The organism is Exiguobacterium sp. SH3S1 (assembly GCF_004337105.1).
GTDB classification, from domain to species: domain Bacteria; phylum Bacillota; class Bacilli; order Exiguobacteriales; family Exiguobacteriaceae; genus Exiguobacterium; species Exiguobacterium aurantiacum_A.
The window spans coordinates 113931-169071 of sequence record NZ_SJUW01000006.1 but is presented as its reverse complement, the minus strand read 5'-3'; the positions used below and the strand labels follow the sequence as shown (position 1 = coordinate 169071).

Sequence of the window (55141 nt, the reverse complement as noted above, 5' to 3'; positions counted from 1 at the left end):
TTTTCGACGGCGATGTCTTCACCGATGATTTTCACTTCAGGTTCAAGTTCGATCTCAAACTTCTGTTTGACCGTCGCTTGGACGTGACGAATGAGCGAGATGTATTCAGTCGCTGTCGCCTGATTGATATTGACGATGAAGCCCGCGTGCTTGAGTGATACTTCCGCCCCGCCGATGCGCTTGCCTTGCAGTCCGCAATCTTGAATCAGTTTACCGGCAAAGTAACCGGGCGGGCGCTTGAACACACTGCCGCATGACGGATATTCAAGTGGTTGTTTCGATTCACGCTTATGCGTCAAATCGTCCATTACGTCTTTGATCGCTTCATAACCGAGCGGATCGAGTTCGAACGTCGCCTCTAAGACGATCAAGCCTTCTTTCGAAACTCGGCTCGTTCGATAATCGAGGTCAAGCTCATCTTTCGAGAGCGTGAGCAGTTCGCCGTCTGGCGTCAAAACGACCGCACTCGCGATTACGTCTTTCGTCTCGCCGCCGTAGGCACCCGCGTTCATGTAAACAGCGCCTCCGACCGTTCCCGGAATACCGCATGCGAACTCCAGTCCAGACAGCTCTTCAGTGAGCGCCTGGCGCGACACGTCGATGATGGCCGCTCCTGCTTGGGCGATGATCCGGTTGCCGTCACGGCGAACCGTGTTCAATTCGTTCAAATTCAAGACGATGCCACGCAGGCCGCCGTCTCGAACGATCAAGTTGGACCCGAAACCGAGAATCATGAATGGTACGTTCTCGCGATGGGCGAGCTCGAGGACGGCTTGAACTTCTTCATACGTGTGTGGAGCTACGAAATAATCCGCTTTCCCGCCCAATTTTGTATATGTGTGTGCTGACAGCGGCTCGTCTTGCTTGAAGCGCTCGGCCGGGATGATTGTGAGTAGTTGGTCTAAAAAGCTCATGCGTTGCCTCAATCCTTTACGGTCTATTTTATTAGTGCCGCAAGCGAAAAAGTTCGCCTCGGACACGTTGCTGAATGGTTTCAGTACGAAACACAGTATACAAATGTTTACCGAGAGTGACAAGCAACGTTTTCTTTACAATCTAGCAAATAGTTTACAACAATAATGATGTCGCGACGGCGACGACAATCGGGATTGTGAAATTATCCCAGTCTCGATACGAAATCGCTTCTGTCAGCGTCGCTATGATGGAAATGATAAACCCATAAGTTACCACTTGCCACATCGGAATACCTTTCCACAAAAACAATAAAAAGAGTACCACGTACGAACTTAAGAACATGGCCATGCTGCCTTGGAACGATCGCTTTTGCCCATACAGGTCATAGATCACCGTCCCATATTTTCGTCCAATGAGGGCTGCTAAGCCGTCTCCCCATGCCAATACGAGCGAACCCGCTAAAAAGGCGAGCGGTTCCGTCTCGAAAAAGAAGAACAAGATGACGAGGAGTGCGATCGGATAATAGACGGTCCCGAGCGATTTCCGCTCGGTCTGATGGACCGGAGACGGGCTCTTATATAGAAGCCACGCGTTTGCGAACGTAAAGAACACGAGCGGTATGGCGGCGATGTACCATGTGTCCATCAACCAGACAGCGAGCAATGACCAATGCCCGACTGCAATATGTACACTCTTTCGAATTGTCTCATCCGTCCAGCCGAGGCGCTTGCCAATCTGTTCGAGACCGACAAGAAACACCAGGACAATGACGATGGACAGAATAGAACTGACCCATTCATTCATCGTGGGACCACCTTTATGTGCGATTTTTATACGTACTCATTATACCTTAATCAAGCCAGAACCTAGCTTCCTTTTCAAACATTTGGTAGAATGAGGTCAAATGACTGTATAGCCTGCGAACGAAGTCGGCTATAGAAAGGATGCCTGTATGCGCGACGCAAATTCGATTCAAACGTTGGCTGATTGCCTTCACTATATGCGGGTTGGTGACGTCGATCGGGCCATCTCACTTTTTCCTGAAGAAGTGCGTGAGCATTTCCCGAAAGAGCTTCGTAAAATCCATTTGTTTCATATTGAAAAGAACGGATTGTCGATCAATCAAATCGTAGCTTTGGCCAACACACTGACCGGAGAGCATTTGTCCGCGACGACGATTCAAAACTGGACGAAACGCGAAGTTCGTAAAATCATCGGTGTCCCCCGGGTCGGTAAAAAATATTCGCTACAACAGGCTGCGATCATTTATTTGCTCGACGACTTGAAGCATCTGTTTTCGCTCGAAGAGACGAGCTCGCTGCTCGCACTCATCTTCAACAATCCCGACCGCGACGAGGACGACCTCATCTCCCCGATCGACTTCTACCGCTTGTACGCGGAGTATGCCAAGTCGACGAGCCCGATCGAGATGTTAGACACTCGTGCGAAGCGTTCGATTGAGAAGATGGGACACACCCATCCGAACATCATGCACGTTCTGAAGCTATGCTTGTACGCGCACCGCGTGACGACACTCGAGATCGAGGCCAAACACTATTTAAGCCGCTTCATTTGAGCCAATCAAATGAAGCTTTTTTTGTGGAACGCAAAAAAAAACACCAGTCGCAGTGACTGGTGTTCGTCATATTGGTTAGACTGACATGGCGACCGGCATCCGTGATTTGACCGTCAACGTCTTCAAAACTGACAACAACTCGAACATCGAGAGCTGATCCGCCTCTTTCGTCAAACAGAAAGAATCGTCATCTTGTTTGCGAAGTTCCGCCACAAGTTTCCCAGCTTTATCGCGAACACTGAACTTGTAGCGTTCGACGTCGTATTGAATCGTGTAGAGACCGCGTTCATAGACGTTGTATTCACACTTTTTCCCGAATAACGAGAACTTGTCTTTTAATTGACCAATCGCTTGCCCGTCATGGTTCATGACGACCCACTTTTGACAGTTCGGGATGTACTTCCCGTGAGCGATTTGTCGACCGGACAAGTTGTGCACTTGGACATTGCCCTCCGCGTTGCGGTGAACAGATCCGATTGCATCATTTGTTTCGTCATAAATGGTCGCCTCGCCTTGCGTAAAGACACAACCTTTTACATAAATTAATTTGCGCACCGCTTTTTCCTCCTACTACGTTCCAACCTCGATTTTTGTGTTTGTTCGGTTGGTCATTCTGTGAAACCCCAATTTAGTTTCTAGTAGTCGTGTTTCTCTGTTCAACTACTACATATTTCATATGACGAAGATGATTATTGCACCGTTTGAGGAAAAAGACAACCCCTTTTTCTTCGACACAATCCGCCAGTCTGTCAAAGCTGTGAACAGGCGCCATTTTAGCACTTAAATCCAGCCTGTTTAAGCAGCTGTTCGAGCTCCGTTCTTGCAATCAGACGAACTTGATTTGGTTCGGCGAGTTCGTATGCACTATCCGTATAGGACGAGTTCGTGACGACCCATCCTTCGTTCGCCCCGTAGTATGGAACGGACGCGGCTACTTGCTGGACCGCTTCGAGTCCGACAACTTTTTCATAGCGTTTTGCTTGGACCGCGATCGACCAGCCGTCCGACGTTTCAAGGAGCAAATCCGCCCCGAAATCACGTGACGCTGGCGTGACCGTCACGGTGTACCCGAGCGCTGTGAATACTTCTTCTAAAAACAGCTCAAACTCACGGCCGTCCATTCGATCAATCCGATCAATCGTCGACAGGCGCATCCGCCAGATGAGCCAAGCAATCCCGAGACCGAGCACCGTGACGACGCTCCACATCGGTGCTTCGAACCACCATAATCCGGTGGCAATCAATAGGCTAAGCGCCATTCCTTTCACGTCAATCGTCCTCCCTATCGTTTCTTTTATTTACTTTACCGAATCAATGCAGGAAAACAAAGGGGCATCTGTCGAATGTATTCCAAATGTACCCGTTTGATATAAAGAAGGAGGGATCAAACGTTAATGGAGAAAAGGATGTATCTCCAAAACGAACTGCTGCACGCTTTACCTTACGGCGTCGCGTTGATTACGAAGGACGGTACGATCGTTCAGGCGAATCGTCCGTTCATGGAGCAGTTTCCTGAAGACTTACAGACGAAAACGAATATTTTCCACATGGTCAACCAATCACCCCTCACCATGGAATTGTCGCGTCGGATGGAGCAAGGACTTCCTTGGATATACGAGATGCCGACGATTCGCGTCCATGCGATCCCATATGAACATATATACGTTCTCTCCATCGAGCCGCTCCCGCTCGACACGCGGGTCACGGTCCAACATAACGCCTTTGAGGCGATGATGCATACCGAGCTCGACATGGCGATGATCATGACAGATGCCAATCTGCTCATCAATCGCTTCAATAAAGGAGCGACCGAGCTGTTCGGCTATAAACCTCACGAAGTGCTCTATGAGATGACACCGTTCGCCTTGTTCGAGTCGCGAGAACTGAGTGAGAAGCGGACGCATTATCAAGACGAGACGGAGCGCTTGTTGTCGTTCGAACAGATGCTGCGCGTCGCACTCGATCGTGGAGACCGAGAATGGAAGTTTCAGCGTAAAGACCGCACCCATTTCGTCGGCAAACTGTTCATGCAGCCGGTCTATGAACACAATCAAATCATCGGCTTCTTTTTCTTCGTCTTTGATGTCAGTCCTGAAATCGCGCTCAAAGGTGAACTGCTCCATAAAGAGCAGCGCTACCGCATGTTTGCTGAGTCCGTGATTGAAGCTGTCCTGTTTCACGAAGGGGGAACGATTCTTGACGCGAACAAGGCAGCCGAAACGATTTTCCGTATCCCGGCCGAGGACATGGTCGGACGCCAAACGATTGAATTTATCGCGGAAGGCTACCGGGCCGATGTCCTCAGACGGATCCGTAATCACATTCAAACCCCGTACGAAGTCATCGGACGGCGCGAGGACGGTACCTTTTTAGAGATGGAAGTCTATCCGAAAGAAGTGACGTTCCAAGGCCAGACGCTCCGCGTCGCCGTCATGCGCGATATTAGTGACCGTAAAAAAGTCGAGCGCATGCTTGAACGAGAGAAAAATGCGATTGCTCGTCAGCGCGACATCATCCAATCGATTCTGCAAGCATCGAACGAGGCGTTCGTCTTGACCGAATCGAACGGTAGTGTCCTGTTCATGAACGTACATGCCCGGCGCTTACTCGACCTGCCCGGCATCGCTCCGAACAAGATACAGGAACGCATCCCGCTCCTGACGACATTCCGGGGCCGTGACCGCACTGAAATGTTAAAGAAAATCGACCTCTTGCTCGACGGGTCGGCTCGTGAAGTGTCGCTCCGTTTTTCGATTCCGCAACCGAACGATCGCGACGAACAGTATTATGAGATGTACGGAACGGGAATGGACACAAAACGGCAGATCGGTATGGACAGTGGCTTTTTGTTCGTCTTCCGCAACCGGACCGAAGAAGAGCGGATGGACCAAATCAAAAACGAGTTGGTCAGCACCGTCTCACACGAGTTGAGAACGCCATTATCTTCTTTATCGGGATACATCGAATTGATGCTGACACGCGATTTGTCGAAGGACAAGCGCGAGCGTTATTTAAAGACGATGGCGAAAGAAGCGAAGCGGTTGACGGACTTGTTGAACGACTTCCTCGATATTCAGCGCATGGAAGATGGCAACCAAGAGTATAAACGAGACCGCTTCGTCTTGAACGAGCTCGTCCGCGAAGTCGTCGAACGCTTCCGCGAGACGACTGACCACTCGATTCATTTCGATGATGCCGACGAGTTGCTCGTTCTCATCGCCGATAAGGACCGGATCGAGCAAGTCATCATCAACTTGCTTTCAAACGCCATCAAGTACTCACCTCACAGTCATGAGATTGAAGTTCGCGTCCGGAAAGAACACAAGCAAGCCCACGTGTCTGTCCAAGATTTTGGGATTGGGATTCCCGAGCACGCATTCGAAGAACTGTTCAAAAAATTCTACCGTGTCGACAACTCAGATACACGTCAAATCGGAGGCACCGGCCTCGGGTTGTCCATCTGTAAGGAGATCATCGAGTCGCACGGCGGCAGCATCGAAGTCGAGTCGAGCGTAGGCGTTGGCTCGACGTTCACGTTCACGTTAGATGTAGCGGAGGAGACGCCATGAACCATTATGCCTTTACCGGTTTCCCAGGATTTTTAGCAGGAAAGCTGATTACCCATCTCGCGACATTGCCGGATCAGATCGGCACGATCTATGCGCTCCATTTACCGGCACAACGACCGGAAGCGCTCGCTTTGAAACAAGAACTGTTGGCCACGACTTCGCTTCAAGACGAGCAGTTAGTGCTTGTCGAAGCCGATATCACACTCCCGGAAGTCATTCTCGATCCGATCATGCGGTCGGTCATCGAACGGGAAGTGAATTATATCTTCCACTTAGCGGCCGCTTATGACTTGAGCATCCCGTATGACGTCGGCTACCGAGTCAACTTGCTCGGGACGAAGCATATGACGGCGTTCGCCAAACGGGCAAAACATTTAAAGCGATACGTCTACTTTAGTACCGCCTACGTCTCCGGACGCCGCCAAGGGACCGTCTATGAGAACGAGCTATGGCATCGGGTCCAGTTTAAAAACCATTACGAGGCTACGAAGTATGAAGCGGAAGCCATCGTCTCCCGTGAACTCGGCTCGATACCCGCGACGATCATCCGTCCCGGTATCGTCATCGGCCATAGCAAGACCGGAGAGACGAAAAAATTCGATGGCGTCTACTTCGTGTTGAAGTTGATGGACCAGTTGCGTCAAGCAGCGCCGCTCCCGTATATCGGACGGCAAAACATCGAAGTGAACCTCGTGCCGTATGACTACGTGGTCGAAGCGACTGCTTATCTCGCCCACGCCCCAGTTGGTCTAAAGCGCACGTTCCATTTGACCGACCCGTTCCCGCATGGGGCTCGGGAAGTGTACCGTATGATCCACGAAGCGATGTTTGGTCGCTCGCCTCGCGGAACGATTCCCCATTTCGCCGCAGAAACCGGATTTTCCGCTTTACAGCTATCGGAACGATATGGGGTTCCAAAAGAACTGCTCGCCTATTTTAAGCATCAAGTCCATTTCGACACGACGCAGACGCTCCGGGCGTTAAACGGGACCGGCATCGTTTGCCCGGACTTACAAGACTACTTGCCTGACATCGTCGCTTATTACAACACACACAAAAAGCCCTGACCAGGGCTTTTTGTGTGTCCTCATCCAATTAACAGCTTCTCTTTCGGGTAACGGATCTTCCGGTCCATCTGTCGTGCGACCGTGAACAGAATGGTCAGCGAGCCGACACGGCCGAGGAGCATCATGAACATGATGAACCCTTTCCCGGTGTCATTCAATTCAGCCGTGATGCCGAGCGAGAGACCGACCGTTCCGAAGGCAGACACGGTCTCGAACAAGAGAGCGGTCGCCGGAATATGATCATTCGTCAAAATCGTGAGTGCCGTGATCAACAAAATAAAGAAGAAACTCGAGATGGCGACGACGTATGCTTTCTTGATTTGAAACGCATCAATCGTCCGCTCGAGAATGACCGTTTCTTTTTTACCGGCGATGAACGCCCACATGTCCGCTAAAATGACAGCGACGGTCGTCACTTTGATCCCAGAACCCGTTGATGCCGCCCCGGCCCCGATATACATCAAGATGAGGATTAATCCGATTGATACCGGCGCCATCATCGAGATGTCCACCGTATTGAATCCAGCCGTCCGTGTCGTCACCGCTTGAAAGAATGTGACGTTTAGCGCCTCGCCAATCGGACGGCCGTACAAGCCGCCTTCCACTGATACCCACTCGAACAGCATGAGTCCGAACCAGGCGATCCCGTTGATGACACCAAGCGAAGCAATCATGATTTTCGAATGTAGGGCGAGCCGCTTCCATCGTTTCACCTCGGTCGCGTCGGCAATCGTCGTGAATCCGAGACCACCGATCATCAAGAGCATCGAAATCGTGACGACGATGGCCGTATTTTGCTCGAACTGCATCAAGCTGTCGGGCCATAACGCAAAACCTGCGTTATTAAACGCCGAGACGGCATGGAAAAAGCCATAATACAGTGCTTCGCCGAACCGGTAATCACCCGTGCTGTAAAGTTCGACCGTCAAAAATAACATCCCGATGAATTGGACGATGATGGTCGTGAAGACGATGTTGCGGACGAGGCGGACCGTTCCACCCGGCCCTGACAAGTTGAGCGACTCTTGGAGTAAGATCCGCTGTTTTAAGCCGATTTTTTTACCGAGCACACTGAGCAGCATGAGCGCGACCGTCATGAACCCGAGTCCGCCGATTTGAATCAAGGCGACGATGACGAGCTCGCCGAGCGTATTGAACGATGAGCCGATGTCGATCGTCGACAATCCGGTCACCGTGCCTGCTGACGTCGCGATGAACAGGCAATCGATCCAAGAGACCGGTTCGGTTTGGGCGAACGGCATATACAGCAACGTCGCTCCGATCAAGATGGCGAGTAAAAATCCAGTCGCGATAAATCGGGCCGGCTTTTCAAAGACGAGCCGGTATAACGCCTCAATTCGTTTAAGGCGCAACTCCCGTACTGTCAATCGATGTCGCATCTCGCTATCTCCTTCGAATCAAGTTTTCTAAGCATCATCTTACTCCTCGACGTGTAAATTGCCAACTAGAAAAATGTATCGCTAACCCTTCCTATATTTTTTTGGTAATATGGGAGATAGACTTTATGAATATTGAGGAGGTTGAATGAAACCGTGGACCCTAGTACGGTAGATCATTCGCTAAAGGATGTCTCGCGAAGGTTGGAGCGTCAATCACAATGTATGCCCGCCCATCTCTATTTCCAGCTCGAAGAACTGTTGAATTGGTCACTTGATCAAGAAGTTATGAATCAATTGTACGCATTATTAAAAAAATACGATGTGCTAACCGATATAGAGCGTGAAGAACGAAATATCAGCATCCAACTGCTGATTGACGAAAACGGCGCTTAACCATCGGAACGCATTTGCGGGAGACGAGTTAAGTCTCTCGCTTTTTTTATATCTCTCTTTTTTTAGAAAGGTGGAAAACATAGACATGGATGTCGTCACTTTAGTCGGACTTTTACTCGGTTTCTTTACGTTAATCGGAGGGATGATTTTGAAAGGAGCGGGGGTCGCTCCGCTGATCAACCCTGCGGCGCTCGTCATTATTTTTGTCGGGACGGCGGCCGCGGTCAGTATCGCCGTTTCGAAAGAACAGCTACAGACGGTACCCCAACTATTTAAGATCTTATTCAAAAAACAAGAACTGCCAAGCAAATCTGGTTTGTTGACGCAATTCGTCGACCTGTCGACGCAGGCACGTAAAGAAGGCCTGCTGTCACTCGAGACGGCACTCGAGCAAGTCGAAGAACCGTTTTTGAAACAAGGCATGATGATGGTCATCGACGGTCAACCGTCTGAATATATCGCCGAAGTGATGTCGCGTGATATCGAGAATATGGAAATACGCCATAAAGCGAACGCTGATGTATTCACGCAAGCAGGCACGTACGCTCCGACGCTCGGTGTACTTGGAGCCGTCATCGGGCTCGTCGCCGCACTAAAAGACTTATCCGATATTGATAAACTCGGCTACGCCATCTCCGCCGCCTTTGTCGCGACGCTGTTCGGGATTTTCAGTGGATATGTTCTTTGGTTCCCGTTTGCCAACAAGTTGAAGCAGTATTCGAAAAGTGAGGTCGTCGTCAAGGAAATGATGATCGAAGGAATTTTGTCGATTCAAGGCGGAGAGTCACCAAAGACGTTAGAAGATAAGTTGGCCGTGTATTTGTCTCCAAAGGAGCGAGCGAACTATGAAGCGCAAAAAGAAGCATGATCATGAAGAACACATCCCGGAAGGCTGGCTCATCCCTTACGCCGACCTGCTGACGTTACTTCTCGCTTTGTTTATCGTGTTGTTCGCCTCAAGTAACGTCGACCAGACGAAGCTCAATAAGATGTCTCAATCGTTCAATCAGGTGTTCTCAGGAGGCACGAGTGTTTTCCAAGCCTCAACGGCGTCAAACAGTGACATTAGCCGAACGGACAAGACAGATACGACCGCCAATCCGCGGACGTATGAGCTGGCCAAACTCGACGAGTTAAAAGAAGAAGTGAATCAGTACATTAAGAAAAATGGATTAGAAGACGAAATCGAGGCGACCATCAACTCAAGTGGGCTCGTTCTGACGATCCAAGACCGGGCTTTGTTCAGCATGGGGGAAGCGACACTCGACGCTGACGCCCGCACGGTCGCCCAGTCGATCAGCGGCATTCTCGAACAAGCCGGGAATCGAGAAATCGTTGTGTCCGGTCATACCGATAACGTGCCGATCAATACGGCTCGTTTCCCGTCGAACTGGGAACTCAGTTCAGCCCGAGCGACTGCGTTCATGCGAGGCCTGTTGACGAATGAGTCGCTCAATCCGAATCAGTTCACGCTCGCAAGCTACGGGGAATATAAGCCGATTGCGACGAACGAAACGGACGCCGGCCGTTCCAAAAATCGCCGTGTCGAAGTATTGATCAAGCCGCTCGTCGACTTATCAGAAGGTTCACCAAAAATGATCGAAACGCTTGTCTTACCATGACGAAAAGCCCACTCTGCGACAGAGTGGGCTTTTTGTTAACGTGTCCATTCAAAATATTTTCGGGCGAGCTCGGTGAGCGGGCTCTCGAAGAGCCGCTTCCGCCAGTATAGATCGGCCGCTTTCTTAACGGCCTCACTCCGCGAAGGATACGGATAGATCATACGTGACAACTTGCCGATCTTATCGCCGCGTTGCATCGCATAGACGACGATCTGCATCCAATCGCCAGCCGTCATCCCGACCGCGTGTCCTCCGAGAATCTTGCCGTTCTTCCGGGTGATGATTTTGACGAAGCCTGTCTCTTGGCGATCGGCGACGAACCGATCGACTTCGGACAGCTTCGCCTCAAAGATTTCGATGTCATCCCCGTGACGCTCACGCGCCTCGGCCTCGGTCAATCCGACATGGAACACTTCCGGGTCGGTAAACGTGATCCAAGGCATCTTGCTGTAATCGACCTTGTTCCATAGCCCGAATAAGGCGTTGGCGACGACCGCCTTGCCTTCTTCGCCGGCCGCATGTGTGAACGGTAACGTCTTGATCGTATCTCCGATGGCGAAGATGTGGGACTGTGACGTCCGATACGTCGACGTCACATCGACATAGCCATCTTTCACGTCGACTTTCGCCCGATCAAGGCGAAGTTCTTCGATGCGTGGAACACGTCCTGTCGCCATGAGCAGTTTTTCCGCCTCATACTCGACAGTTTCCCCATCGACTTCGGCTGTGACTTTGATGCGTCCTGCCACTTCAGCAATCTGTTTGACCTTGACACCGATTTCTAGATGCAGCGCCATCTCAAGCTGTGAGCGGAGCAACGCACTGACAGACTCGTCTTCTTTCGGTAAGAACGTGTCTTGTGCCTCGAGCACGGTCACTTGGCTACCGAGCCGTGCGAACGACTGCGCCAGCTCAAGCCCGACCGTACCAGCCCCGATAACGATGATGCTCTCGGGGAGCGTCTCTTCTTCAAACACGTTTTCATTCGTTAAGTAGGAAACGCTGTCCAATCCATCGATTGGCGGGACGGTCGGTTTCGACCCGGTCGCGATGACGAACTTTTTACCGATCAGTAAATCGTCACCGACTTTCAGTTCGTACGGGCTTTGGAACGACGCTTCCCCGATGTACACATCGACCCCGATCTTTTCGAAACGCTCCGTCCCATCGTGTTCTTGAATGATCGCCCGCGCTTTGTCGACTCGTGCCTTCGTCGTCTTATAATGATCGCGCCCGTCAAACTCGGCTCCGAGCACACGTGCGGCCTGCATCATCGAACTCGCATCTTTCGAGGCTGCGATGAGCGCCTTCGACGGGATACAGCCGACGTGGAGACAATCGCCGCCTAGATGTTTTTTCTTCTCAATGAGTGCGACTTTCACACCTAAATTCGCGGCACCGGCTGCTACCGTCATCCCGGCCGCGCCTCCCCCGATTACAATCAACTGATAGTCCTTCATCCCATCAACCTCCGATATCGTTTGCTTACGTCGTCCATCCGTTTCCGGTTCACACCGAAGTCGGAATGACCGAGTCGTGAAGCAGAACGAAATTCTACTTGTCTCGCTTCATCGTCAAATAAAAATTCCACATCATCTTTAAAACGCATCAGTTTCGAAGAGACGACGTAATGGAGCGTGTCCGTCGTCTCTTCGGCAAGTTCAGTCCGAGGCAGCTGCCCCATCACCATTTTGATGGTTTCGACCGTTTGATTGCGGTCTTTTCCATACGGAAGCGGGTCCATGTGCAGCGCTTTGATCGACGTTTGTGTCGATACGGCATTCGGACTTCCTTTCAACGGTTTCAATGTTTTTGCGGCCAAGACAAAAAACCTCCCTCATTCTACATACAATTGTATGTATCCTGAATTCGGAAGGTTTAACCCTTTTATTGCAGTTCGCTCGGGTCGAGCGGTAACAGAACTGTCACAGTCGTCCCTTGTCTGACTTCACTTTCGATGACAAGTTTCCCTTCATGCGCCTCGATCAACTCCTTAGCGATCGCAAGGCCGAGGCCGCTGCTTCCTTTCGTCACTTGCGCTTGATAGAACATTTCCGTGATGCGCTGCAAGTGTTCTTTCGAGATGCCAGGTCCTTGATCGATAATCGAGATGAAGGCGACCCGCTCCGACTGGACGAAGCGAACCGTGAGCGTCCCGCCGACTGGTGAGAACCGGATCGCGTTTTCAAGTAAGTTTAAGAATACTTGCTTGAGCCGGTTCTCATCGAATAGACCGACCGACTTGGCCGGGTAGCGCTCGATCAACGTAATCTGCTTATCTTCAAGCGATTGTTTCAGTTGAATCGTTACTTTACGTAACAGTGAGACGAGATCGAGTTCTTGACGATAGAGCACGAGACGACTCTCCTCGATTTTCGTGTAGTCGAGCAATTGCTCGACGAGACCGATCATGCGCTCGGTCTCCGAATGAATGATACTCAGACCGAGCTCTGTCTCGTCTGACAGTTGTTCGTCCCCGCCTCGGATCGTCTCAGTCCAGCCTTTGATGGAAGTGAGCGGTGTCCTAAGCTCATGGGAGACGTTCGACAAGAATTCGTTGCGCGTCGATTGGTGCTGTTGCACTTTAGCGCCTAAGTAAGTCAGCGTCCGGGCAAGCGCCCCGAGCTCGTGCTTCTCGTTCGAATATACCTCGACGTCGAAATCACCTTGCGCCATCTCGTCAGCCGTCTCAATAATCTCGCGGATCGGACGGACGAATCGGTCCGCGATTCGGATGACCGCGTATAGCGCCACGAGCCAAATCAAGACACCGATCATGAGGACCGCCATCCAAATCTCGCGGATGAGCGTGTCTAAGTCTGCGAGCGGACGCGTGAAACTGATGGCGAACTCGCTCGTCCCCTCGGTCATGATCGGGCTCGTCACCGACAGAAAGTGCTCCTCGCTCACGTCATAGTCTTGGACGACCGACTCGCCTCTAGCGAGACGCTCGAGCTGCTCAGGTGTATACGACGCTTGTTGTGCTCGCTGTCCGGTTGTTTTTATAATCGCGCCAGAGCGGTCGACCATCGTCAAATCGGTACCCGGATACCCGAACGTCCGGACGAGAACCGAGAACGCGCTCGGTGTCTCAAATCCGACTTGTGCCTGTGGATACAAATAAGCGCTTGTCGTCGCATGGCTGACCAACGCATCGGACTCATACTCGTAGTAATAACGGTACGTACCGTACGACAGGACGCTTACGAGCAGTAAGAGCACGAGTGTCACGACAATCATCATGCGGATGACGAGCTGTTGTCTCATCCGTCATGTCTCCGCCACTTATAGCCATGCCCCCATAGCGTCTCGATATAAGCCGGATGGCTCGGGTCGTCTTCAATCTTTTGCCGTAAGCGGCGAATGTTGACGTCCACCGTCTTCCGGTCCCCAAAGTAGTTGATGCCCCAAACCGCGTCAAGAAGTGCGTCGCGTGATAAGACGACTTCTTCGTTTTGGACGAGATGACAGATCAAGTCATATTCGGTCGGCGTCAAATCGATCGATTGTCCGTATTTCGTCACTTGTTTCGCCGCCAAGTCGATGGCGAACGGTCCTGACTTGAGACGTTTCTTCTCTTTGCGCTTCACTTTTTCAACGCGTCGCAGGAGCGCATGAATGCGCGCGATGAGCTCGCCCGGGCTGAACGGCTTGGCGATATAGTCGTCCGCCCCTTTCCCGAGACCTTCGATTTTATCTTCTTCAAGCGTGCGTGCCGTCAACATGATGATCCCGACGTTCTCGTCTAAGTCACGAATCGCGGCGCACGCTTCAAAGCCGTCCATCTCAGGCATCATGACGTCTAGCAAGACGATATCGAACGGTTCACGATCGAATGCGGTGACCGCTTCACGGCCGTTCGTCGCCTCAAAGACATCAAATCCGGCTCGTTTTAAATTTACGATGATAAAGCTGCGAATCGCATGCTCATCTTCGGCTACTAATATCCGATTCATATTTCCACCTCTTCTGGAGTTCACTACTCTACATTATAGTTACGTTTTTGCGACAAGGTTGTCAATTGACCTCAAATCGTATTAGGATGGAGTCATTAGATTCTAAAGGAGGACTCCTTACCACTATGAGTTATAACATGATTGTTTTAGATATGGACGATACGCTCCTCACGAGCGACCACACGATTTCCCCTGTCACGAAAGCGGCGTTGCTTGACGTCCAAGAACGCGGCCATAAAGTCGTTTTAGCAAGCGGACGTCCGACGTACGCCATGTGGGCAGCGGCCCGTGAGCTTGAGCTCGCCAAATATGGTAGTTACATCTTGTCATTCAACGGTGCTTCAATCATCAATTGTGAAACAAATGAAGAAATCTTCTCGAGCACGTTAATGCCGGACACAGTCGCCCACCTCCATGATATCAGTGTCCGGGAGGAAATCGCGATTCATACGTACATCGGTAACGAAATCGTAACCGATCAGCCGAACCCGTATACTGATATCGAAGGCGAATTGACGGGCATGCCGGTCATCCACGTCAACGATTTCAAAGAAACCGTCACGACCCCTGTCGTCAAATGCCTCATGCTCGGCGATGGCGACACGCTCGCTCCAATCGAGACGAAGCTGCAACTCGAGCTCGAAGGCAAGCTCGCCGTCGCCCGTTCGAAACCGTTCTTCCTCGAGTTCACGGAAGCCGGTGTGACGAAAGGGACGAGTCTCGCCTTTTTGGCTGACCACGTCGGAATCGACCAAGCACACGTCATCGCTTGCGGAGACGGCAACAACGACTTGACGATGATCGAATGGGCCGGACTCGGTGTCGCCATGGGCAACGCCAACGCCACAGTCAAAGGGAAAGCCGACTTCATCACGAAGTCAAACAATGAAGATGGGATCGCCCACGTCATCGAGACGTACATGAGCAGTGTCGTTACGACTCGTTAAGTGACAAACTGTGTTTGAACCAAGGAGGAATCACGATGAATAAAGGATTGAAACGAGCTGGACTCGGACTAGTCGGAACGGCCGTCGCCGGTGCCGCCTACGTCTTCTTGTCACCGAAGCCTGCGTCCCGTCTCGTCAAAACTTCATTTACTGGAGGCAAGGAAGTCGCGATCAAAGGATTCGACGAAGTCGTTCAAAAGACGTCGGTCCGTAAAGACATCGATTACTATTCTGCCTACGAGAACGGGACGTTCGATTTGATTCGCTATGAAGGCGATAAGCATGTCGTCCCGACGATTTTTTGGGTGCACGGTGGCTCGTTCGTTGGCGGTGATAAGGCTGATGTGTTCAAGTATGCGACGTCGATTGCAAGCAACGGCTACAACGTCGTCAGCATCAACTACGCCCTCGCCCCGGACGTCACGTATCCGGTGCCGCTCCAGCAAATCGAAGAGGCGTACACGTATATTACCGACAACAACGATCGCTTCCGACTCGATCTCGACCGCGTCTTCTTCGCCGGAGACTCGAACGGAGCGCAGCTCGTCGCCCAATTCATCGGGATTCAACTGAACGATGACTATGCACCGTCAGCCGAAGTGAATCAAGTCGTCCCGCAAGACTCGATCCTCGGCGCGGTTCTCTTGTCTGGCCCGTATGATTTGAAACGGACGATTCTCGAGTCTTCGAAAGCCGTCAACCGTTTCTTGTTCAAGCGGATCGGTTGGGCCTACTTCGGGACGTACAATTGGGAGAACCTCCCCGTCGTCACCGAAGCGTCCCCTCTCGTCAACATCCCGGCCACGTTCGTCCCGACGTTCATCACCGACGGGAACACGGGGTCGTTCGAGACGCAAGCGAAAGAGTTCGCGACAATTCTCTCCGGACGGACTGATGTGACGAGCGTCTTCTATAATCGAGACGAATACGAACTCGGAAACAGCTATCACTTCGAGATGGATCAACCAGCAGCCAGCTCAACGTATCGTCGCTTGATCACGTTCTTGCGCGAAACGACCAAATAAAAACAACCCCGACTTTGAAAAAAGTCGGGGTTGTTTGCGTTATTTGAGCAAATCCATTGCGCGGCCAATCAGCTCGTTGCGAGAGTCTGAAGTTTTCCGTAACGCTTGTAGCCGGTCGATGAGTGCTTGACGAAGCTCGTCTGACTGAACGAGTTCCAAGCATTCAATCTGAGCCAACCAGGCGTCCGCATGCTCCGAGAGGACCATCGGGACGAGAGCGTCGATCGACTCCCCTTGTTCACGCATGAGCCGGATGCGATTGAAGAGCGGGTCGTCTTCGGTCCACGTCCGGGCGTCCCGTTCGATTTGAACCGGTTTCTCTAGGACGACGAGCTCTTCGACGTCCGTGCCCGGGAAGATCGACGGTAACGAATCGTGTCTCACTTCAAGCGTCGCGAGCTCGATTTGTTTGCCGTCGATGTGCACGCTCACGTCTTCTAGCGTGATCGCGTCTGTCGTCTCGCTGACGATGCGACCATCGAGGCGAACGTCCGCTTCCGCGAGCGCTTCTTGGATTGGTCCATCTAAAACGAGTAGTCCGTGATTGCTCCAATTGCGAAGCTGGCCGTGGTCAACTTTCACGCAGTCCCCCCATTGAACGAGGGCAACTCGGCCCGTGTTCGTCACGTGTCGAACCGTTCCGACACGGTCGGTCCCATCTTCGAGCCGGATCGTCGATTGACTTCCTGAGGCGAGCGCCTTCTCAAGCGATGCGATTCCGCCCGTGTGGACGGCCATCCGTGATTCGAGTTCATCGAGCGCATCCGTCAACGCCTCGAAGTCAGGGATGACGAACAGTTCACTTTGCATATTCGTCACATCCTGTTTCGTCTCTAGCGCATGCTCGAGGTTGAACGGATGTTTCGTGACGGCGTCGGTCAGGCAGTGACGGCTCTCGCCGACCGAAGACAACAGTCCGGCCCCGTAAATGAGCGGGCGCTCGATGTCGCCGATCAGTCCGAACTCGACCGTCCACCAAAAGATACGTGCCACTTGCTGCGCTTCGGAGAAGCCCGTCACTTGCGCTTTCGCTTCATGCAGCGCTTCTAAGGCGGCTTTGACATCCGCTTCCGTCGAGTTGGCATTCTCTTTCACGATCGTCAGTCGTTTGAGTGCCGCGAACGAGGCGTGTTCCTCACGATTCATGAACGCTTTCGCGCCAAGTTGACCGAACCGTTTCACGATTTTAGAAAACTCAGGGTCCATCAGCATCGGCGCGTGACCGGCCGCCTCATGGATAATGTCTGGTGCCGGGCTGTACAAGATGTTCTCGACTTTCCGGATGTCGGTCGCGACCGGTAACATCCCGTTCCCTTGGAAGTCAAAGAACGCGACGCCAGGAATCAATCCGTCGACCGCGACCGTCGACCAACCGGCCGCTCGCATCTCGGCGGTCATTTTTTCGACGTCCGGGAGGCGTTCTGGTCCCATGCCTGTCTTTTTCAACCCTTCGATGTAGAACGGATGGGCCTTGCCTTCGAGCGTATGCAAATTGAGCCGTAATACGAAGCGCCACACCGCGTGATCGGTCGGTGTGTACTCGTTGTAAAACTGGGGCGAGATATGAGGCGCCAAGTGGCGTGGGATTGATTGTGTGAGCATGATATTTCCTCCTTTTGTCTACTGGACGTCAAAAAGTCCCTATCGATTCACTCGATAGGGACGACTTAGCCGCGGTACCACCCTGATTACTAGACGTTGTCTAGTCACTCTAATCCGATAACGGGGGACCGCTCACATGTGAGAGCTCACAAACTGTAATTCGATTCATCTTTTGGGCGTGTTCGCAGCACCACACGCTCTCTGGGCCAGGGAAGATGTCTCTACTTCGGTTTGATCATCGCTTTTGTTACTGTTATGCAGTTATGCTTCTATGCGAACTTGCTTTTAAGCGTTAAAGTATCTTGTTGGTTGTAACTTTACCAAATCGTTTTGTCGACGTCAACAAAAAAACAGTCCGCAACTGCGAACTGTCACAAACACCAATCAATTTCAGGCTGTCCCCACTGTTTCAGCAAATCGTTCACTTGCGAGAACGGACGGGATCCGAAGAAGCCGCGGTGTGCCGACAGCGGACTCGGGTGGACCGATGTCAAGATCGCGTGCTGCGGCCCGATCAGCTTTTGTTTCTTTTTGGCATCGTTTCCCCAAAGAATAAACACGATCGGTTGCTCACGCTTCCCGAGTTGCTCGATGATCGAGTCCGTGAACTGAACCCATCCTTGTCCGCGGTGTGATCCGGCCTTACTCGCTTCGACCGTGAGCGCCGTGTTGAGCAACAATACGCCTTGGCGGGCCCAGTTCTCTAAATTCCCGCTCTTCGGCACGCTACAACCCAAGTCTTCATGCAACTCTTGAAAGATGTTGCGCAGCGATGGTGGAAAACGGACACCGTCTTGGACCGAGAAGCTGAGTCCGTGCGCCTGATTCGGACCGTGATACGGGTCTTGGCCGAGGATGACACATTTGACGTCTTTAAACTTCGTGTAGACGAACGCGTTCCAAATGTCTTCCCGTGGCGGATAGACGGTCGTCGTCGTGTACGCCTCATCGACGAACGCTTTCAAGTCAACGAAGTACGGCTGCTCCATCTCCGCTTCAATGATGTCGCTCCAGTCGCCGAGCAAGCGGTCTGATAACTGTTCTTCCATTCGATTCGCCCCTTTCCGTCTTATCATACCCGAATCGATGGCACACAAAAAGACGAGCCCAGTGGACTCGTCCGATGATTATACTATGACTGTGCCTGCTACTTCTTTCGCAAGTGCTTCTGCTTTCGCTGTCGCGTCAGCAACGATGTCTTCGATCTTGTCTGGGAACTGGTTCATTCCTTCAACCGCAAGTGTCGTTACTTCGTTCACGCCGACGAACGCAAGCGCTTGACGGAGGTACGCGTCTGCAAAGTTGAGGTCTGTACCTGTGTAGATGCCGCCTGTGCCTTGAATGTGAATCGCTTGTTTGTTCTCAAGGAGACCGACTGGCCCTTGCTCTGTGTAACGGAACGTCTTGCCAGCTGAGAGGACGCTATCGAGGAACATCTTCATGCGTGCTGGGAAGAAGAAGTTCCACATCGGCGTCGCGAACACGTAAAGGTCTGCTTCCATGAACTTCTCGAGCATGCCGTTCATCGTCGCGACTTTTGAAGCTTCGACGTCTGTGAGTGCTTCACCAGACGCGAATTTTCCCCAAGCGCTTAACACGTCGCCATCGATTTCTTGGACGTCGACATCGTAAAGCTCGATTGCTTCGACTTCAAACGATGCGTTCTCTTGTTGAAGTTTCGTCATGAACGCCTCGGCGACTTGTTTGCTGTATGACAATTCTGTCGGTTTTGGGTTAGCTGATACGTATAATACTTTATTCATAATGGGTTCCTCCACTGGTAATCTCTATTTTGATAACAACAGTTAAAACTATATCATCTGTATATCTCACCGTCAATTATTTCAACTTCAAGATAATTGACAAAAAAACAGGCAGGCGTTATTTGCCTGCCGCGTTGTAGCCGACGCGTTTCAATAAATCGATCAACGTCTCGGTCTCTTGTTCGCTGAGCGGTCCATAAATATCTTTGAAGATTTCAATATGCTCAGGATAGACGACGTCCATCAATTGCTTGCCTTCGCCTGTCAACGATGCATACGTGACACGACGGTCTGACGGACAGGCGACGCGCTCGATGAGCCCTCGCTTCTCAAGCTTGTCGATCACATACGTGACGCTGCCACTCGTGATCAAAATTTGATCACCGATTTGTTGCAGCGGCGTATCTCCTCGTTTATACAATACGGATAGAACACCGAACTCTGTTGAATTCAATTGGTGGCGTCTAAGATCGTCTTTGACACGATCACTGATTGCGTCCATCGCTCTTGCTAAGACGACCCATGCCTTCAATTCGAGTGATTCAATCATGTCGGTTTCACCTCAATTCGTTCATCATTTACCTTTAGTATAGCAGGACATGAGCAGTATACGTCGCTAAAAACACTTCGTCAAGAAACTTCTCCGTTGTCGCGTCTCCTTGAAACGTTTAGAATAGAACTATTGTGATTTTTAGAAAGGGTGGACGGTATGCGTGAGTATTATGAGATTTCATTGACGATTAAAGCAGGCTATTTGAGTTCGGTCATCGAGTTGTTGAACCGGGAAGGCATCGCCCCTGACTATGCCCTTGAAAAAGAAGGCGCGGTCTTTTTACTGTTCAACCACTTGCCATGGCCGAACGTCACGCGCGAACCGCACGCAGTCGAGCGTTTCTTGTTGACGTTGGCGCGCGAAGACTACCTGTTCGTCAAGACGAAACGAAAATCGCCCGTACCCGGCCATGAACCGGTCGCCTGCATGGGAGCGTATGATTCGCCTTTCCACGAATATTTGAAAATCGAACTCGCCGTCGACGAATCCGATGCGAGCCATCTCGATATGTCGGCGTTCCGCCATTACTAAACAACGCACGCGCGTTGTTTTTTTGATGACTAGGTTCGAGTACGGACGGGAATATAGGACAATATCTGACTGATAAAGGGGAATGTCTTGAATGGATACAGCTATGTTGATCGTCAACCCATCGTCTGGGAAAGAATTAGGGAAAGAGCACGCGCCGTTCGCTGAAGAAGTGCTGCGCGAACGTTACGGAAACGTCGACATCCGTTTTACTGAAAAAGCCGACGACGCCACACACTTCGCACGAGAAGCGGCGTCGAAACAATATAAAGCCGTCGTCGCCATGGGCGGCGACGGCACGTTGAACGAGACGGTGGCCGGTCTCGCCGAAGCCGATCATCGTCCTGACTTTGGAATCATCCCGCTCGGAACGGTGAACGATTTGGCACGGGCTCTCGGCGTACCGAGCGACCCGAAAGAAGCGATTGAAGCGCTGCGAACGGCAAAACCGACACCGATGGACATTGGGAAGTATGAACACGGCTACTTCATGAACGTCATCGCCATCGGCCTCATCGCTGAGGCGGTCGATGAAGTCAGCGTCGAAGAGAAGACGAAATGGGGCCCGTTCGCCTACTTGATCGAAGGTATCAAAGCGTTCCGGGAACACAGTCCTTACTCGTTATCAGTTCAGGCCGAAGAGCATACGTTCGACGGGGACGCTTTTCTCGCCGTCATCGCGCTGACGAACTCGGTCGGCGGCTTTGAAAACTTCGAGCCTGATGCGAAGTTGAACGATGGTCTGCTTCACGTCTACTTGTTTGAGAATCTCGGTTTCACAGACGCCTTCCAGCTCGCCCCGGCCTTATTTACCGGCAAGCTTAAAGAAACAGACAGTGTGACCGCATTCCAGACGAAGCGGGTGTATATCGATTCGCCTGATTCGCTTCCGGTCAACGCCGATGGGGACACGGGCGGGAAACTCCCGCTTACGTTTGAAGTGCTCCCAAGCCATCTCCAAGTGCTGAAACCAGTCTAATCTCTCGCCTCGGCACAGAAGGCTTGATCGAGAAAGGAGAGATCGTTCGATGAACATCACACTCGTTCCGCTGCTCGAAGCGTCAGACGACATCGTCCAGACGTTCAACCGGTGGAACAACGATCCTGAAATCGTTCATTTGATCCGCCCTGCTCGCTCGGAAGAAGAACTTGCGGCCGAGCAACGGATGACCGTCGCCGACTTGACGGATCGACTTCAGACACACGATATCTTTCTCATTTACGCTGACGACAGGCTCGTCGGCGAGGTGAACGTGATGTATGACGCAAACCATCTATACGTTCAAGAACCAGGGAGTGCCTGGCTCGGACTCGTCATCGGGGAAGCGGCGGGTCGCGGCAAGGGTGCGGGCAGCGAGGCACTCCGACTTTTGGAGGAACGGCTTCGTCACCAAGGCACGCCGCGCATCGAGCTCGGCGTGTTCGGGTTCAACGAGGCGGCACACCATCTTTATAAGAAGCTCGGCTATGAAGAAATTGCGCGCATCGATGCGTTCACGTACTGGAACGAACAATTTTGGCCTGATATCCGCATGGAAAAGCGACTGACATGACAAAGACCTTCCTCAAGCGAGGAAGGTCTTTCGTCAGTTGTTCAAGTTTTCGACTTCGACGACGCGGAACCCTTTTTGTTCGAGTTTGGCGACGATCTTGTCTTTCTTCGGCTCATCACAGTCAGGCGGCAACGTGATCAAGACACGGCGAAGGACTTTACTCTTCGCGTCGAGCGTCATCAAACTCGCGATTGACGAGTATTTGCTGACGACTTTCGTGATTTTCTCGAGCGCACCTACCTGCTCGCTGAGTGCGATCGTGACGACGTAGCTGCCTGTGTCACGGCTCCACGCCTCTTCGAGCATGCCGAGCATCTTCCCGTGTGGCAAAATGCCGTAAAATTCATTGCTCTCGTCTTTTAGGACCGCGATATACGGTAACTCTTTGATCGAGAAGAAGACTTTGAAGAATCCGTCCGACTCGTGGACGTATTTCTGCGTATTTTTAATCAATTCCATGACGTTGTCGTCAAGGCTCGCGCCACTCATTCCGTGACGGTAAATATGCATCTTATAAATGTTACCGCGGAAAAATATTCCCGTCTCATCGAGGACAGGGACACAGCGGTATCCTGTCTTTTCAAGCGTATCGAGCGCTTCACGTAACGTCGCCTTTTCACTGATTGTGACGACGTCTTTTTTTGGAATGCATAAGCTATGCACTAACATGCGGTTTTCCTCCTAGCAAATTGAAAGTGGTCTACACCCTATTCATTACTATTCCCCAAATATGATTGAAATCCTGCCATCTTTTTCAAAACTTCGATTCAACCTTTGGCGGTCATGGGATTTGTCGTAACGCCTAAAAGTCGTTATAGTGAAACTATCCAAACAGACAAAGGGGATTGAACGACTATGACGATGAAAAAAGCATTAACGATCGCTGGTTCAGATACGAGTGGCGGTGCAGGCATTCAAGCTGACTTGAAGACGATGGAAGAGCTCGGTGTGTATGGCATGACCGCACTCACGGTCATCGTGGCCCAAAACCCGCATAACGCTTGGCACCATGAAGTCTTCCCGATCGATACGACGTTGATCGAGAAGCAGATTGACACCGTCCTCGCCGGAATCGGCGTCGATGCCGTCAAGACAGGGATGCTCCCGACGCCAGAAATCATCGAGCTCGCGGCTCGTAAAATTAAAGAGTACGGCATTCAAAACGCAGTCGTCGACCCGGTCATGGCTTGTAAGGGCGCCGACGAGATCCTCAACCCGGACGTCGCCGTCGCGATGCGCAAATATCTCGTCCCTGTCGCCAAAATCATCACGCCGAACTTGTTCGAAGCGCGTATGCTCGCTGGCCTCGACAAGACACCGTCGACGATGGAAGAAATCAAAGAAGCCGCACGCTTGATCCATGAGCTCGGGGCTGAAATCGTCATCGTTAAAGTCGGCGGAAAACTTGGGTTCGACACGGCGTTCGACGTCCTCTATGACGGTAACGAGTACCGTCTGCTCGAAAGTGAAAAGATCGAACCTGCTTTCACGCACGGTGGCGGTTGCACGTTCTCTTCAGCCATCGCCGCATCACTCGCGAACGGACATTCCGTCGACGAGTCGATTCGCATCGGGAAAGAGTTCATCACCGAAGCGGTCCGTCACTCGTTCCGCCTCAACCAATACGTTGGGCCGACGAACCATACCGGTTATCGTCAAAAACTAGCAACACAATCATAAACAAGGTGGCCCGGGGCGAACGTCCTGGGTCATTATTGCCATTGGAGGAGACTAGCGTGAAACCGATTCAACCTGAAACGATTCAAACGTATTTAAACGCACACGTGTCGACGCCGTTATACGCTCACGTCGAGACGACGAACGGCGCTTACGCCACGCATAACGATCCCGATTTCCATAACGCCGGGATGTTTATCCGTAACGTCGTGATCGAGTACAGCATCGGTCAAATCAAAGGAGACGGACCGTATCGAGTCGGACTAAAGCTCGATCACGGTTGGCTCTACGTCGAAGGATTGACCGATTTCGAACAACACGGTGAACAGTTGCTGCTCGCCGGGCACGACCGTCTCGGACGCCTCGCCTGCGCGCTGCATCTAGACGTCAAACCGCTCCCGCAAGGAGCATCGGAGGTGGACAGCCAATGAACGGACCGTTACTTGTTATTTTCCCACACCCGGACGACGAGGCGTTCAGCTCGGCCGGAACGATCCTTCAACATCAGAAGAACGGCTTCCCCGTCACATACGTCTGTCTGACACTTGGTGAGATGGGCCGTAATATGGGCTCGCCAATCTTCACGACACGTGAAGAACTGCCAAGAATCCGTAAACGCGAGCTCGAGGACGCCTGTGCCGTCATGGGCATCGACGATCTCCGGATGTGGGGACTGCGCGACAAGACCGTCGAATTCGAAGACGAGACCGAACTGACGAATCGCTTCAGCAAGTTGATCGCCGAAGTGAAACCGACCCGCGTCATCTCATTTTATCCAGGCTATGCCGTCCATCCCGATCATGAGGCGACGGCACGAGCGGTCGTCCGGGCGCTCCAAGAGATGGACGAAGCGAAGCGTCCCGAATTTTTAGGTGTCGCTTTCGATCACCGGACGGAAGATGAGCTCGGCAAACCTCACGTCCTCATCGAAGTCGGTCAGGAGAGTGCCGCCAAACGTGAGGCGTTGCTCGCCCACCGTTCACAGACGGAAGGGTTGCTCCGTGCAATCGACAACGCAGAAAACGCCCACGTCATGGAGTTACTCCAACGTGAGCGCTTCTATCATTATCCGTTCTCATGATTCAAACGCGTAACGCGTCATATACAGCAACAAACCTACAGTCCCTAACCCGATCAACGTTCCTAGCACGACGACGATATGTCCCATGTTCTCACCTCTACTTGGTTTTACGAACTGAATGAGTAATAAGTTTCAATAACGCGTGTGCGAACACGCGTTATTTTTATTAAAAGTACAAGACGTAGATAACGGCAGCCAAGACGAGCCGGTAAATCGCGAACGGCGTCAGTTTCACTTTGTTGATCAACTTCAAAAAGAATTTGATCGACAGCAACGCGAACAAGAACGCGCTGACGAAACCGATCAGGAAAACAGGCAGCGTGTCGACCGTGAAATAGCTCCACTTGCTGTAAAGCGAGAGCGCGCTCGCCCCGAACATGATCGGGACGGCCATGATGAACGTGAAGTCGGCCGCAGCCCGGTGACTCATCCCGAGCAACACTCCGCCCGAAATGGTCGAGCCCGAACGTGAAAAGCCTGGCCAAAGCGAGAAACATTGAATCAAGCCGACTCCAAGCGCTTGTTTGTATGTGATGTCGTCGAGTGTCGGCGTCGTCTGTCGTTTCACGCCGGACAAGTCGGCGGCAATCATGAAGAACGCACCGATGACGAGTCCGATCAATACCGTCTTAATCGAAAACAGATGCGTGTCGATGTAGTCCTCAAACATGAGTCCGAGCACGGCCGCCGGGAGCAGACCGATAAAGATATGTAGCAGGTTCAACTTTTTCGTCGGCCCTTCGTGTCGAATCGCGAGCAATTCTTTCGGATTCAATAACGCTTTGAACCGACTCCTGAAAACGACGATGACCGCTAAGATCGAACCGAGCTGAATCACGATCTTGAACGTGTTGGCTACTTCTTGACCTAGAAAACGACTCGAGTTGAGCCAAATATCGTCGACCAAGATCATATGTCCGGTTGAAGAGACAGGCGCGAATTCCGTCAATCCTTCGACGACGCCTAATAAAAAACCGATGAATAATTCATACCATTCCATTGCATTGTCCCCTACTCCAGTATTGCTTTTTATCATACACGGACGGGACGACGTTCTCTCTCGGTCTTGAGACGTAAAAAAGAGGGCGCAGTGAAATGCCCCCTTTCACCTCATGTACATAAAAAAGCCACGGAACATGTCCGTGGCCGATAGATTATTTTAATAGGTTGAGCATCTCACGGTTAAACGCCGGAATGTCGTCCGGTTGACGGCTCGTGACGAGCTGATCTTGGCAGACGACGACTTCTTTGTCGGCATACTTCGCACCGGCATACTCCATGTCGACTTTGATCGACTTATAGCCGGTCGCGTCGCGGCCTTCGAGCGTCTTCGCCGTGATCAACAGTTGCGGCCCGTGACAGATGGCGAATACGGGTTTGTTCGCATCCATGAACGCTTTCGCGAACTGGACGAAACGTTCGTCTTCGCGCAACAAGTCAGGTGAGAATCCGCCTGGTAAGAGCAGAGCGTCAAAGTCTTCTGGCGACACATCGTCGACACTTTTGTCGATCGTGACTTTCGCCTCGCCTTGTTTGCCTTCGACGGTGTGACCGGCTGCCTTTTCGATCGTGACAACTTCGTGCCCCGCTTCCACCAATGCGTCGCGTGGACCTGTGAACTCTACGTCTTCAAACATATCCGTGATGAGCGTTGCTACTTTTGCCATATCGGAAACACTCCCTATTTTTTGTTTTACGCACATAGGGACTGTTCCACCCGTCACCGGCCATTAAACATTCAGCGGAATTTCGAGACGTACGGATTGTCCCGCTCGAAGAAGCGGTACGCATAGTCACGCGCCTCGCCGCTGTTCGGGATGCCGATGCGCGGACCGGCCTCGATTGTGTTCACGCCGTCCCCTTCGACAATGTAGAGCGGTTCGTGTTGGAGCGAGTGTCCGTATAAGTCCATCGTGATCCCGAGCGCCTTCGTCAGTTTACCGGGTCCGTTCGTCCGGTCGAACCGTTTGATGCCAGGACGATTGAATTCGATCAACTCCTGCCCGGCGACGGGTTCGATCGCCCGGATCAACACGGCTTCCGGTGAGCCGATCGGACCGCTGACGATGTTCAAGAGCGTATGCGTGTGCATTTGATACGTGTACACATGTCCAGACTGCCCGAACATGATTTCGGTCCGATTCGTCCGTCTGCCGCCAAAACTGTGGGCTGCCTGATCGACCGCCCCGAGATACGCCTCCGTCTCGACAATTTTGCCAATGATCTGTCCGTCGAGATGATCATGGACGAGATAGTGCCCGAGCAACGACCGGGCCAGTTCGAGCGTCGGTTGTTCATAAAATGATGGGTCGAGCCGTTTCATCGTCATCCCTCCTCGTCCTTATTTTCTCAAACGAGGCTTGGCGACACAAAAAAGATGCCCTGAGCGCGTTCAGGACATCACTTTCATTACGATGCGAGCTTGATCGCATCACGCTGCTTCCCCAACTTCACGTAACCGAGCACGATTGAGAAGATCGGGCTGAGCCAAAGGAAGAACGCGAACGGTGCGTACTCGAGCACCGGCACGCCGAGCGTGGCGGCGAAGAAGGCACCGGACACACCCCAAGGAATGAGCGGGTTGATGACCGTCCCGCCGTCTTCAAGCGCACGCGACAAGTAACGCGGGTCGATGCCGCGGTCGATAAACCCTTGTTTGAACGCTTGTCCCGGGAGCAAGATCGACAAGTACTGCTCGCCGGCGAGCAAGTTGACGCCGATCGAGCTGAGCACGACCGACAGCACCGAGCTGCCTGGCGACTTCAGACGCTCTAGTAACGCATCGACGATTGCTTGGAACACACCGAGTTCACGGAGCAGTCCACCGAAGGCGAGGGCAATCAACACGAGGCTGACCGACCAAAGCATCGATTCGAGGCCACCGCGGTCGAGCACGGCCGCGATCGTCTCGTTCTCGACGCCCGACTTGAATCCGGCCTGCATGACACCGAACCAGTTCGAGACGTTCCAGTTACCTTGGACGAAACCGGCCGTCAATACACCGGCAAACATCCCGACGAGCATCGTCGGCAATACCGGCATCCGACGGAAGGCGAGCACGGCGACGAGGACCGGTGCGAGCAGTGTCAACCATGACAAGTTGAACCGTCCGGCGAGTGCCGTCTGTGCTTCCGCGATTTGCGTCGTGTCAGCCGCTTGACCGCTCCGTCCGAGAACTGTGAACAGGATGAGTGTGATCAAAAATGCGGGAACGGTCGTCCCCATCATGAAGCGGATATGATCGAACAGTTTGACACCGGCGACAGCTGGCGCAAAATTCGTCGTATCCGATAGCGGGCTCATCTTATCACCGAAGAGCGCACCTGACACGATGGCTCCGGCGGCGAGCGCCGGGGAAATCCCGAGTGCCATCCCGATCCCGAACAAGGCGACCCCGACGGTACCGACCGTCGTGAAGGCACTCCCTGTGAACGTCGAGACGATCATCGTGATGAGCAACACGCTCGGTAAGAACCACTGGGCTGAGATTGTATTTAAACCGATGGAGAGGATCGTCGCCACCGTACCGGACATTTGCCATACTCCGATCAGCATCCCGATCAACAATAAAATCATGATCGGCATAATCGCTTCACGAATCCCGTTGATCATCGCGGTCTCGATGCGTTTAAAGTCGCGCGTACGATAATACGCGTAACCCCCTATTAGTACCATTGTGCCAAAGATCGCCATATGTGGCGTCGCTTTGGCCAAAAACATCAGTGCGAGCAAGGAAATCCCGCTCATCAGCACGACGAATACAGCCTCTTTCCCTTTCATCTGCATCGACGTCCCCTCCTTTCAGTTCCATTATTTTCTACCTAACCGCTTAAACGCTTTTATGCATGAAAGTATGTCAGTGATGTTCTTTACTATACCTACTTCTCTTTTCCCTGTCAAACGTCTTTTTATGGTAAAGTAAACGCTCGAGGGTGACCTCCGGAGTTCGTAACCTCCTCCGACATCAAAACTAGCGAAAAAGGAAGTGTGCACGTTGCAACACGAAAAAGCATTGGTCGTCTTCAGTGGCGGTCAAGATTCAACCACTTGCCTGTTTTGGGCAAAACAACAATTCTCTCATGTGGAAGCCGTGACGTTCGCCTACGGGCAGCGCCATGACGCGGAAATCGAGGTCGCGAAAGAGATTGCGGCCGAACTCGATGTCCCGCACCACATCCTCGATTTGTCCTTACTCGGACAACTCACCTCAAACGCGTTGACGAGACATGATCTCGACATCGACAATGCGGACGTCCCAAATACGTTCGTCGATGGACGCAACCATTTATTCTTATCCTTTGCGGCCGTCATGGCCAAACAACTCGGTATGCATCACATCATCACCGGCGTCTGTGAAACCGACTTCTCGGGCTACCCGGACTGTCGCGACCAATTCGTCAAATCATTGAACGTGACGCTCAACTTGGCGATGGACTACCCGTTCGTCATCGATACGCCGCTCATGTGGCTCGATAAAAAGCAGACGTGGGAACTCGCGGACCGGCTCGGTGCGTTCGACTTCATCAAAGAGCGGACCCTTACCTGCTATAACGGTGTGCTCGGTTCAGGCTGCGGCGAATGTCCGGCGTGTGTGCTCCGTCAAAACGGGCTCGCTGCATACGAGGAGGTACGCGTATGAAACACGCCCCATTCCTCGCCCCGACGAGCGTCGAGGCTAAACAAGACGGCTCGCTCATCTACTGCCCGCACCGCGTCCAAATCGTCAAAGAAGTGACGTTCGATGCGGCCCATCACTTGTTTGATTACGATGGGAAGTGCCGAGCGCTCCACGGACATACGTACAAACTTCAAATGGGGATCAGCGGTTTCCTCGATAATCGCGGGATGACGCTCGACTTCGGTGACTTGAAAGCCATCTTTAAAGAAGAGCTCGAACCGTATCTCGACCACCGCTATTTAAATGAGTCCCTTCCATATATGAATACGACAGCAGAAAACATGTGCTATTGGATTTTCGATCAGCTCGCTAAGCACTTGCCTGACGAACGCGACGTCCGCGTCGAATTCGTCCGCCTTTATGAGACACCGACGTCATACGCCGAGTTCCGACGTGAATGGCTGGTGGACGAATGAAGATCCCTGTCCTCGAAGTGTTCGGACCGACGTTTCAAGGTGAAGGCCGTGCCATCGGACAGAAGACGATGTTCGTCCGGACCGCCGGTTGCGATTATCGCTGCGCCTGGTGCGACTCCGCCTTCACCTGGGACGGTTCGGAAAAACCCGACATGCTGACGGCTGATGACATCATCGTGCGTCTCGACGTGCTCGGAATGTACGACTACGTCACGATCTCAGGCGGCAACCCGCTCCTCATCGCCGGTATGAAAGATTTGGTCGAAAAGTTGAAGGCGCGCGGCGTCAAGCTCGCCGTCGAGACACAAGGTAGCCGGTATCAAGACTGGCTCCAAGACATCGACGACGTGACGCTCAGCCCGAAACCACCGTCGTCCGGCATGACGACCGATTGGGAAAAACTCGACGCCATCGTCGAACGGCTGCGTCCCGAACAGACGACGTTCAAAATCGCCGTGTTCGACGAAGTCGATCTCGCCTATGCGAAAGACGTCCAAACCCGCTACACCCCGGACGTCATGTACTTGTCGGCCGGCAACCCTGAGCCCGGGGCGGACGGTGACATCACCGACGCGCAGCTCAGACGTTTGAAAGAGTTGTGGGAAGACGTCGCGCGTGACCCGTCATGGCAAAGCGTCCGTGTCTTGCCGCAGCTACACACATTACTGTACGCCAACGAACGTGGCGTCTAAGGAGAAGATATCTATGAGACCAGAAGACTTACAAGACTTGTCGCTCCTCGGCCAGAAGAGCGTCCCATACATTTTTGAATACGCCCCAGACGTGCTCGAGGCGTTCCCGAACCGGCATCCGGAAAACGATTATTTCGTGAAGTTCAACGCACCGGAATTCACATCGCTCTGTCCGATCACGAATCAGCCGGACTTTGCGACGATCTACATCTCGTACATCCCGGACGAGAAACTCGTCGAGTCGAAGTCACTCAAGCTTTATTTATTCAGCTTCCGTAACCACGGCGACTTCCACGAAAACTGCATCAACGTCATCGGGAAAGATCTCGTCAAGCTGATGGAACCGCGCTACCTTGAAGTGTGGGGCAAGTTCACGCCCCGCGGCGGCATCTCGATCGACCCGTACTACAACTACGGCAAGCCGGGCACGAAGTACGAGCAAATGGCCGAACATCGCCTGTTCAACCACGACTTGTACCCTGAGACGGTCGACAACCGTTAAGCAAAAAGTAGGCGCTCATCCAATTGAGCGCCTACTTCTTTTTGTAACGATTGATTTGTTGCTTGATCGGTTCGCGGAACACGGTCGCGACGAGTGTCAACACGACAAAGACGAAGAGTGCGAGGATGACCAGCTTCATATCCCCGCTCGCGAGGCTACTACCGAGAAAATTATTAGCGAACGCCCCTGGAATCATACCGACCGAGGTCGCGAAGACATAAGCCGGGAGTCGCACTTTCGCCAAACCTGAGGCATAACTGACCAAATCAAAGTTGACGAGCGGGATCAATCGTAAGATCAAGACGTAAAAGAATCCGTCTTCTTCGATTTTGTGCTGAATCTTCTCATAATCGCTCGATTCGAAATGGCGCAGAAACCGGTCCCCGAAGCGAACCGCTACATAATAAGCGACGAGTGCGCTGAGCGTGGCGCCGATGACCGTATAGACGACACCGGGCAGCGTCCCGAACGCCAACCCGCCCGCAACCGACAAGACGGACGTCGGAAATAAAATCAACGGGCGAACGGTGAACAATAAAATATAAATGAGCGGGGCGAGCCAACCGAATTGAACGATATAATCTCGGATCTCCCCCGGTCGCAAGTCGATCCACTGATAGAGAAACGTCGCTGTCCCGAATACGAGCAAAACGACGGCAATGACCCATTGTGTTTTCCACTTGTTCATCGGTCGACCTCCCCTCTTTCTTTCATCATATCGCCTCACCTCGAAAAAGTAACGCCTTCCTTTTTTTAGGAATCACAGTGTGGTACGGTTAGAAAAAGCAGAAGGAGGAATCCCAATGTACCTGGCAGATGCCATCAAATTGAAACACCTGCTCTTGAAGCAGATTGATAAGTTGTTACAAGAAGTCGAACGGGTCGCGTTCATCGAGCTCGAGAAGGATGAGCCGCTCCCGACGATCCAATCCCGCTCGCTCGAGGATATCGAGGTCGAGCTCCAATCGATTCGGACCGACATGCGTCGTCTCGACCGCCTTGTCTGTGAAGCGCACTTGCATACCGTCATCGAGACGAACGATGGACCGCTCCCGCTCGTCGAGGCGATTGAGTTCGCCGTTCAGTTGCGAGCTCAGGCTCGGATGTATCAAGACTTGGCCGAACGTCCGAAACGCGAATTTCAATCGGGTCACGGTGAAGGCACTTCTGTCATCAAGCACGCGCTTTATGATCCGGAACTGTACCGTCTGAAGGCGCTCGACGTCGAGAAACGGGCCAACCGTATCTCAAGCGCTATCGATGCGGCCAATCACCGGACCGAAATCGATTTTGATGCGAGCCGATATATGTAAGTTGTAAAACGCGCCGGGACCTTCCCGGCGCGTTTTACATGTGATGATGGTCGTTATGATGATTGTGGTGGTCATGATGGTGCGAACCAGAACGACGTCTCGGCGCCGGCTCATCGGCGAACTTCTCCCCGTCTAAAATGCCGAGCCGCTTGTATTGGCGGTCGACCCGCTCCTTCGTCCCATCGTTCACATGCGGCGACTCCATAACCAACTGATAGCTGCCGAGTGCGACCCGGAACGGCTCCATGTATGTCCGATCGACCGGGAACGACGCCACGTCCCGCAAATAATCCGCGAGCCGGTTCGCCGCCTCGTCGTCCGGATGGTCGGCGAGCTCCGTCGCGAAGCGTTGCATATCTTTCAATAGACCCTTCGTCTTCGTCACTTGGCGAATCATGCTTATAATAGCGATTATAATCACGGTTAGAATGCCGATAATAAAAATCGGGAAAATACTGAACATCCCACTAAAAAACGAATCTCCCATCCCTGTCGAATCGATGTATATTTCTTCCCCGAATGCAAACGTATGGACCATGATGTCTCCCCCTTTTTTCTATAATACGAACGTGATTCCATTTGGTTTCATCTTCACGAAAAAGCCGTGGCATGCGCCACGGCTCATCGGTCAGTTCAATTGTTTCTCCATCATGATGCGCGGTGCGCCATCTTCCGTGTACGCCCCCATGATGTCGTAGCCGCACAACAGGTTCAAAATGATAACGCCTTTGTTCGTGTTGCGCGCTTTCGTCCGAATCGAGTGGAACCCTTGCGCTTTCACCCATTCGAGTTGCGTATCCATCAACTTGCGGCCGATCCCGTACTTTTGAAACTCAGGATGCACGCCGCCGGCCCAGCTATAGAAGCGATATGGCTCAGCCTCATAGCCGATCTTGAATCCGACGGGCCGGTCGTCAGAAAATGCGAGTAACACGAGCGGGTTGGCATGGCGGTACAGTCGTTCTTTAAAACGAAGTTGGTCGATGTCGCCGTACAGATGGCGATACAGGTTGAAGAATTCCTCTTCAAACTCGTTAAAGTTCGTCGTCACATCTTTCACGATAAATGAACTGGTCGTACTCATCTTTCCATCCCCTTTCGAAATATGGACAAGTTACTCGTACGCCTGTTTATTTCGCCATCTACTCGGATTTTCCTGTTTCTCGCTCAAATGCGTTCAAACCTTTTTGTTTGTACACCCCGAGCGAACGTTTCGGGAGGCTCCGTACCATCCAGTTTTTGAACACACGTTGTTTGTCCTCGATCGATAGTCCGTATCCTTCCGTCACGATATGACGGGCCCGCGTCGTCACGTCATAGAGCGAGATGGCGGCAGCGACCGAGATATTTAAACTTTGGACATAACCTTGCATCGGGATGACGTAATTCCCGTCCGCTTTCGCGAGTGCCTGCTCCGACACACCGTGATGCTCGTTCCCGAACAAGAGCACGGTCGGTTTTGACACGTCGACGTCTTCGAGCGGGATCGCCTCTTCGCTGAGCGCCGTCGCGAGTATTTGATAGCCGTCCGCTTTCAACTGATCGATCGCTTCCTCAATTGAAGCGTGTTCGACGACGTCGACCCAGCGATCGGCACTCTTGGCGATAATCGAGTTCGGTTTGAACTTGGCCCGTCCCTCGACGACGTGCAGCGTCTGCACACCGAACGCGTCCGCCGAACGCAATACGGCCGACTGATTGTGCGGATCGTCAACGCCCTCGGTCAATACCGTGATGTGATTCGTCCGCGTGTTCAATACGTCTTGCATCCGCTTGACGCGGTCTGGCATGAGCATCGAGAACAAGAGCCGATCCTCTTCTTTCATCACGCCCGTTCGTAACAACTCTTCAAGCAACGTGGCCTGCTCTTCTTGTGACAATGCTGATGTCGTCTGTCTCCATCCCATTCTTCTCGCCCCTTTCAACCTCTAGTATTTTAGCGGGATTCGTTTCGACTGACAAGCGACGTCGTAAAACAGCGTATTTTCATCCTTCCATGAAAATTTATGAATTTTAGGAAACCGGTTGCACAAATTTATGCAATCGATTACAATCATTAATGCAAGCGGTTGCATCAGCAGCCGTTCTTAACAGAGAAAAAGTTCCGAACAGGAAGGAAGCGGATAGCATGAAACAGCTCATCTCATTTGATTTTTGGCAAAAGCTCGGTAAGGCCTTGATGGTCGTTATCGCCGTTATGCCGGCAGCAGGACTCATGATCTCGATCGGTAAATTGATCGGCATGTCAGCCGGAGACGTCGGGATCCTCCTGACGACGGCACGCATCATCGAAGACTTAGGTTGGGGCATCATCGTCAACTTACATATCTTGTTCGCGGTCGCCATCGGTGGCTCGTGGGCGAAAGACAAGGCCGGTGGTGCGTTCGCCGCACTGATCGCCTTCATTTTGATCAACCGTGTCACAGGCGCCATCTTTAACGTCAACGGCGCCATGCTCCAAGACCCGGAAGCGACAGTCCAATCCCTCTTTGGGGCCGACCTCGTCGTCGCTGACTACTTTACATCTGTCCTCGGTTCACCTGCCCTGAACATGGGTGTGTTCGTCGGGATCATCGCCGGTTTCCTTGGTGGTGCACTTTATAACCGATTCTACAATTTCAGTAAATTACCGAACGCCTTGTCGTTCTTCAACGGGAAGCGGTTCGTCCCGTTCGTCGTCATCCTCGGTTCGGTCGTCGCGGCGATCGCGCTGTCGATCATCTGGCCAACGATTCAAGGGGCACTCAACAGCTTCGGCCAATGGATCGCCACGTCACGTGACACGGCACCGATCCTTGCGCCGTTCATCTACGGTGCGCTCGAACGTCTGTTGTTACCGTTCGGTCTTCACCACATGCTCACCGTCCCGATGAACTACACGGAGCTCGGGGGCACGTACACGATTTTAACGGGCGCGACAGCTGGTTCAGTCGTCGCCGGTCAAGATCCGCTTTGGTTAGCTTGGGTGACGGACCTCGTCAACCTTCGCGCCGCTGGCGATACAGCTGCTTACAACACGCTGCTCGCTGACGTCGTACCGGCCCGTTTCAAAGTCGGTCAAGTCATCTTGTCGTTCGCCGCGCTCATCGGTGCCGCTTATGCGATGTACCGTAACGTCGACGAGGACAAGAAAGCCCAGTACAAACCGATGTTCCTCTCGGCCGGTCTCGCCGTCTTCTTGACGGGTGTCACTGAGCCGATCGAGTTCATGTTCATGTTCGTCGCTCCAGTCCTTTACGTCATGTATGCACTCATGGCCGGTGCCGCCTTCGCCTTGGCGGACATTATCGACCTTCGTGTCCACGCGTTCGGTGCGATCGAGCTATTGACGCGGATCCCGATGATCATCAAAGCCGGACTCCTGCAAGACTTGATCAACTTCTTCCTCGTCTCGGCTGCGTTCTTCTTCATCAACTTCGGAGTGTTCAACTTCTTCATCAAGAAGATGAACTTGCCGACGCCTGGACGCAACGGCAACTATATGGAAGAAGCGACAGAGCAATCGACGGTGACCGGCAACGAGCAGGTCATGGGGATTATCGCGCTACTCGGTGGGGAAGATAACATCGAGGACGTCGATGCCTGCATGACACGTCTTCGTGTCACAGTGAAAGATATGTCGCTCGTCTCAGAAGAGCGCGAATGGAAAAAGAATGGCGCCATGGGTCTCATCTTGAAAGACCGTGGTGTCCAAGCAATCTACGGCCCGAAAGCCGACGTATTGAAGTCTGACATTCAAGACGTCATCGGTGCATAATCAACAGGCCAGCTCGTGCGAGTTGGCCTGTTTTTTCTAAAGGAGGACTACTGTGAATATTTTGACACTCAACTGTCACGCCTGGTTAGAAGATCGACAACAAGAGAAAATCGACTCGATCGTGGAACGGATCGCGAGCGAGGAGTATGACATCATCGCGCTCCAAGAAGTGAACCAACATAAAGAAGCGCCGCTGATTGACGGTCTCATCCGTGAAAACAACTTTGCCCACGTCCTCGTTGAAAAACTCCGTGAGCAAGGGGTCGCCTATTACATGACATGGGATTTCGCCCATTACGGCTATGATATCTACGAAGAAGGCGTCGCGATCTTATCGCGGACACCGTTCGTCTCGACCGAATCGTTCTTTGTCTCCCAAACGACCGACCCGAACGATTACAAGTCTAGAAAAATCGTCAAAGCCGTCGTCAGCGGAACGGACGAACCGACAGCCGTCTACTCGTGCCATCTCGGTTGGTGGCATGATGCAGACGAACCGGCTCGTCACCAGCTCGATGAACTGCTTCGCCGCGTCGAAGATGACGACCGGGCTCTCCTGCTCGGCGACTTCAACAACGACGCGTTTCTGCGCGGTGAAGGCTACGACTATTTGATCGACCACGGTCTTCAAGACTTGTTCTTTCTCGCAGCCGAGCGCGAAGGCGATGCGACCGTCCAAGGCAAAATCGCCGGTTGGGACGAGAACAAGCAGGCGCTTCGCATCGACTTGATGTTGACGAACGCCCCGATCCACGTTTCGCGCCACGCCGTCGTCTTTGACGGCGACAACGGACCAATCGTGTCAGACCATGCCGGTGTCGAAGCGACCGCGTTTTGGCGATGAGACAACCCCTTTCTTTCCGAACTGGAGAGAAAGGGGTTTTGCTTTGTCAAAAAATCCTGTATGTTGGAAACGACTGATGTCTAACAACCTTTGAACGAAAGAAGTGATTGCATCTTGACGACCACCCCATCGCTCAGTCGCAACGACTGGACGCTCATCTTATCACTGGCGCTGCTCACGTTCGTGCTCGGCACGAGTGAGTTCGTCATTGTCGGAATTTTACCCGATATCGCGGATGGACTGACCATCTCGATTGCCACCGCCGGGACGCTCGTGTCCGCCTTCGCCATCAGCTTTGCTATCGGCACCCCGCTCATGATGTCGTTCACGAGCCATTTGCCGAAACGAAGACTTATGCTCGGACTCACGCTCGGCTTCATCGTGCTCAATTTCTTGAGCAGCCAAGCACCGAACTACGGTCTTCTGCTGTCGACACGCATGGTGACCGCGGTCGTGACCGGTGTGCTCATCTCGCTCGCCATGCTCGTCGCCAGTGAATCGGTACCGCCGACGAAGCGCGGCATCGCCGTCTCGTTCATCTTCGGCGGCTTCACGATGGCGAACGTGTTCGGTGTTCCACTCGGGACGTTCATCGGGCAACGCGCGGGCTGGGAAGCGACGTTCTTCATGACGACCGCACTCGGTATCGTCGCCTTGTTCGCGGTCTACCGCGTCGTCCCCAACCAGTTATCGAGCGCGAAGACGTCGATCTCTGACCAGCTCCGGCTCTTAACGAATCCGCGTATTTTGATCGCCTTCTTCATCCCGGCTTTCGGATTCGGTGCGACGTACGTCGTCTATACGTATCTCGTCCCGATCTTAAAAGGCGTGCTTGGCGTCCCGGTCGCATGGGTCAGTCCGATCCTGCTCGCCTACGGTTTCATCTCGATCTTCAGCAACATGGCGGCCGGGAAAATCGCGAGCCATAACCCGATCGGTCGGCTCCGGTTCGTCTTTCTCATCCAAGCGGTCGTGCTCGCGGCGCTTTATGTGACGACGTCGAACGTGACGCTCGGTCTCATCAACATCGCCCTCATGTCGTTCATGGCGATTCTGCTCACGACGTCGACGCAAATTTATTTGATCGACTTGGCCGAGAAGTTCAACCCAGATGCGAAAGGACTCGCCTCGTCACTCATGCCGGTCGCGAGCAACGTCGGCATCGGTATGGGGTCTGCTCTTGGTGGTCTCGTCTATGCGAACGCACCGGTCATGATGCTCGCCCTCGTCGGTGGCGCCGTCGCCTTACTGACCGCTGCCTTGACGTCGCTTAGTCATCGTCTCGACCAACGCTAAACAGCGTGCCCGAACCCGGGCACGCTGTTTTTTTAAAGCCAATCTACGATTTGATCAATCGTCTCATCAAGTTGTTCTCTTGCGCTGAGCGGGCTGTCGTTATCCCCGTCTTGCGGCCCGTACATCCCAAAGTTGGCATGATTGCCACCTTCGATCTGATGGAACGTGGCGTCACTCGGCACGCTGTCACGGCTCGTCTCGATATCGCTCGGTGTCGCCAGACCATCCAATTCACCCGAGATCGACAAGACGCGCAAGTCGCTATCCGTCATCGCGCTGATCGGATACGAGGCGAGGAAGATGACCCCGTCGACTTTATCTTCGTTTTCGAGCGCATAGCCCGAGGCGGCCGAACCGCCAAGCGAGTGACCGGCGACGTACCAACGCTCGATATCGGGATGTGCCTCGATGATTGTTTCCGCCGCATCGATATCTAGGATGCCGAGGTTCAAGCGAAGCGACGGGATGGCGACAAAGTGCCCTGCTTCCGCCAATCGGGTCCCGTAATAGGCGTACGCCTCTTTATCGACTTTTGCACCCGGATACAAGATAATCCCGACCTCACGCCTCCGGTCTCCGAACTCTAGTCGGTTGTCGACCTGTTCAGCTTCAGCCGCATAGCCAAGCGCTTCATCCGTCGGTCCGTATGTCATTTGCGTCCAAACGACGAAGCCGATCACGGCGACAAGGATGACGGCAAGCAACGACAGTCCGATCCACTTCAGTTTTCTCTTCATTATATACCTCCATTTGCATCCACTTCGTCGTCACGGTACACTAATAGTAAAAAAGGGAAATATCAGGGGGACACCATGACGAAAAGTTCTGTAACCACGACGATTCAGTGGTTTATTTTTATTTTAGCTACCAACATTGTACCACCGCTCGCCATCGCCGCCCTATTTGAACTGTCGCCGGCCGAGACGATGACGTTCATTTCGCGCTCGCTGTTCATCTTCGCACTGTTCAGCATCATCCAGACGCTGTTCGGCCACCGTCTGCCGATCTTAGAAGGACCGGCCGGTATTTGGTGGGGCGTGTTCACGCTGTACGCCTCGATCGGTCCTGCCCTCTACGGCAGCGGGCAAGAGACGCTCCAAGCGCTCGGCTTCATGCTGTTCTTGAGCGGTGTGCTCGGCGTGGTCATGACCGTGACCGGACTGTTACGGCGCATGCTGTCGCTGTTCACGCCTCAAGTGCTCGGCGTCTATATGATCCTGCTCGTCCTGCAACTATCCGGTGCCGTCATTAAAGGCGGTTTCGGTGTGAGCGAGGACGGCATCAATATCGTCCAAGCCGTCGCGACAGCCGGGCTCGTCTTGTTCGCGCTCACGCTCGAGCGGAGCCGCTTCAAACAATACGGTCTCGTCATGACGCTTTTCGTCGGGTTCGGGTTGTTCAATCTGCTCGGTCTCGGCAACCCGATCGTTCGTTCTGAGTCGTTCTTCCTCGTACCTGAGCTGTTCCCGTTCGGCGCTTGGGTATGGGATTGGAACTTACTTCCGACCGCGTTCGTCATCACACTTCTACTCATGACGAACGTGCTCGCGAACATCAAATTGATTGAGCGCATCGTCAGTTCACGGACGAAACAACAAGTCGAAGGCCACGTCGCCGCGTCTGGCGTCGTCAGCGGTGTCAGTCAGATGGTCGCTGGTCTGTTTGGAACGCCTGGACCGGTCGCGATTTCTGGGACAGCCGGTTTCTTGTCGTCAACGGAGAGCGTGCACCGTGCCCCTCACCTCGTCGCTCACGGCTTGATGATGGTGCTCGCTTTGATCGGACCGTTCGTGTCGCTCATCGCAAGCATCCCGGCCGCGGTCGGGTACGCCATCGTCACCCCGCTCATCGCGACGATGATCATCATCGGGATTAACGAGGCTGCGTTCGAGTTGAACCAAAAGACGGCGTCGCTCACGGTCGGCCTCCCGCTCGTCATCGGGGCCGGGGCGATGTTGCTCCCGCCTGGAGCGATGAACGATTTACCGCCGCTTCTTGCGACCGTGTTCTCGAACGGTCTCGTCCTCGGGACGGTCGTCTCTTTGACGACCGCCATCCTGAGCCGAATCCACGACTAAAAAAGAACTGACCTCGCGTCTGAGGTCAGTTCTTTTCGGTCACGTGCATATGGAAAGCTTTGTCGTGCGGCAAGACGGCACCGTCTTCCGCCTCGAAGTGTTCGCGGTCCTTGAAGTAAGCCGCAACCGTCAACGTGTCCCGATGAAGGGCACGCTTGAACGCTTGCTCGGCCGTGACCGGTGTTCCGTCATCGTTCTTCAGTTCGAGACCCATCAGCTTGTAGCCGATCGTTTGACCACCACGGCTCATCTGGCACGCCTCGATCGCATAAGAGACGAGTGTTGGTGTGATGACCGCGTGGACGAACTCGCTCTTCACTTTCTTCCGAACGAGCTGTTCGACACCGAAACTAAGGAGCCCGGCAATGACACCGTCGATCAAGACGGCTTTCGTGCGTTTGCTCGTCACTCGCTTCATTGGCTCATTCGCTGCATCATTCCGGACGTCAACACTTCCGTGCCTTGTCCTTCTTCTCCGGCCATGATCAAAGCCCGGGCCACGTGTAACGCTTGGATTGGGGCCGCATTTGGAACTTTTTCGAGCAACAGCGGTTGGAACGGACGGCTTACGACTTCAGCCGCTTTCTCACCGAGCCGGAACGACTCGCGGTCGCCGAGCAAGAGCGACGGGCGGGCGATAATCAAGTGCTCGAACCCGAACACTTTGAGCCCGTTCTCGAGTTCACCTTTCACTCGGTTGTAGAAGAACGGCGAGCGCAATGACGCACCTTGTGCCGAGACAACGGCGTAACGTGTGGCGCCGTGCTGTTTCGCGACACGCGCGACTTCGAGCGGTAACTCGAGGTCGACATGTTTGAACGCCTGACGTGATCCGGCGACGGCAATCGTCGTACCGAGTGCACAGTACACATCGTCAATGTGCGGCAACGTCTCATCCATCTTCTCAAAGCCGACAACTTCATGTAATTTCGGGTGACTCCAACGTTTCGAGCGGCGGACGACGATCCATACCGCGTCATACCGTTCTTGTTCGAGCAACTGCTCGACGAGCTCGCGTCCGATCAAACCGGTCGCGCCGACAACGAGTGCTGTTTTTCCCATTCTAGTTCCCCCTTGTTACGTACTTCTTTCAGTCTAGCTGACTTGCCGTTCATCGGCAACGACTGAGACCAGACACAATCAATCGAAGACGAGATTGCGGCAATTGCAACCCGTTTATGAAAAGACGGCAAAAAGTTCGATTTTTCTGAAACTGCTGTATACTGAAGGTACTGGAAAAACGAGAGGAGCTAGTTGTGTATGAAGCTATTCGTTCTTGGTGCCACCGGACGGACCGGTCATCAGTTTGTCGATCAAGCGATCGAGCACGGCCATCATGTGACCGCCTTCGTGCGCGAACAGAAAAAACTCATCCCGACCCCGCAACTTGAAATCATCGAAGGCGCCGTGACGGACAGTGCGGCGTTGACCGACGCGCTTGCCGGGCACGACGCCGTCATCAGCTGTCTCGGGACCGATTTGAGCGACCCCGATTTCTTGGCCAGCGTGACCGATGCGCTCGTCCCAGCCATGAAAGCGAACGATGTGACGCGCATTCTGTACCTCGCGTCTGCCGGGATTGACAAAGAGATTCCCGGGATCGCCGGAACGGTCGTGACGTTCATGCTCCGGAAGCCGCTTCGCGACCACCGGGCCGCGGTCGACCTGTGGCGCAACTCGTCGTTCGACTACACGATCGTGCGGCCGATGCAACTGACGGATGGTCCGCGGACATCAGTGTACCGGACGGACATCGACGGGATCCCTGCCGACGGTAAACAGATTTCACGTGCCGACGTCGCCCAGTTCATGTTGAACACGGTCGAAGAGAACAGTTTCGTCCGGCAGTCGGTCGGACTGGCGTACTAATTTTTTTGAATCCATGCTACAATATCGGATAGTCAACTTTGAAGGGAACGAATACGAATTATGAGTATATTAACAGTACAAAACTTGAGCCACGGTTTCGGTGACCGCGCCATTTTAAATGACGTGTCTTTCCGTCTATTAAAAGGTGAACACATCGGCCTCATCGGAGCAAACGGTGAAGGAAAATCGACGTTCATGAACATCATCACGCGCAAACTGCAACCGGATGAAGGGAAAATCGAGTGGGCGAAAAACGTCCGCGTCGGTTACCTCGACCAGCACGCCGTCCTCGCACGCGGGATGACGATTCGTGACGTGTTGAAAAGCGCATTCCAATACTTGATCGACATGGAGACACGCATCGGCGAACTCTACATGGAGATGGGCGACGCGTCACCTGAGCAGATGGACGACATGCTCGCTGAAGTCGGCGAACTGCAAGAGACGCTCGATTCGAACGACTTTTATATCATCGATGCGAAAGTCGAAGAAGTCGCCCGCGGACTCGGTATTTTAGACGTCGGTCTCGACCGTGACGTCGCTGACCTATCAGGTGGACAACGGACAAAAGTGTTGCTCGCGAAGCTGCTCCTTGAGAAGCCGGACATCCTCCTCCTCGATGAGCCGACCAACTATTTGGATGAGATCCATATCGAGTGGTTGAAGCGTTATCTTCAGAACTACGACAATGCGTTCATCTTGATCTCGCACGATATCCCGTTCTTAAACAGCGTCATCAACTTGGTCTACCATATGGAGAACCAAGATTTGTCGCGTTACGTCGGCGATTACAACAAATTTATGGAAGTGTACGAGATGAAACGGTCGCAGCTTGAGTCGGCTTATAAACGCCAACAAGCGGAAATCGCTGATTTGAAAGACTTCGTCGCCCGTAACAAGGCCCGCGTCTCGACACGAAACATGGCGATGTCACGTCAAAAGAAACTCGACAAGATGGACGTCATCGAGCTGAGCGCGGAACGTCCGAAGCCAGAGTTCCGTTTCTTGCAGGCGCGCACGTCAGGCCGTCTCATCTTTGACGCGAAAGATCTCGTCATCGGTTACGATGAGCCGCTCTCACGTCCACTCGACCTGCAGATGGAGCGCGGTCAGAAGATCGCCCTCGTCGGTGCGAACGGGATCGGGAAGACGACGCTCCTGAAGAGTCTGCTCGGCATGATCAATCCGCTCGAAGGAACGGTCGAACGCGGCGAGTTCCTAGAGATCGGGTACTTCGAACAAGAAGCGGCCGTCAGCAACAACACGTGTATCGAAGAGATTTGGAGCGAGTTCCCGTCACTCAACCAACAACAAGTCCGGGCCATGCTCGCAAAGTGCGGTCTCATGACGAAGCATATCGAGAGTAAAATCGCTGTCCTCAGTGGTGGCGAAAAAGCGAAAGTCCGTCTCTGTAAGCTCCAAAACAACGAATCGAACTTGCTCCTCCTCGATGAGCCGACGAACCACTTGGACGTCGACGCGAAGGAAGAGTTGAAGCGCGCATTGAAAGAGTATAAAGGTAGTATCCTACTCATCAGTCACGAGCCGGAGTTCTATCAAGACATCGTCACCGACGTCTGGAACTGTGAATCGTGGACGACGAAAGTATTCTAAAACGTGTAGAGGAAGTGTCGCATGACAGGCCCAATCCAATTGAACGAACGCATCGTTCTCTATGACATCATTCGAGGGTTTGCCCTGTGCGGCATCTTCCTCGTCAACATCCCGAGCATGCTCGGGAGCGACTGGATCTTCGGTAAACCGATGTATGAAGGCAGTGACCTCGTCGTAAGGACACTGTTCGACTTGTTCATCCAGACGAAGTTCTATACAATTTTCTCTTTACTGTTCGGCATCGGCTTCTCGATTTTTCTCGAGCGTTCGTACGCGCGCGGGGACTCGGCGAGCCGCTATGTCCGACGCATCATCATCCTTTTCTTGTTCGGACTTGCTCACCTGGCCATCTGGTCGGGTGACATCTTACATACGTATGCGATGTGGGGGTTGTTGCTCCCCTTGTTTTATGGATTGAGCAACCGCGCGATTTTGACGTGGGCGTGGAGTTTGTTGATCGGGAGTTTTCTCTTGTTCTATGGCTCATCTGTCTTGATGGAGTGGACGACGGGGTATTTCAATCCCGGCTATCCGTTCCCGACCGCGTATAACGCCGGCTTTGGCGCTTGGTTCGATTACCGGCTCGACGTCGAGATCTTTAGCGCAATCTCAAACTCTCTGCTTGTCGGGATCGAAATCTTTTGCCTATTTTTATTCGGTCTCTATATCGGGCGTGAGCGGAAGCTGCTCACATGGACGCTTCAAGGATTGACACGAACGGCCATTATTTGCAGTGTTCTCGCCTTGCCGTTTTTCGGGGTCATCCTCTGGCATCGTTACGGCGGTGGTGATGCTTACTACTGGACGAACCTAGCAGCCGTCCTCATCTCAGGAAAACTGCTCGCGACGACGTACGTCTGTCTGTTCACCGTCGCCGTCCGAAAAGGACTCACGTTCCGTCCGCTCCAGGCGCTCGGCCGGATGGCGCTGACGAACTACTTGACGCACACGCTCGTCGTCGTCCTTCCCGTCATCGCCCTCGGGTATTACGGACGTCTGTCGCTCACTGAAGGATTGTTCTTGAGTATCGCGATTTTGATTGCCCAAACGTTCTTCTCAATGTGGTGGCTCAAGTCTCATCGCTACGGACCGTTCGAGAAGTTATGGCGGATCGGGACGTATGGGATTCAGAAGAAAGTATCATAGCATGCAGAAAGGCTCGAAGCATCTCGCTTCGAGCCTTTCTCATTTCTTAGTTCGTCGCCGCTGCTGTCAACACAGGAACGATTTGTTTTTTACGTGATACGACGCCAGGAAGTGTCGCCAGGCCGTCTAACAGTTCGACGTTGAACGCTTGTTCGAACAAATCATGCTTCGCACCGACAACGAGTGCTTCTGAATCATTCGTCAAGATGTTCGTGATTGCGAAGACGAACAAGTCAAGCTGTTTGTCAGCAATCGTCTTCGCCATCGCCGCTTCAACTTCAGCTTTACGGCTCAACACGTCGTGCGCGTCAACCGTGTTCACTTGCGCGATCTCGATGCGGTAGTCGCCCATCGCGAACTCTTTCGCGTCGAGCGAGATGAGTTCAGGCACCGTCTTCTGGCTCAGGTCGGCTCCGGCTTTCAACATTTCGAGACCGTACGCCTCGACGTCAGTTCCGGCGATGTCTGCAAGTTCTTTCGCTGCTTTGACGTCCTCGTCCGTGCACGTCGGTGACTTGAACAAGAGCGAGTCCGAGATGATCGCCGATAGCATCAAGCCGGCCATGTCAGACGCGATTTCAACACCGTGTTCTTTGTACAACTTGAGCAAGATTGTCGCCGTGCAGCCAACCGGCTCCGCCCGGTAGTAGAGTGCGTCTGCCGTTTGGAAGTTAGCGATGCGGTGGTGGTCGATGACTTCAAGGATTCGCACGTCAGCAATGTCGGCCGCACTTTGTTGGAACTCGTTATGGTCGACTAAGATGACCGAGCTCGTTTCGTCCGATACACGTTCGACGAGGCGCGGCGCCTTGACACGGAAGTGGTCGAGCGCGTATTGCGTCTCCCCGTTCACGTCACCGAGACGGACCGCCTCGGCGTCCATCCCTAATTTCTTTTTCAGTTCAGCGTAAGCGAGCGCCGAACAGATTGTATCCGTATCTGGATTTTTATGTCCGAAGACAAGTACTGTACTCATGATGCATTCTCCTCACTGTTATAGTTTTCCCTTATCCATTATACCGTCAATCCCCATTCTTTCAATTCCAAAACAAAAAGAGCCTAGACTCGGCTCTTCACGATTGTTCGTCTTCGTCTGTCTCTTCGAGGTCCGAATGATCCCCTTTTGAATCTTCTTCGTGCGAGATATCCGGTTGGTCCCGGTTCAACTTCTCTTGTTCTTCTTGTTCACGTTTGTCTTGGTCTGACATCTGTCTCATCCTTTCGGTACTGAGTCTTGTCGTAGACTGTTCCCCGAGGTTGACGCGGTCAAACGGATGTCTCACATCCGTAAACAAACTGTCATGTCAGTCAGCCTGAACGAACACGACTTCATCCCCGCGGATCTCGACGTTGACGTCTTGTCCTTGGAACAACCATTCGTCCTGCTCGGCGACGACGAAACGAATTCCATCTGCGTTCGTTTCGACGACGGCGTTATCGATCTCTTCTGTGATGACACCGACCGAGAACCCGTGCGTCAAATCAGTCGAACCCCCGTATTTGGCGAACAGACGAACCGTCTGTCCCGCCTCGACTTCCATTTCGTCTTTAAAAAATTGGAGTGCTTCTTCCGTCACGTTGATCTTCATGTAACATCCTCCTCTCGACTTCTGTCTTCATTCTAATCGTTTCTCAAAAAGCGAGCGAGGAAGTTGCCTAGAGTGTCGTGCCCGAAAGATACGCAACGGTCAGACTTTGCGTCCTAACCGCACCGCCGTTCATCTCATCGAACGTCACATCGAACAAGGCGCGACCGATTTCTTCATGCGGCGCGTGCATCGTCGCTAAGCCGAACGCCTGGCTGATCGGGTGGCCGTCAAACCCGAGGATGGCGACGTCTTCCGGTATGCGGACGTCACGCCGGCGCATCTCCCCTAAAAAACCGAGCGCGACGTAATCGGACGACAAAAAGAGCGCGCGGGGACGCTCTGTTCGTTGAAGGAACTCTGCCGCTAAGCGGATCCCGTCTTCACTCGTCAAGTAACCGGTCCATACCCATCGCTCACGCGCGGACGCCACTTCATCGAAGTAGGCCCGCTGACGCGCGATTGAGCTCGGACTAGACTGCCGCGATAAGACGATGCCGATATCTTCATAGCCAGCTTGCGTTAACACATGCAATCCGGCGACGAACGCCGCGTAATGGTCGACATGGACCGAGGAGATCGTCTCAGGCGCACCGACCGTCGCGACCGAGATCGGGCCGAAGCCACGGTACGTCTCCAATTCTTCGAACGACATCGCATGCGACAACAGAATCGCCCCGTCGACTTCACGATGCTTCAGTAAGTCGAGTGCTTGCCGCTCTTGATCAAGCTTGTACTCGGTCTGCCACATGACGAGACGATACCCTTTCACGAGCGCCGCTTTCGCGAGTCCGTTGACGAACAGTCCGTAGTACGGATGGTCCATATACGGCAACACGACGACGAATCGCTGCGTGCGCCCAGTCGACAGCGTCAACGCCTGCTGATTCCGTAAATAGCCAAGCTCTGCCATCGCTGCATGGACGCGCTGTCGCTTCTCTTTTGAAACGTATGGATGTTCGTTAATCACCCGCGAGACCGTCGTCACCGACACGTCCGCTTGTTTCGCGATATCTCGAATGTTCGCCATCCCGCCTCACCTCAATCCGTCAGTCTTTCCATATAGTGTACCCATTCTACTGACCGACTGTCATCTCTTGCCATCACTTGTCGCCGAATCGCTTGGGCGAGACGAAACCGTTCTTCGATAGGTAAGTGCAGAAACTCATCTTGAAACTGGGCGCACAACATGCGTCCGAACGGTGTGTACAATTGATTGATGACCAGTTCATAGACAATCCCGCTACACCAAGTCTTCCACGTCGTCGGATTCATCAGGCTTCCCTCCTTTGACTCTACCGTACATTCTGAAACGCGTTTCAGAGCAAGCACTTTAGTAAAAAACTCTAATTCCGAACATTAAATACTTAAATGAGAACTTTTTTAGTTTTTTAACTCAAAATCATTGACGATGTCGATTCGATTTCGTATAGTCAACAGGTTGATAACGTGTATTCCACTTTACTAGACAATTAATGTTCGGAAATTACTACTTATAAGGAGTCTTCCTAATGAACTTATTCCGTTTACAGCAACACGGGACGAACGTTAAACAAGAAGTGATGGCCGGCATCACAACGTTCGTCACGATGGCCTACATCTCGGTCGTCAACCCGGCGATTTTGTCGGACGCAGGCATCCCGTTCGCCCAGGCGTTCACGGCGACGATCATCGCCATCTTGATCGGAACAGGGTTAATGGCGTTCTATGCCAACCTGCCGATCGCGGTCGCACCTGGGATGGGCTTGAACGCCTTCTTCGCCTATACACTCGTCGCGCAACAACAGATCGCACCAGAAGCCGCGCTCGGCGTCGTCTTCGTGTCGTCGGTCTTCTTCCTGATCTTATCGCTGTCACCGATCCGGACGAAACTGATTCAAGCGATCCCGGCTTCATTGAAGCACGCCATCACGACCGGCATCGGGTTGTTCATCGCCTCGCTCGGCTTGAAGCTGTCTGGACTCATCGTCGCGGATGAGGCGAACCTCGTCCGTCTCGGGGAGTTGTCGTCACCGAGCGTCTTGCTCGTCCTCGGTGGACTGATCGTCTCGGCCCTCCTCTTCTCACGTAACGTCCCGGGCTCGCTGCTCATCGGGATGGTCGTCACTGGGATTGCCGCCTACTTCATGGGGCTATTGAAAATCGAAGGCGTGACGGCGATGCCGACGCTACCGGAAGGGTTGATGGTCAACCCGCTCACCGCTTTCTCTGACGTCATCCAATATGGCTTGTTCGGGGCCGTGTTGTCGTTCTTCCTCGTCACGTTGTTCGACACGACCGGAACGCTCGTCGGTGTCGGCAAGCAAGCCGGCTTGTTGAAAGAAGACGGGACGATCGAGAACGGGCACCGGGCTTTGTTCGCTGATTCGCTCGCAACGATGGGGGGCTCACTCGTCGGAACGAGTCCATCGACGGCCTACATCGAGTCGGCCGCAGGTGTCGCCCAAGGCGGACGGACCGGACTGACGACAGCCGTCGTCGCCGGCTTGTTCGGTCTCACATTGTTCTTCAGCCCGCTCATCGGTGCGATTTCAGGTGTCGCCGCCATTACGGCGCCGGCCCTCATCATCGTCGGCGCACTCATGCTGACGAACGTCCGCTATATCGATTGGACAGATTTCAGTGAATACTTCCCGGCGTTCATGACGATCCTCATCATGCCACTCTCAGGCAGTATCGAACGCGGGATCGCCTTCGGGTTCATCCTCTACCCGATCTTCAAGGCGATGAACAAAGAGACGGTCCACCCGCTCATCTACTTGTTCGCCGGATTGTTTATTTTGGAAATGTTTTTCCTATAATACTTGACTTTAACCCTCGTCCCCGACGAGGGTTTTTCTGTTATTAATCAGGGAATCACTGTCGTATAGCAGTCGGTTACTGAATATTCGTTCATTATCATCCGGTTCTCAATTAGGCATTATTTTACAATTATTTGAGAAATCCGTTCCATTTTTCTGTTTTCCGACTCAAAGATATGGAATAATGGCGATGAAATCGTTTTCGAAAGTATCATTTAACAGGAAAGAAGGAATGGACATGCCAAACGTGGCGTTGTTCGTCACTTGTCTCTCCGATACGTTATTCCCATCGGTAGGACAAGCGACGGTCGAACTATTAGAACATCTCGGTTGTGACGTCAGCTTCCCGTTCGAGCAGACGTGCTGCGGTCAACCGGCCTATAACAGCGGCTACCATGAAGAGACGAAAAAGATTGCCAAACACATGATTGAGACGTTCGAGAAAGCGGACGCCGACTATATCGTCGGACCGTCCGGCTCGTGTGTCATGATGATGCGCGACTATCCGCACTTGTTCAAAGACGATCCCGTCTGGAAAGAGCGGGCCGAAGCCCATGCGGCGAAGACGTTCGAACTGACGCAGTTCATCGTCGATGTGCTCGAAGTAACAGACGTCGGGGCGAAATTCCCGGCGAAAGCGACGTATCACGCCTCGTGTCATATGACGCGCTTGCTCGGGATCGAGGCGGCACCGGGACAGTTGTTGAAAAACGTTAATGGGTTGACGATGGTCCCACTCGAAGGGGTACATAACTGTTGCGGCTTCGGCGGGACGTTCTCGGTCAAGATGCCGGACGTATCGGTGCAGATGGTCGACGAGAAAGTCGAGTCAATTTTAAAATCAGGGGCCGACGTGTTGATCGGCGCTGATGCGTCTTGTTTGATGAACATCGGGGGACGCCTGCATAAACAAGGGCATCCGATCAAAGTGATGCATATCGCGGAAGTGTTGAACGAAGGGGTGAAACAAGCATGAGCATGGGGATTCGGTTAGACGAGAAGTTTCAAGATCGGCGGAAAGACGGGATCGATAACCCGTTCATGCGCCAAGCCGTCAGCTCGGCGCAAAATCGCCTGCGCGACGGACGTTTGAACGCGGCCGGGGAACTCGGGGATTGGGAAGCGTTCCGCGACCATTCGGAAGAGATTCGTCAGCACGTGCTCGAGCATCTCGATTACTACTTACACCAGTTGAGTGAGAATATCTCGAAGCGGGGCGGCAACGTCTTCTTCGCCGAGACGCCGGAAGAAGCGAACCGCTATATCCGCGAAGTCGTGCGCGCAAAAGACGCCAAACACGTCGTCAAATCGAAGTCGATGGTGACCGAGGAGATCGGGTTGAACGAGGCGCTTCACGAAGAAGGGTGTACGGTCGTCGAGTCGGATCTCGGGGAATGGATCCTTCAGCTCGACAACGACCCACCGTCGCACATCGTCGCACCGGCGCTCCACAAAGACCGGAACGATGTCCACAAGACGTTCACGACCCATGGCTACGACGGAACGAACGACCCGACCGAGCTCGGCCGCTACGCGCGCCGTGAACTGCGCAAAGACTTCTTGAAAGCAGAGGTCGGCATCACCGGTTGTAACTTCGCCATCGCCGAGAGCGGCGCCGTCGGTCTCGTCACGAACGAAGGTAACGGCCGGATGGTCACGTCACTCCCGAACACCGTCATCTCGGTCATGGGGATGGAGCGGGTCGTCCCGTCTTACGAAGAGTTCGAAGTGCTCGTCAATATGTTGTGCCGGAGCGCGGTCGGTCAACGGCTCACGTCATACATCACGACGTTCGCCGGCACGAAAAGCGTCGGCGAAGTCGACGGCCCGGACGAATTCCATCTCGTCATCGTCGACAACAAGCGGTCAGGCATTCTCGGGACTCAGTTCCAGTCCGTGCTCCAATGTATCCGTTGCGCGGCATGTATCAACGTCTGCCCGGTCTATCGCCATATCGGCGGCCACGCCTACGGCTCGATTTATCCGGGACCGATCGGCGCCGTGCTCGCCCCGCTGCTCGACGGTTACGAGAACTATAAAGAACTGCCGTATGCGTCAAGCCTTTGTGGTGCCTGTACGGAAGCGTGTCCGGTCAAAATTCCGCTCCATGAACTGTTGATCGAGCATCGCCGCGTCATCGTCGAAGACAAGAAAAAATCACCGTTCGTCGAACGCATCGCCATGAAAGGCTTCGCCGTCACGTCATCGAGCCCGTTCTTGTTCGAGGCGGCCGAACAGATCGCGCCGTTCGCGTCGTCCCCGTTTGCGACAGCAGGGCAAATCGACAAAGGCTTACCAGCTTGGACCGACTCGAAAGACTTGCCGCAGCCGGCCAAACAGACGGTCCGCGACTGGTTTAAGAAACGGGGGAATGCACAATGAATCCAGGAACGATCACCAACCGTGAAGACTTTTTAAAGCGGATCGCGGGACAACTCGGACGCGACGTCGATTTGACGCCTCCGAAACGAGTATACAAGCACCGTCCGCAAGACGAGGTGTTGAAAGACGCTTCAACAGAGGAACTCCTCGAGACGTTCCGTATGGTCGCGACGCGCATTCATACCGACGTCGTCGAATGTGAGTCGACTCATCTCGATGACACGCTCCGTCTTCTCCTCGAACGATACGACGGCAAGACGATTATCGCCGAGGACGATGCACGCATTAAGGAATGGGCACCCGAAACGAGCCGGGCGTTCGACTGGTGGGATGCCGCGCGTCCGGATGACAGCCGCGCTCTTGCCGTGAAAGCTGACGTTGGGATCACGATTGCCGACCAAGCACTCGCTGAAAGTGCGACCATCGTCCAATACGCGGCCCCCGGAAAATCGCGGACGATCAGCTTGTTGCCGCAAGATCACATCGCCATCATCCCGAAATCGGTGCTCGTGCCCCGCATGACGCAAGCGGCGAAACAGCTGGCCGAACTCGATCGCAACGGCGAGCTCGCCTCACCGCAAGGCGTCAACTTCATCTCGGGCCCATCAAACTCGGCCGATATTGAGATGAACTTGATTGTCGGTGTCCACGGACCGGTCCGTGTCGCCTACGTTCTCGTACATGATCTCTAACGAAAAAACTCGCCACGACGGCGAGTCTTTTCGTTTATTCTTTATTCGACGGTGATGCTGCCGTTCGTCGTCTTCAAGCGAAACGGATGTTCGATGTTTGAACGTCAAAGTCTTATCCCGCACTCATCACTTCGTCAATTTTTCCCATCGAGTCGCCCGCTCGCAATTCGTCTAACTGGGCCTTTCCTTGCTCCGTGATCGCGTAGTATTTCCGTGGCGGTTTTTCTGCCGACTCCTTCAAATACGTCGTGAAGTAGCCTTCCGACGTGAGCCTCCTCAGGAGCGGATAGACCACACCTTCTGAGATGGCACCTTTTTTTAACTTAGCATCCCTCTCACCCCTTCCACTATCTATTAGGTAACAACACATCGTTCGCTATTGTTCAATGGAAACTAGTTAGCACGTTTACTGCATCTCGATAAGTGGTATATCGCTGCAGAAATCTGTACAATAGGTGAACGACACTCGTAGAAAATAATTGTCACAGCCGGAATGTATGTAGTTCCAGGAAGGAACGGTCCCTATGAAAGCTTGGATTGACGAGCGGATCGGAAGGCAGTTTTTATTCGTCTTCTATTTATTCATTGGACTGATCCTCCTCACCTCACTCGCCGTATACGTATATACGGAAAATCGAATCGAAGAGACGACTTCATCGCTCGAGAACGTCAGTGAACGTCGCACGAATGCGACCGAGCTCTTCGAGACATGGCAGTCGATGCAATATGAGATGCGCGGTTACGTCCTCCTCGGTGACGAGGAGTTGCTCGTCCGCGTCAAAGAGAAACAAGTCTTGATCGAGACACAGACCGCCTGGTTCGAAACGAACGCGGTCACAGAAAAAGAACAGACGTATGCGGGGGATGCCCGAGCGTTATTCTCAGCCTATCAACAACGCGTCATGCCTAGCCTCGAGCGCTACGTCGTCGCGAAGCGGGAAGGCACGGTCACCGAGCCGTTCCTGCAAATGCCGACGCTCGGGAAAGTGACGCCTCAAACCGAAGCACAGGCCGATCGGAAATTCAAGATCAACTCGAAGAGCGCGGCTGACATGAGCGCGAGTATCGTCGACATGGAGACGGTGTTCACCGAATACCGCAACGCCTTGAACGCGGAAGAAAACCAACTCCGTGAACAGCTCGCCACCCATACGAAATGGGCGCAAGTGCTCTGGCTCCTGTCGCTACTCACCGTACTACTCGTCCTCTTCATTGCGGCTCGGCCTTACGTACAACGGTTGACCGGTCAACTGCAAGAGTTGATCACGAATAGCAAGCGGCTCACCGACGATCGGGTCATACCCGTCCCTGTTTTGGTATCGACCCGGAACGAGGTCGGCCAACTGACCGACTCGTTCCGTCAAATGGCGTCGTCACTGTCGTCGCAACGTTATCAAGTCGAAGAAGAGCGTGAGAAGACAGCGCGACTCTTGCACTCGATCCGTGATGCCGTCATTTACGTTGAACATACGACGCATGAGAAACTCGCCAACCAGGCGCTCTTCGTCATGTTCAATCAGGCCATCACAAAGCAAAACGAGACGGACCTGTATCGGCTTGATGCCGACCTTGAAGAACTCGGTCTCCAAGTCGATCAAAAAGACTCGTTCTTCTCGTTCATGCGCCGAGCGTTTGACGGCGAAGCGATGGAAGAGAGCGTGACGTTCTCGATGAATCAAGAAGAACGGTTCATCCAAATGTACGCTGAAAAGATTCATTTGCGTGGCACACGCCACGGCACGATGCTCGTCTTCCGGGACGTGACGCAAGAAACCGAGGTCGACCGCTTGAAGACAGAACTTGTCTCGACGGTGTCTCATGAACTGCGCACCCCCTTAACGAGCATCATCGGGTTTACCGAACTTATGCGCTATCGGACGATGCCGGCTGAACGGACCGATCAATATTTAGGGATGATTCATCAAGAGACGCTCCGTCTCGAGGATTTAATCTCCAACTTACTCGACGTTCAGCGAATGGAGTCGGGTAAACAGACGTATCAAAACGAGCCCGAAAGCTTGTACGATATTTTGGCAGAAACGATTGCCGTCCATCAAGGCGCGAGTCAACACCACGACTTATCGTTTGAATGTGATAACGACATCCTCGTGTACGGGGACCGGAACCGGCTCAGCCAGCTGTTCACGAACCTGCTCCATAACGCGATCAAATATTCACCGAACGGCGGAAAAGTTGCGGTGTCCGTCACGAATGACCAGTCGGACGGCGTCGAAATTTCCGTCACGGA

At 53.1% G+C, this 55141-nt stretch carries 62 protein-coding genes and 1 other annotated feature (2 of these 63 only partly in view); of the genes, 31 read left to right on the top strand and 31 right to left on the bottom strand.

All coding sequences use genetic code 11. The annotated features are described in order from the left end of the window. Both murB and EVJ26_RS08780 read right to left on the bottom strand, forming a co-directional pair. Positions 1–914, bottom strand: partial view of a UDP-N-acetylmuramate dehydrogenase gene (gene murB / locus EVJ26_RS08785; RefSeq protein WP_131458562.1) — the 5' portion only. Its footprint begins 7 nt before the window's first position; only the first 914 of its 921 coding nucleotides appear in the window; its start codon is at positions 912–914; the stop codon falls past the left edge of the window. Between the two features lie 154 nt (positions 915–1068). After that, complete coding sequence (locus tag EVJ26_RS08780; protein ID WP_131458561.1) at positions 1069–1719, bottom strand: diacylglycerol/polyprenol kinase family protein; 651 nt, start codon at positions 1717–1719, stop codon at positions 1069–1071. A 148-nt stretch (positions 1720–1867) separates the two neighbouring features. On the opposite strand from EVJ26_RS08780, the gene EVJ26_RS08775 reads away from it, so the two are divergent. Beyond that, positions 1868–2491 carry a DUF1836 domain-containing protein gene (locus EVJ26_RS08775; protein ID WP_131458560.1) on the top strand — a complete coding sequence of 208 codons (624 nt, stop codon included), beginning with the start codon at positions 1868–1870 and terminating at the stop codon, positions 2489–2491. Positions 2492–2566: 75 nt separating this feature from the next. On the opposite strand, the gene EVJ26_RS08770 is transcribed toward EVJ26_RS08775, so the two are convergent. Next, the gene (locus EVJ26_RS08770) at positions 2567–3046 is read right to left on the bottom strand and encodes an LURP-one-related family protein (RefSeq protein ID WP_131441646.1); all 480 of its coding nucleotides are present in this window, start codon (positions 3044–3046) and stop codon (positions 2567–2569) included. Between the two features lie 218 nt (positions 3047–3264). After that, positions 3265–3750 (bottom strand): restriction endonuclease, encoded by a 486-nt coding sequence (locus EVJ26_RS08765; RefSeq protein ID WP_236635541.1) that lies wholly within the window; start codon positions 3748–3750, stop codon positions 3265–3267. Between the two features lie 135 nt (positions 3751–3885). Between EVJ26_RS08765 and EVJ26_RS08760 the strand changes: the two genes are divergently transcribed. Continuing rightward, complete coding sequence (locus EVJ26_RS08760) at positions 3886–6060, top strand: PAS domain-containing sensor histidine kinase (protein WP_131469040.1); 2175 nt, start codon at positions 3886–3888, stop codon at positions 6058–6060. Further along, positions 6057–7127 carry an SDR family oxidoreductase gene (locus EVJ26_RS08755; protein ID WP_131470266.1) on the top strand — a complete coding sequence of 357 codons (1071 nt, stop codon included), beginning with the start codon at positions 6057–6059 and terminating at the stop codon, positions 7125–7127. Before EVJ26_RS08760 ends, EVJ26_RS08755 begins: the two co-directional genes overlap by 4 nt. A gap of 20 nt (positions 7128–7147) precedes the next feature. Here EVJ26_RS08755 and EVJ26_RS08750 read toward each other — a convergent pair whose 3' ends face one another. Further along, entirely contained in the window at positions 7148–8527 is a 1380-nt protein-coding gene (locus tag EVJ26_RS08750) for a TrkH family potassium uptake protein (protein WP_131470265.1), read from the bottom strand. A gap of 201 nt (positions 8528–8728) precedes the next feature. On the opposite strand from EVJ26_RS08750, the gene EVJ26_RS08745 reads away from it, so the two are divergent. The 3 genes from EVJ26_RS08745 (at position 8729) to EVJ26_RS08735 (ending at position 10542) form a co-directional block, all read left to right on the top strand. Beyond that, a complete protein-coding gene (locus EVJ26_RS08745) occupies positions 8729–8920 on the top strand; it encodes a hypothetical protein (RefSeq protein ID WP_233589722.1) in 192 nt (63 codons plus the stop codon). 85 nt (positions 8921–9005) lie between these two features. Next, a complete protein-coding gene (motA, locus tag EVJ26_RS08740; RefSeq protein ID WP_070329182.1) occupies positions 9006–9788 on the top strand; it encodes a flagellar motor stator protein MotA in 783 nt (260 codons plus the stop codon). Continuing rightward, entirely contained in the window at positions 9766–10542 is a 777-nt protein-coding gene (locus EVJ26_RS08735) for a flagellar motor protein MotB (RefSeq protein WP_070329181.1), read from the top strand. The genes motA and EVJ26_RS08735 overlap by 23 nt, the downstream gene beginning before the upstream one ends. Before the next feature lie 35 nt (positions 10543–10577). Here the strand turns inward: EVJ26_RS08735 and EVJ26_RS08730 are convergent, their stop codons facing one another. The 4 genes from EVJ26_RS08730 to EVJ26_RS08715 all read right to left on the bottom strand — a co-directional run bounded on the left by EVJ26_RS08730 (position 10578) and on the right by EVJ26_RS08715 (position 14498). Continuing rightward, a complete protein-coding gene (locus tag EVJ26_RS08730; RefSeq protein ID WP_131457890.1) occupies positions 10578–12002 on the bottom strand; it encodes a dihydrolipoyl dehydrogenase family protein in 1425 nt (474 codons plus the stop codon). After that, positions 11999–12364 carry a DUF1499 domain-containing protein gene (locus EVJ26_RS08725; protein ID WP_131457891.1) on the bottom strand — a complete coding sequence of 122 codons (366 nt, stop codon included), beginning with the start codon at positions 12362–12364 and terminating at the stop codon, positions 11999–12001. The genes EVJ26_RS08730 and EVJ26_RS08725 overlap by 4 nt, the downstream gene beginning before the upstream one ends. A gap of 65 nt (positions 12365–12429) precedes the next feature. After that, positions 12430–13809, bottom strand: a complete 1380-nt coding sequence (locus EVJ26_RS08720) for a sensor histidine kinase (protein WP_131457892.1) — start codon at positions 13807–13809, stop codon at positions 12430–12432. Next, the gene (locus tag EVJ26_RS08715) at positions 13806–14498 is read right to left on the bottom strand and encodes a response regulator transcription factor (protein ID WP_131457893.1); all 693 of its coding nucleotides are present in this window, start codon (positions 14496–14498) and stop codon (positions 13806–13808) included. Before EVJ26_RS08715 ends, EVJ26_RS08720 begins: the two co-directional genes overlap by 4 nt. A gap of 125 nt (positions 14499–14623) precedes the next feature. On the opposite strand from EVJ26_RS08715, the gene EVJ26_RS08710 reads away from it, so the two are divergent. Next, positions 14624–15445 (top strand): Cof-type HAD-IIB family hydrolase, encoded by an 822-nt coding sequence (locus EVJ26_RS08710; RefSeq protein ID WP_131469031.1) that lies wholly within the window; start codon positions 14624–14626, stop codon positions 15443–15445. Between the two features lie 35 nt (positions 15446–15480). Further along, positions 15481–16470 carry an alpha/beta hydrolase gene (locus tag EVJ26_RS08705; protein WP_131469029.1) on the top strand — a complete coding sequence of 330 codons (990 nt, stop codon included), beginning with the start codon at positions 15481–15483 and terminating at the stop codon, positions 16468–16470. A 39-nt stretch (positions 16471–16509) separates the two neighbouring features. Here the strand turns inward: EVJ26_RS08705 and EVJ26_RS08700 are convergent, their stop codons facing one another. The 4 genes from EVJ26_RS08700 to EVJ26_RS08685 form a co-directional block, all read right to left on the bottom strand. Then, the gene (locus EVJ26_RS08700; RefSeq protein ID WP_131457896.1) at positions 16510–18072 is read right to left on the bottom strand and encodes an aromatic amino acid hydroxylase; all 1563 of its coding nucleotides are present in this window, start codon (positions 18070–18072) and stop codon (positions 16510–16512) included. A gap of 53 nt (positions 18073–18125) precedes the next feature. Beyond that, positions 18126–18320: a binding site (T-box leader), on the bottom strand. A 123-nt stretch (positions 18321–18443) separates the two neighbouring features. Continuing rightward, entirely contained in the window at positions 18444–19121 is a 678-nt protein-coding gene (locus EVJ26_RS08695) for a uracil-DNA glycosylase (protein WP_201738354.1), read from the bottom strand. A gap of 78 nt (positions 19122–19199) precedes the next feature. After that, the gene (locus EVJ26_RS08690; RefSeq protein WP_131457898.1) at positions 19200–19835 is read right to left on the bottom strand and encodes an FMN-dependent NADH-azoreductase; all 636 of its coding nucleotides are present in this window, start codon (positions 19833–19835) and stop codon (positions 19200–19202) included. Positions 19836–19953: 118 nt separating this feature from the next. Then, on the bottom strand, positions 19954–20385 hold the full coding sequence (locus tag EVJ26_RS08685; RefSeq protein WP_016509745.1) for a MarR family winged helix-turn-helix transcriptional regulator: 432 nt from the start codon (positions 20383–20385) through the stop codon (positions 19954–19956). Positions 20386–20544: 159 nt separating this feature from the next. On the opposite strand from EVJ26_RS08685, the gene EVJ26_RS08680 reads away from it, so the two are divergent. From EVJ26_RS08680 to EVJ26_RS08670, 3 genes are all read left to right on the top strand, one after another. Next, positions 20545–20919 carry a hypothetical protein gene (locus EVJ26_RS08680; protein ID WP_131457899.1) on the top strand — a complete coding sequence of 125 codons (375 nt, stop codon included), beginning with the start codon at positions 20545–20547 and terminating at the stop codon, positions 20917–20919. 91 nt (positions 20920–21010) lie between these two features. After that, entirely contained in the window at positions 21011–21895 is an 885-nt protein-coding gene (locus EVJ26_RS08675) for a diacylglycerol/lipid kinase family protein (RefSeq protein WP_201738353.1), read from the top strand. Between the two features lie 49 nt (positions 21896–21944). Then, positions 21945–22469, top strand: a complete 525-nt coding sequence (locus EVJ26_RS08670; protein ID WP_131469330.1) for a GNAT family N-acetyltransferase — start codon at positions 21945–21947, stop codon at positions 22467–22469. A gap of 33 nt (positions 22470–22502) precedes the next feature. Here EVJ26_RS08670 and cbpA read toward each other — a convergent pair whose 3' ends face one another. Beyond that, positions 22503–23138 carry a cyclic di-AMP binding protein CbpA gene (cbpA, locus tag EVJ26_RS08665; protein ID WP_070328318.1) on the bottom strand — a complete coding sequence of 212 codons (636 nt, stop codon included), beginning with the start codon at positions 23136–23138 and terminating at the stop codon, positions 22503–22505. A gap of 186 nt (positions 23139–23324) precedes the next feature. Here cbpA and pdxK point away from each other — a divergent pair, with 186 nt between their 5' ends. Genes pdxK through bshB2 form a run of 3 tightly spaced genes read left to right on the top strand, consistent with a single transcriptional unit; the run spans position 23325 to position 25227 of the window. Next, positions 23325–24149: a pyridoxine/pyridoxal/pyridoxamine kinase gene (gene pdxK / locus EVJ26_RS08660; RefSeq protein WP_071398865.1), complete on the top strand. Its 825-nt coding sequence runs from the start codon at positions 23325–23327 to the stop codon at positions 24147–24149. A 56-nt stretch (positions 24150–24205) separates the two neighbouring features. Beyond that, positions 24206–24577 carry a YojF family protein gene (locus tag EVJ26_RS08655; protein WP_016509734.1) on the top strand — a complete coding sequence of 124 codons (372 nt, stop codon included), beginning with the start codon at positions 24206–24208 and terminating at the stop codon, positions 24575–24577. Then, positions 24574–25227, top strand: a complete 654-nt coding sequence (gene bshB2, locus EVJ26_RS08650; protein WP_131457900.1) for a bacillithiol biosynthesis deacetylase BshB2 — start codon at positions 24574–24576, stop codon at positions 25225–25227. Before EVJ26_RS08655 ends, bshB2 begins: the two co-directional genes overlap by 4 nt. A gap of 166 nt (positions 25228–25393) precedes the next feature. Here bshB2 and EVJ26_RS08645 read toward each other — a convergent pair whose 3' ends face one another. The 4 genes from EVJ26_RS08645 to nhaC all read right to left on the bottom strand — a co-directional run bounded on the left by EVJ26_RS08645 (position 25394) and on the right by nhaC (position 29013). Further along, complete coding sequence (locus EVJ26_RS08645; protein WP_070328320.1) at positions 25394–26227, bottom strand: undecaprenyl-diphosphate phosphatase; 834 nt, start codon at positions 26225–26227, stop codon at positions 25394–25396. A gap of 154 nt (positions 26228–26381) precedes the next feature. Continuing rightward, on the bottom strand, positions 26382–26894 hold the full coding sequence (locus EVJ26_RS08640; RefSeq protein WP_131457901.1) for a type 1 glutamine amidotransferase domain-containing protein: 513 nt from the start codon (positions 26892–26894) through the stop codon (positions 26382–26384). 71 nt (positions 26895–26965) lie between these two features. After that, positions 26966–27556, bottom strand: a complete 591-nt coding sequence (locus EVJ26_RS08635) for a DNA-3-methyladenine glycosylase (protein WP_131457902.1) — start codon at positions 27554–27556, stop codon at positions 26966–26968. 80 nt (positions 27557–27636) lie between these two features. Then, positions 27637–29013, bottom strand: a complete 1377-nt coding sequence (gene nhaC / locus EVJ26_RS08630; RefSeq protein WP_131457903.1) for a Na+/H+ antiporter NhaC — start codon at positions 29011–29013, stop codon at positions 27637–27639. 208 nt (positions 29014–29221) lie between these two features. On the opposite strand from nhaC, the gene queC reads away from it, so the two are divergent. The 4 genes from queC to queF are packed head-to-tail and all read left to right on the top strand — an operon-like array spanning position 29222 to position 31515. Next, positions 29222–29866 (top strand): 7-cyano-7-deazaguanine synthase QueC, encoded by a 645-nt coding sequence (gene queC / locus EVJ26_RS08625; RefSeq protein ID WP_035386372.1) that lies wholly within the window; start codon positions 29222–29224, stop codon positions 29864–29866. Beyond that, entirely contained in the window at positions 29863–30321 is a 459-nt protein-coding gene (queD, locus tag EVJ26_RS08620; RefSeq protein WP_131457904.1) for a 6-carboxytetrahydropterin synthase QueD, read from the top strand. The genes queC and queD overlap by 4 nt, the downstream gene beginning before the upstream one ends. Continuing rightward, a complete protein-coding gene (gene queE, locus EVJ26_RS08615) occupies positions 30318–31013 on the top strand; it encodes a 7-carboxy-7-deazaguanine synthase QueE (protein WP_201738352.1) in 696 nt (231 codons plus the stop codon). The genes queD and queE overlap by 4 nt, the downstream gene beginning before the upstream one ends. A gap of 13 nt (positions 31014–31026) precedes the next feature. Next, a complete protein-coding gene (gene queF / locus EVJ26_RS08610) occupies positions 31027–31515 on the top strand; it encodes a preQ(1) synthase (protein WP_070328325.1) in 489 nt (162 codons plus the stop codon). A gap of 31 nt (positions 31516–31546) precedes the next feature. On the opposite strand, the gene EVJ26_RS08605 is transcribed toward queF, so the two are convergent. Then, on the bottom strand, positions 31547–32203 hold the full coding sequence (locus EVJ26_RS08605; protein WP_131457906.1) for a TVP38/TMEM64 family protein: 657 nt from the start codon (positions 32201–32203) through the stop codon (positions 31547–31549). Between the two features lie 115 nt (positions 32204–32318). On the opposite strand from EVJ26_RS08605, the gene EVJ26_RS08600 reads away from it, so the two are divergent. After that, entirely contained in the window at positions 32319–32828 is a 510-nt protein-coding gene (locus EVJ26_RS08600; protein WP_131457907.1) for a hypothetical protein, read from the top strand. Between the two features lie 34 nt (positions 32829–32862). On the opposite strand, the gene EVJ26_RS08595 is transcribed toward EVJ26_RS08600, so the two are convergent. From EVJ26_RS08595 to EVJ26_RS08585, 3 genes are all read right to left on the bottom strand, one after another. Further along, positions 32863–33366, bottom strand: a complete 504-nt coding sequence (locus tag EVJ26_RS08595) for a hypothetical protein (RefSeq protein ID WP_131457908.1) — start codon at positions 33364–33366, stop codon at positions 32863–32865. A 90-nt stretch (positions 33367–33456) separates the two neighbouring features. Further along, positions 33457–33912 carry a GNAT family N-acetyltransferase gene (locus EVJ26_RS08590; protein WP_236634030.1) on the bottom strand — a complete coding sequence of 152 codons (456 nt, stop codon included), beginning with the start codon at positions 33910–33912 and terminating at the stop codon, positions 33457–33459. 58 nt (positions 33913–33970) lie between these two features. Continuing rightward, on the bottom strand, positions 33971–34735 hold the full coding sequence (locus tag EVJ26_RS08585; RefSeq protein WP_131457909.1) for a TrmH family RNA methyltransferase: 765 nt from the start codon (positions 34733–34735) through the stop codon (positions 33971–33973). A gap of 221 nt (positions 34736–34956) precedes the next feature. On the opposite strand from EVJ26_RS08585, the gene EVJ26_RS08580 reads away from it, so the two are divergent. The 3 genes from EVJ26_RS08580 to EVJ26_RS08570 all read left to right on the top strand — a co-directional run bounded on the left by EVJ26_RS08580 (position 34957) and on the right by EVJ26_RS08570 (position 38725). Beyond that, complete coding sequence (locus EVJ26_RS08580; protein ID WP_131457910.1) at positions 34957–36585, top strand: PTS transporter subunit IIBC; 1629 nt, start codon at positions 34957–34959, stop codon at positions 36583–36585. 52 nt (positions 36586–36637) lie between these two features. Further along, positions 36638–37429, top strand: a complete 792-nt coding sequence (locus EVJ26_RS08575) for an endonuclease/exonuclease/phosphatase family protein (protein ID WP_070328331.1) — start codon at positions 36638–36640, stop codon at positions 37427–37429. A 114-nt stretch (positions 37430–37543) separates the two neighbouring features. Next, entirely contained in the window at positions 37544–38725 is a 1182-nt protein-coding gene (locus EVJ26_RS08570; RefSeq protein WP_236635539.1) for an MFS transporter, read from the top strand. Between the two features lie 32 nt (positions 38726–38757). Here EVJ26_RS08570 and EVJ26_RS08565 read toward each other — a convergent pair whose 3' ends face one another. Next, complete coding sequence (locus EVJ26_RS08565; protein ID WP_131470264.1) at positions 38758–39462, bottom strand: alpha/beta hydrolase; 705 nt, start codon at positions 39460–39462, stop codon at positions 38758–38760. Positions 39463–39537: 75 nt separating this feature from the next. Here EVJ26_RS08565 and EVJ26_RS08560 point away from each other — a divergent pair, with 75 nt between their 5' ends. Next, complete coding sequence (locus tag EVJ26_RS08560; RefSeq protein ID WP_131457913.1) at positions 39538–40803, top strand: purine/pyrimidine permease; 1266 nt, start codon at positions 39538–39540, stop codon at positions 40801–40803. A 25-nt stretch (positions 40804–40828) separates the two neighbouring features. Here the strand turns inward: EVJ26_RS08560 and EVJ26_RS08555 are convergent, their stop codons facing one another. Together EVJ26_RS08555 and EVJ26_RS08550 are read right to left on the bottom strand one after the other, a co-directional pair. Next, a complete protein-coding gene (locus EVJ26_RS08555; protein ID WP_131469336.1) occupies positions 40829–41221 on the bottom strand; it encodes an RDD family protein in 393 nt (130 codons plus the stop codon). Beyond that, positions 41218–41865 (bottom strand): NAD(P)H-binding protein, encoded by a 648-nt coding sequence (locus EVJ26_RS08550; RefSeq protein WP_131457915.1) that lies wholly within the window; start codon positions 41863–41865, stop codon positions 41218–41220. Before EVJ26_RS08550 ends, EVJ26_RS08555 begins: the two co-directional genes overlap by 4 nt. Positions 41866–42063: 198 nt before the next feature. Here EVJ26_RS08550 and EVJ26_RS08545 point away from each other — a divergent pair, with 198 nt between their 5' ends. Genes EVJ26_RS08545 through EVJ26_RS08535 form a run of 3 tightly spaced genes read left to right on the top strand, consistent with a single transcriptional unit; the run spans position 42064 to position 45432 of the window. After that, positions 42064–42672, top strand: a complete 609-nt coding sequence (locus EVJ26_RS08545; RefSeq protein WP_131457916.1) for an NAD(P)-dependent oxidoreductase — start codon at positions 42064–42066, stop codon at positions 42670–42672. 60 nt (positions 42673–42732) lie between these two features. Next, complete coding sequence (locus EVJ26_RS08540) at positions 42733–44286, top strand: ABC-F family ATP-binding cassette domain-containing protein (RefSeq protein ID WP_131470263.1); 1554 nt, start codon at positions 42733–42735, stop codon at positions 44284–44286. A gap of 21 nt (positions 44287–44307) precedes the next feature. After that, positions 44308–45432, top strand: coding sequence for a DUF418 domain-containing protein (locus EVJ26_RS08535; protein WP_131457918.1), 1125 nt, complete (start codon positions 44308–44310; stop codon positions 45430–45432). 46 nt (positions 45433–45478) lie between these two features. On the opposite strand, the gene EVJ26_RS08530 is transcribed toward EVJ26_RS08535, so the two are convergent. The 5 genes from EVJ26_RS08530 to EVJ26_RS08515 form a co-directional block, all read right to left on the bottom strand. Next, entirely contained in the window at positions 45479–46408 is a 930-nt protein-coding gene (locus EVJ26_RS08530; RefSeq protein WP_131457919.1) for a manganese-dependent inorganic pyrophosphatase, read from the bottom strand. A gap of 97 nt (positions 46409–46505) precedes the next feature. Next, complete coding sequence (locus EVJ26_RS14560; RefSeq protein WP_255417550.1) at positions 46506–46640, bottom strand: hypothetical protein; 135 nt, start codon at positions 46638–46640, stop codon at positions 46506–46508. A gap of 96 nt (positions 46641–46736) precedes the next feature. Then, the gene (locus EVJ26_RS08525) at positions 46737–47021 is read right to left on the bottom strand and encodes a HesB/YadR/YfhF family protein (RefSeq protein WP_016507928.1); all 285 of its coding nucleotides are present in this window, start codon (positions 47019–47021) and stop codon (positions 46737–46739) included. Positions 47022–47088: 67 nt separating this feature from the next. Next, on the bottom strand, positions 47089–48048 hold the full coding sequence (locus EVJ26_RS08520) for a LacI family DNA-binding transcriptional regulator (RefSeq protein WP_131470262.1): 960 nt from the start codon (positions 48046–48048) through the stop codon (positions 47089–47091). Positions 48049–48059: 11 nt separating this feature from the next. Continuing rightward, positions 48060–48293, bottom strand: coding sequence for a hypothetical protein (locus tag EVJ26_RS08515; RefSeq protein WP_131470261.1), 234 nt, complete (start codon positions 48291–48293; stop codon positions 48060–48062). Between the two features lie 236 nt (positions 48294–48529). On the opposite strand from EVJ26_RS08515, the gene EVJ26_RS08510 reads away from it, so the two are divergent. The 4 genes from EVJ26_RS08510 (at position 48530) to EVJ26_RS08495 (ending at position 52893) form a co-directional block, all read left to right on the top strand. Beyond that, positions 48530–49819 (top strand): NCS2 family permease, encoded by a 1290-nt coding sequence (locus tag EVJ26_RS08510; RefSeq protein ID WP_016507932.1) that lies wholly within the window; start codon positions 48530–48532, stop codon positions 49817–49819. Between the two features lie 238 nt (positions 49820–50057). Next, complete coding sequence (locus EVJ26_RS08505; protein WP_131457923.1) at positions 50058–50795, top strand: (Fe-S)-binding protein; 738 nt, start codon at positions 50058–50060, stop codon at positions 50793–50795. Positions 50796–50797: 2 nt separating this feature from the next. Then, the gene (locus tag EVJ26_RS08500) at positions 50798–52201 is read left to right on the top strand and encodes a LutB/LldF family L-lactate oxidation iron-sulfur protein (RefSeq protein ID WP_131469352.1); all 1404 of its coding nucleotides are present in this window, start codon (positions 50798–50800) and stop codon (positions 52199–52201) included. Beyond that, positions 52198–52893, top strand: coding sequence for a LutC/YkgG family protein (locus EVJ26_RS08495; protein WP_131470260.1), 696 nt, complete (start codon positions 52198–52200; stop codon positions 52891–52893). Before EVJ26_RS08500 ends, EVJ26_RS08495 begins: the two co-directional genes overlap by 4 nt. Before the next feature lie 112 nt (positions 52894–53005). On the opposite strand, the gene EVJ26_RS08490 is transcribed toward EVJ26_RS08495, so the two are convergent. Beyond that, positions 53006–53263 carry a PadR family transcriptional regulator gene (locus EVJ26_RS08490; protein WP_236635538.1) on the bottom strand — a complete coding sequence of 86 codons (258 nt, stop codon included), beginning with the start codon at positions 53261–53263 and terminating at the stop codon, positions 53006–53008. Positions 53264–53417: 154 nt separating this feature from the next. Here EVJ26_RS08490 and EVJ26_RS08485 point away from each other — a divergent pair, with 154 nt between their 5' ends. After that, positions 53418–55141 carry the 5' portion of a HAMP domain-containing sensor histidine kinase gene (locus EVJ26_RS08485; RefSeq protein ID WP_131470259.1) on the top strand. It continues 232 nt past the right edge of the window, so only the first 1724 of its 1956 coding nucleotides appear in the window; the start codon lies at positions 53418–53420; its stop codon lies beyond the right edge, outside the window.

Bases quoted from the DNA above. Each gene is read 5' to 3' on its own strand.
- EVJ26_RS08535 (WP_131457918.1), top strand. From the start codon at position 44,308: ATGACAGGCCCAATCCAATTGAACGAACGCATCGTTCTCTATGACATC.
- EVJ26_RS08580 (WP_131457910.1), top strand. From the start codon at position 34,957: ATGAAACAGCTCATCTCATTTGATTTTTGGCAAAAGCTCGGTAAGGCC.
- EVJ26_RS08600 (WP_131457907.1), top strand. From the start codon at position 32,319: ATGTACCTGGCAGATGCCATCAAATTGAAACACCTGCTCTTGAAGCAG.
- EVJ26_RS08670 (WP_131469330.1), top strand. From the start codon at position 21,945: ATGAACATCACACTCGTTCCGCTGCTCGAAGCGTCAGACGACATCGTC.
- EVJ26_RS08685 (WP_016509745.1), bottom strand. From the start codon at position 20,385: ATGATTGAATCACTCGAATTGAAGGCATGGGTCGTCTTAGCAAGAGCG.
- EVJ26_RS08605 (WP_131457906.1), bottom strand. From the start codon at position 32,203: ATGAACAAGTGGAAAACACAATGGGTCATTGCCGTCGTTTTGCTCGTA.
- EVJ26_RS08585 (WP_131457909.1), bottom strand. From the start codon at position 34,735: ATGGGATGGAGACAGACGACATCAGCATTGTCACAAGAAGAGCAGGCC.
- EVJ26_RS08680 (WP_131457899.1), top strand. From the start codon at position 20,545: ATGCGTGAGTATTATGAGATTTCATTGACGATTAAAGCAGGCTATTTG.
- EVJ26_RS08500 (WP_131469352.1), top strand. From the start codon at position 50,798: ATGGGGATTCGGTTAGACGAGAAGTTTCAAGATCGGCGGAAAGACGGG.
- queF (WP_070328325.1), top strand. From the start codon at position 31,027: ATGAGACCAGAAGACTTACAAGACTTGTCGCTCCTCGGCCAGAAGAGC.
- EVJ26_RS14560 (WP_255417550.1), bottom strand. From the start codon at position 46,640: ATGTCAGACCAAGACAAACGTGAACAAGAAGAACAAGAGAAGTTGAAC.
- EVJ26_RS08635 (WP_131457902.1), bottom strand. From the start codon at position 27,556: ATGACGATGAAACGGCTCGACCCATCATTTTATGAACAACCGACGCTC.
- cbpA (WP_070328318.1), bottom strand. From the start codon at position 23,138: ATGTTAGTGCATAGCTTATGCATTCCAAAAAAAGACGTCGTCACAATC.
- EVJ26_RS08515 (WP_131470261.1), bottom strand. From the start codon at position 48,293: ATGAATCCGACGACGTGGAAGACTTGGTGTAGCGGGATTGTCTATGAA.
- EVJ26_RS08705 (WP_131469029.1), top strand. From the start codon at position 15,481: ATGAATAAAGGATTGAAACGAGCTGGACTCGGACTAGTCGGAACGGCC.
- nhaC (WP_131457903.1), bottom strand. From the start codon at position 29,013: ATGCAGATGAAAGGGAAAGAGGCTGTATTCGTCGTGCTGATGAGCGGG.
- bshB2 (WP_131457900.1), top strand. From the start codon at position 24,574: ATGAACGGACCGTTACTTGTTATTTTCCCACACCCGGACGACGAGGCG.
- EVJ26_RS08590 (WP_236634030.1), bottom strand. From the start codon at position 33,912: ATGAGTACGACCAGTTCATTTATCGTGAAAGATGTGACGACGAACTTT.
- EVJ26_RS08780 (WP_131458561.1), bottom strand. From the start codon at position 1,719: ATGAATGAATGGGTCAGTTCTATTCTGTCCATCGTCATTGTCCTGGTG.
- EVJ26_RS08525 (WP_016507928.1), bottom strand. From the start codon at position 47,021: ATGAAGATCAACGTGACGGAAGAAGCACTCCAATTTTTTAAAGACGAA.
- EVJ26_RS08765 (WP_236635541.1), bottom strand. From the start codon at position 3,750: ATGGCGCTTAGCCTATTGATTGCCACCGGATTATGGTGGTTCGAAGCA.
- EVJ26_RS08640 (WP_131457901.1), bottom strand. From the start codon at position 26,894: ATGGCAAAAGTAGCAACGCTCATCACGGATATGTTTGAAGACGTAGAG.
- EVJ26_RS08675 (WP_201738353.1), top strand. From the start codon at position 21,011: ATGGATACAGCTATGTTGATCGTCAACCCATCGTCTGGGAAAGAATTA.
- EVJ26_RS08715 (WP_131457893.1), bottom strand. From the start codon at position 14,498: ATGAATCGGATATTAGTAGCCGAAGATGAGCATGCGATTCGCAGCTTT.
- EVJ26_RS08545 (WP_131457916.1), top strand. From the start codon at position 42,064: ATGAAGCTATTCGTTCTTGGTGCCACCGGACGGACCGGTCATCAGTTT.
- EVJ26_RS08690 (WP_131457898.1), bottom strand. From the start codon at position 19,835: ATGAATAAAGTATTATACGTATCAGCTAACCCAAAACCGACAGAATTG.
- EVJ26_RS08510 (WP_016507932.1), top strand. From the start codon at position 48,530: ATGAACTTATTCCGTTTACAGCAACACGGGACGAACGTTAAACAAGAA.
- EVJ26_RS08775 (WP_131458560.1), top strand. From the start codon at position 1,868: ATGCGCGACGCAAATTCGATTCAAACGTTGGCTGATTGCCTTCACTAT.
- pdxK (WP_071398865.1), top strand. From the start codon at position 23,325: ATGACGATGAAAAAAGCATTAACGATCGCTGGTTCAGATACGAGTGGC.
- EVJ26_RS08710 (WP_131469031.1), top strand. From the start codon at position 14,624: ATGAGTTATAACATGATTGTTTTAGATATGGACGATACGCTCCTCACG.
- EVJ26_RS08495 (WP_131470260.1), top strand. From the start codon at position 52,198: ATGAATCCAGGAACGATCACCAACCGTGAAGACTTTTTAAAGCGGATC.
- EVJ26_RS08520 (WP_131470262.1), bottom strand. From the start codon at position 48,048: ATGGCGAACATTCGAGATATCGCGAAACAAGCGGACGTGTCGGTGACG.
- EVJ26_RS08700 (WP_131457896.1), bottom strand. From the start codon at position 18,072: ATGCTCACACAATCAATCCCACGCCACTTGGCGCCTCATATCTCGCCC.
- EVJ26_RS08720 (WP_131457892.1), bottom strand. From the start codon at position 13,809: ATGAGACAACAGCTCGTCATCCGCATGATGATTGTCGTGACACTCGTG.
- motA (WP_070329182.1), top strand. From the start codon at position 9,006: ATGGATGTCGTCACTTTAGTCGGACTTTTACTCGGTTTCTTTACGTTA.
- queD (WP_131457904.1), top strand. From the start codon at position 29,863: ATGAAACACGCCCCATTCCTCGCCCCGACGAGCGTCGAGGCTAAACAA.
- EVJ26_RS08550 (WP_131457915.1), bottom strand. From the start codon at position 41,865: ATGGGAAAAACAGCACTCGTTGTCGGCGCGACCGGTTTGATCGGACGC.
- EVJ26_RS08730 (WP_131457890.1), bottom strand. From the start codon at position 12,002: ATGAAGGACTATCAGTTGATTGTAATCGGGGGAGGCGCGGCCGGGATG.
- EVJ26_RS08555 (WP_131469336.1), bottom strand. From the start codon at position 41,221: ATGAAGCGAGTGACGAGCAAACGCACGAAAGCCGTCTTGATCGACGGT.
- EVJ26_RS08735 (WP_070329181.1), top strand. From the start codon at position 9,766: ATGAAGCGCAAAAAGAAGCATGATCATGAAGAACACATCCCGGAAGGC.
- EVJ26_RS08760 (WP_131469040.1), top strand. From the start codon at position 3,886: ATGGAGAAAAGGATGTATCTCCAAAACGAACTGCTGCACGCTTTACCT.
- EVJ26_RS08755 (WP_131470266.1), top strand. From the start codon at position 6,057: ATGAACCATTATGCCTTTACCGGTTTCCCAGGATTTTTAGCAGGAAAG.
- EVJ26_RS08695 (WP_201738354.1), bottom strand. From the start codon at position 19,121: ATGGAAGAACAGTTATCAGACCGCTTGCTCGGCGACTGGAGCGACATC.
- EVJ26_RS08595 (WP_131457908.1), bottom strand. From the start codon at position 33,366: ATGGTCCATACGTTTGCATTCGGGGAAGAAATATACATCGATTCGACA.
- EVJ26_RS08560 (WP_131457913.1), top strand. From the start codon at position 39,538: ATGACGAAAAGTTCTGTAACCACGACGATTCAGTGGTTTATTTTTATT.
- EVJ26_RS08540 (WP_131470263.1), top strand. From the start codon at position 42,733: ATGAGTATATTAACAGTACAAAACTTGAGCCACGGTTTCGGTGACCGC.
- EVJ26_RS08750 (WP_131470265.1), bottom strand. From the start codon at position 8,527: ATGCGACATCGATTGACAGTACGGGAGTTGCGCCTTAAACGAATTGAG.
- EVJ26_RS08505 (WP_131457923.1), top strand. From the start codon at position 50,058: ATGCCAAACGTGGCGTTGTTCGTCACTTGTCTCTCCGATACGTTATTC.
- EVJ26_RS08565 (WP_131470264.1), bottom strand. From the start codon at position 39,462: ATGAAGAGAAAACTGAAGTGGATCGGACTGTCGTTGCTTGCCGTCATC.
- queE (WP_201738352.1), top strand. From the start codon at position 30,318: ATGAAGATCCCTGTCCTCGAAGTGTTCGGACCGACGTTTCAAGGTGAA.
- EVJ26_RS08530 (WP_131457919.1), bottom strand. From the start codon at position 46,408: ATGAGTACAGTACTTGTCTTCGGACATAAAAATCCAGATACGGATACA.
- EVJ26_RS08645 (WP_070328320.1), bottom strand. From the start codon at position 26,227: ATGGAATGGTATGAATTATTCATCGGTTTTTTATTAGGCGTCGTCGAA.
- EVJ26_RS08490 (WP_236635538.1), bottom strand. From the start codon at position 53,263: ATGTGTTGTTACCTAATAGATAGTGGAAGGGGTGAGAGGGATGCTAAG.